Here is a 56,100-nt window from a genome sequence, read left to right as displayed (position 1 = left end):
TCTCTGGGGATCACCCCGGATCCCGCACCCAATCCAGATAAGGACGATGCCCCTCAGCCACCGGCACGGCGATCAGCTCCGGCAACTCATACGGATGCAGGGCCACCAGCCGCTCCTTCAGCGCCGGGAAGCGCTCGGCCGTGGTCTTGATGAGCAACAGCTCCTCGCTGTCGGTCACCACCTCGCCCTTCCAGCGATAGGTGGACGCCACCGCCGGAATGCGGTTCACGCAGGCGGCCAGGTGTTCGCCCACCAGGGCCTCGGCCAGCTTCTGCGCGCTGGCGGCGTCGGGGCAGGTGCAGTAGCAGAGCAGGACGGTATCGGACATCACGACCTCGAGGACATCAGCCCGTAGTTGGCGAATTTGGCGAGCACGTCAGCCACTTCGTGGTCCGTCAGCATCACCGGGGTGCCCAGCTGCAGCGCCAACGCGTATTGCCGGGCCAGATTTTCCACCTCCACCGCCCGCCACATGGCCTGCGCCAGCGTGCTGCCCAGCGAGATCATGCCGTGGTTGGCCATCAGGCAGGCCAATCGGCCTTCGAGCGCGGCCAGCACGGCATCGGACAAGGCCTGGGTGCCGTAGGTGTGGTAGTCGGCGCAGCGGATGGAGTCCCCACCGCCCACCGCAATCATGTAATGGGCGGGCGGGATGTCCTTGCGGCACATCGCCAGCGCCGTGGCGTACGGCGGGTGAACGTGGACCACGGCCATGGCATCCGGGCGGGCGAGGTAGATGTCCCGGTGGAAGCGCCACTCGCTGGAAGGACGCTGGCCGGCGGGCCACTGGCCGTCGCGATCCACCCTAACGATGCCTTCGGGCGTGATGTCCTCGTACGGTGTGCCGCTGGGCGTGATCAGGAAACCGTCGCCACAACGGGCACTTAGGTTGCCCGAGGTGCCCTGGCTCAGGCCGGAAGCGGCCAGCCGGGCCCCTTGGGCTACCAGGTCCAGGCGTAGCGTCAGCTCATCGCTCACGGGTGGGTGGCCTCCGGGGATCAGGCCGGCATGGTCGTCGGTCCCGCCGCACCTTGTCGATAGGGGCCCCGAAGAGCGCGTCATTCCCGCTTTCGCGGGGATGACGGGCAAAAGTCCGGCCTTTGGCGACACTCTCATGGAGAGAAAATCTCGCCACTTTCCGCCCCGGCGGCTCTTGAAAGGCCCTCGCGGCTCCCCCATTGGAAGTTTCAGCCACCGGACCGGCACCTCTTGCGGGGGGCTATTGCGTCGCTATTATTGGCACTCACCTACCGGGAGTGCTAACAGCGCCAGCAATGGCGCCGCTCCGGGGTACCGAATCCTGTTCAACCATCCAACCGAAGCTGGAGCCCACACCATGAGCAAACTGCGTCCGCTGCACGATCGCGTCATCGTCAAGCGCCTCGAAGAAGAGCGCGTCTCCGCTGGCGGCATCGTCATCCCCGACAGCGCCACCGAAAAGCCGACCCGCGGCAAGGTCATCGCTGCCGGCACCGGCCGCATCCTGGAAGACGGCAAGGTCCGCCCGATGTCCGTGAAGGAAGGCGACACCGTGCTGTTCGGCAAGTACGCCGGCCAGGAAATCAAGATCGACGGCGAAGAGCTGGTCTTCCTGAAGGAAGACGACATCGTTGCGGTGATCGAAGGCTAAGCGCCTCTCCCGCATCTCTTCCCCTACCAACGACTCAAATCTAAGGAATTACAGAAATGGCAGCTAAAGAAGTCCGCTTCGGCGAAGACGTCCGCGCGCGCATGCTCAAGGGTGTGAACACCCTGGCCAATGCCGTGAAGGTCACCCTGGGTCCGAAGGGCCGCAATGTCGTGCTCGAGAAGAGCTTCGGCGCACCGACCGTCACCAAGGACGGCGTCTCCGTCGCCAAGGAAATCGAACTGGCCGACAAGTACGAGAACATCGGCGCGCAGATCGTCAAGGAAGCCGCTTCCAAGACCTCCGATGTGGCCGGCGACGGCACCACCACCGCCACCGTGCTGGCCCAGGCGTTCATCCAGGAAGGCCTCAAGGCCGTGGCCGCCGGCATGAACCCGATGGACCTCAAGCGTGGCATCGACCACGCCGTCACCGCCGCCGTGGCCGAGCTGAAGAAGCTCTCCAACCCGACCGCTGACGACAAGGCCATTGCCCAGGTCGGCACCATCTCCGCCAACTCCGACGCCGCCATCGGCGAAATCATCGCCACCGCGATGAAGAAGGTCGGCAAGGAAGGCGTGATCACCGTCGAGGAAGGCTCGGGCCTCGAGAACGAACTCGACGTCGTCGAAGGCATGCAGTTCGACCGCGGCTACCTCTCGCCGTACTTCATCAACAACCAGCAGTCGCAGCAGGTTGAACTGGACGACCCGTTCATCCTCATCCACGACAAGAAGATCTCCAACGTGCGCGAGCTGCTGCCGGTCCTCGAGGCCGTCGCCAAGGCTGGCAAGCCGCTGCTGATCGTCGCCGAGGAAGTGGAAGGCGAAGCGCTGGCCACCCTCGTGGTCAACACCATCCGCGGCATCGTCAAGGTCGCCGCCGTGAAGGCGCCGGGCTTCGGTGACCGTCGCAAGGCCATCCTGGAAGACATCGCCATCCTGACCAACGGCGTGGTGATCTCCGAGGAAGTGGGCCTGGCCCTCGACAAGGCCACCATCACGGACCTGGGCCGCGCCAAGCGCGTGGTGATCACCAAGGAAAACACCACCATCATCGACGGCGCCGGCGAAGCCGACCGCATCCAGTCGCGCATCGGCCAGATCAAGGCGCAGATCGAAGAGACCTCTTCGGACTACGACCGCGAGAAGCTGCAGGAGCGCGTGGCCAAGCTGGCTGGCGGCGTGGCCGTCATCAAGGTCGGCGCTGCCACCGAAGTCGAAATGAAGGAAAAGAAGGCCCGCGTCGAAGACGCCCTGCACGCTACCCGTGCAGCCGTTGAAGAAGGCGTGGTGCCGGGCGGCGGCGTCGCCCTGATCCGTTCGCTCAAGGCCATCGAAGGCCTGAAGGGTGCCAACGCTGACCAGGACCTGGGCATCGCCATCACCCGTCGCGCCCTGGAAGCTCCGCTGCGCGCCATCGTCGCCAACGCTGGTGACGAGCCGTCGGTCGTCCTGAACTCCGTGAAGGAAGGCAAGGGCAACTTCGGCTACAACGCGGCCACCGGCGAGTTCGGTGACATGATTGCCTTCGGCATCCTGGACCCGACCAAGGTGACCCGTTCGGCCCTGCAGTTCGCCGCCTCGGTGGCCGGCTCGATCATCACGACCGAAGCGGCCGTGACCGAAGTGCCGAAGAAGGACGAAGGCCATTCGCACGGTGCGCCGGGCGGCATGGGCGGCATGGGTGGCATGGACTTCTAAGTCCACGCCTTCCAGGCATCGCTGTACGAGAAAACCCCGCCCTGTGCGGGGTTTTCTTTTGGGCGACGAAAAAAAAGCAAAAAAGAGGGTCCGGCCATTTCCGTTTTGCGTGGCTTGGCCGTCTTAGTCCTTGTCACAGTCTTCAGCGGGTCGGCGAGCCTTGAACGAAAGGAATCTTCAGCCAGGGGAGGAACCTCTGGACGCCGATCTGGTGTTCGCGGCTAGCGGCTGCGCCTATGCGGCGCAACGCTCCCTGGAGCGCGAACTGCGGTGGGCGGGGTTCCCCGGCCCGCTGGCGACTGGACCCAAGGAACCCCCGGCCATGGATGGCCACCCTGGTCTGCAGGTGTGGTGGCGCTCGCTGCGTAGCCGCCCTGACTGGGAGGGGCATGCGGGGCAGCGCGCCCTCATGGCTGCCAAGTACGTGGTGCGCGCGCTGGGCATGCCGCTGCGCCACCACGGCTATCTGTCATTCCTGGGGTCGCACCCCCTGTTGCGCGCCTGCCTGGCCTGCGATCCGCGCCTGCAGGAGCGCCACCAGCACCGGTTCGTGAATCGCCGGTGGCATCGCGAGGATCGCCTGCAGGCGCTGAAGGCGCACTACCGGCTGTTGCTCGAGCGCTGGTCGGCGGAGCTGTTCGAGGCGGTGTATGTGCAAGGCCGCGCCACGCTGGGTGCGCTGACGCTCAAGGACGGCAGCGAGGTCCGGCTGCACCTGCGGCCGCCGGCGCACATGACCTGCGAAGGCGAGCTGGCCATCGAGCTCACCGATGCGCATGACCGCACGCTCTACCGGCTGGTGATGACGCTCATCGACGATGACACGCTGGCCATCGGCTGCATTCAGGGCCCGGCCGGCGTCCATGGACGGGAGACGGTGCGCGAGCTGACCCGCAACATGCACGGCATGCGGCCCAAGCAGCTGATGCTGGTGCTGGCCTATGCGTTTGCCGGCCAGTGTGGCCTGCGGCGTATCCTTGCGGTGGGGAACGCGGCGCATCCGTTGCTGGGGCGTTCGCGGATGTTCTCCGATTACGATGCGTACTGGCTGGAGCAGGGCGGTGTGCTTGTCGAGGACGGTTGGTTCCTGTTGCCCGCCAGCTTGCATCACCGCACGGAAGTGGAAGTGGAAAGCAAGCGCCGCGCCTTGTTCAGGCGTCGCGCGGAACTGCGCTGGGAAGCGGTGAAACTGTTGAATGATGTGTTGCGCCCGGTATCGTGGTGGCGCGACGCGATGGAGGCGTCGGTAGCCATGGAGGCCTTGCCGCCGCTTGCCGACGTAACCAGGGCAGCCTAGTGGACAGACGTGCCAACACGCCCGCCAACGCGGGCGTGAACCTCGATCCGGCGTTCGCACTGCGCATCGCCGACCTGTTCCGCGACCACAACCGTGCGCTCGTCGCGTTCCTGCAGTGCCGGCTCAATTCGCTGTCGGATGCCCAGGAAGTCGCACAGGAGGCGTACGTGCGCCTGGTGACGATGGACAAGCCCGAGCAGGTGGATTCGCTGCGCGCCTACCTGTTCCGCGTCGCTTCGAACCTGGCCGTGGACCGCTTGCGCGCGCGGCAGGTGAGGGCGGAGCATCCGGTGGATGCGCCTGACGAAGACCTGCACCTGGCACCGATTCCCGAGCGCCACGTGCATGCCACCGCGCAATTGCAGGAGCTCTACAAGGCGTTGCGCGAACTGCCGGCCAAGACCGGGCGGGCTTTCGTCATGCATGTCATCGACGGCTGCGAGATTAGCGTTATCGCGCGGGCCATGAAGATCAGCGAGCGCATGGTGCGCTATCACGTCGCCAATGCCCTGGCTCATTGCCGGGCGCGGGTGGACGAACCGGAGATGCCATGATGGCCAACCCACTCAATCAACAAGACTTGCGTGTCGCCGCCGACTGGTGGGTGCGACTGCGCGACCCCGCTGCCACGGAACGGACGACCGAGCAGTGGCTGGCCTGGGCCGACGAGGATCCCGCGCACCTCACCGCGTTCGAGCGCGTGACCGAACTGGCCGCACGTTTGCAGGCGCTGGGCGAGGTGTCGCGCGAACGCCTGCTGGCGGAATTCGCGCCGGCGCAGGTGCAGCGCGTCCGCTGGTGGATGCCCGCCGCCGCCGCGGCCGCCGTGGTGGCCGCGGTCGGCGGTTACGTCGGCTGGCATGCCATGGCCACGGCGGTCACTTCGCAGACCTACGCCAGCGCCATCGCCACCCAGCGGGAGGTGACGCTGGAAGACGGCACGCGCGTGACCCTGGGCGGCGCCACGCACCTGACCACGCGCTTCAGCCATGGTCGCCGCGAGGTGGACCTTGCCGATGGCGAGGCCTATTTCGAGGTCGTGCACAACGCGTCCCGCCCGTTCCGCGTCCGTGCCGGTGACGTGACCGTCGAGGACATCGGTACCGCCTTCAATGTGCGCCGCACCGGCGACTACGTCACCGTGGCCATGGCCGAAGGGCGCGTGCGCGTGGCCGATGCCACCGGCGGCGCCCACAACAGCCTGGAAGCCGTGGCCGGCCAGTCGGTGACCTACGACCCCTCGCGCGCGGCCATGAACGTTACCGCCAGCGACCCCGCCAACGCCGCCGCCTGGCGCCACGCGCGGCTGGAGTTCGACAACGAGCCGTTGTCGGTGGTGGTGGCCAACATCAATCGCTATCGCGTGGAACCGCTGCGCATCGCCGATGCCGAGCTCGATACGCTGACCTTCACCGGTACCGTCAAGGCCGACGCCATCGACGACTGGCTGCGTGCGCTGCCGCAGGTGTTGCCGTTGCAGGTGGGCGAAGCCGGCGGGCAGACCGTGCTGTCCGATGCGCGTCGCAAGCCGGCGCAACACTGAAGATCCTGCGTTGACCTGACAGCCAGTCGACAGAAAGCATTCATGCGGCAACGTTGGTGCCACAAGCGCCACGACGCATGTCACACTCGTGACTTTCGCTTGCGAAGAAGCGGGGGTTATGAGGAAAGCTGCGACGCTGCTGCTGTCGGGCGGCCTGTGGATGTCGGTTTGCCTGGCGGTGCCGGGCAACTCCGTCGCCGCTGCGCGCAGCACGCCGGAGCCTTCGCAGCAGGGCCCGCTCCTGGATTTCGCCATTCCCGCGCAGCCGCTGGCCACCGCCTTGATCGCCTTTGGCAAGCAGGCCAATGTGCAGATCCTGACGGCGGGCGGCACCATCGCGCGTTTTCGCTCGCCGGGCGCCACGGGCAGCCTCACCATGCAGGCCGCGCTGGCGAAGCTGCTGGCGGGTACCGGGCTCGTTTACGAGTTCACCGGCAAGGGCACCGTCGTAGTGACCATGCCCGAGCAGCCGGGAAAGAAATCGGCTTCGGCGGTGCCGCGCGAGGAGATCCGGGAGCTGACCGCGGTCGAGGCCAATGCCTTGGTCGGGCGCGACGAGGGCTTCAAGGCGTCGCTCACCAGCATCGGTTCGCGCAACGACGCCGACCTGATCGACGTGCCGCAATCGGTGACCGTGGTGACTCGGGAAGTGATGTCGTCGCAGCAGGCGCTGTCCGTCGAAGACGTCCTGCGCAATGTGGCGGGCGTGTCCTACGTGCCGGGTTCCGGCGGCTTGCCGTTGTTCCAGATCCGCGGCTTCTACAGCGGCAACGGCCTGATCGACGGCATGCCGAACAGCAATGCCGGCTCCGGCGATTTCCCTCCGCTGATCGCGTTGGAGCGGGTGGAGGTCATGAAGGGGCCGCAATCGATCCTCGGCGACTCCAACGGCAACAGTTTCGGCGGTCTGGTCAACGTCACCACCAAGCAGCCGCAGAGCCAGCCGGTGCACGAGTTCAGCTACACGCTGGGCGAGCAGGGCCAGGCGCAGGCGGGCCTCGATCTGGCCGGTCCACTGGGGCACGCTGCGGGGCTCACCTATCGCCTGGTGATGTCGGGTCAGTACGCCGACCGCTCGCCGCAGGGCTACCGTCATCGCCGCAGCGCCTACCTCGCGCCGTCGATCGGCTGGACCACGTCGACGACGCAGCTGGTGGTCGGTGCGCAGCGCATCCTGAACCGCCTGCCGATGCCCGATCACGTTGTGGTGCTGGGCGACTCATTGGGCAGTGCCACGCCGTTCGGGCTGCTTACCGGTAACCCGTACGACTACGCCAACTACCAGACCAACCGCCTGTACTACCTGCTGGACCAGCAGCTGGGCCATGCCTGGACCTGGCGCAGCCGTGGACAGTACGTCCAGCAGCGCAACGACTCGCAAAGCTGGACGATGTACAACCCCACGGCGTCCGGCACCGTGGATCCGGTGGCCGAGGCCTACCGGTACAGCGACGCCTATTACTCGCTGCAGAACGATTTCATCCGCGTGTTCGGCACGGGCCCCGTCACGCACACGATCACCCTGGGCGCGGACTACTCGCGCTCGCGCGTGGGGCACACCGATGACCTCGTGCACGACTATGACGGCGGGGTCTACAACCTGTTTACCGATCCCGCGCTGCCGCGCGTGTCTGCCGTCGTGCAAGCGCAGGACAATCTGCCGTTGGCCGGCACGCCCTGGTCGGTCGACAACGGCCTGTTCCTGCAGGACCAACTGGCGTTGGGCGAGCGCTGGGACATGCTGATGGCGCTGCGCCGCGCCGCCTACGAGGTGCAGACCACGGATGCGCAGGGCAATCCGTGGACGCCACGGCGCACCAAGTGGGTGCCGAACGCCGGCCTTGTCTACAAGCTCACCCCGGACATCGCCTTCTACGGCGGCACCAGCAATGGCTTCCAGCCGCTGTCGTACCTGGGCGAGAACGGCCGCCCGCTGGTGCCCGCGCTGTCGCACCAGCTGGAGGCGGGAGCCAAGTTCAATCTGTTCCATGAGCAGGCGTGGCTGACGGTGTCGCTGTATCGCATCGCGCTCGATCACAGCTACGTCTTCCTGGAAGCCTTGCCCAATTTCGCCAGCCTGGGGCCGGGGCAGACCAATCGCGGTCTGGAGATCGAACTCGCCGGCCGCCTGGCGCCGGGTCTGGACATCACCAGCAGCTACACCAACGCGTTGATCACCAACCACGACGGCACCGCTCCGTCCGGTTCGCCGCGTCAGCGCTTCAACCTGTGGGCCAGTTACTGGTTCCCGGGCGGAACGCTGAAGGGCTGGGGCCTGGCCGGGGGCGTGGTGGCGCGCAGCCGCTCGCTGGGACAGAGCCTGGACTACAGCACCTACTACCCGTCGCCGGGACAGGCGGAGGTGGATGCCAACGTGTCCTATCGCACCGATCGCTGGCGCATGACGCTGGGCGTGAAGAACCTCTTCGCGCGCACGCTCTATTCCGCCGATTTCAACGAGACCTATGTGCCGTTGCGCACGCGCCGCAGTGTGATCCTTTCGGGCACCTACGACTTCTGAGCCGCGCACGAAAAAGCCCCGGGAGTTGCCTCCCGGGGCCCGGTTCACATGACGCGGAACGAATTACTGCTTCGGCGTGGCCGGCGTGCTGCTTTCAGCCTTGGTGGCGTCCGTCGCGGCGGCCTTGGCCTTGTGGCCGGCGTGATGCTTGGCCTTGTGGCCGGTTTCGCTGGCCTTGGCAGCAGCGTCGTCGGTTGCCGACTTGGTCGTTTCCTTGGCGGTCGAAGCGGCTTCGGTCGCCGACTTGGTCGTTTCCTTGGCGGTCGAAGCGGCTTCGGTCGCCGACTTGGTCGCTTCCTTGGCCGTCGAAGCGGCGTCGGTGGTCGACTTGGCCGTTTCCTTCACGGTGGCGGCGGCGCTGGTGGACGACTTCATCGCATCCTTCGCTGCCGTGGCCGACGTGGTCGCGCTTGCTTCGGTCTTCGCGGCCGGAGCAGAGTCCTGCGCAAACGCCGGAACAGTCAGAACGGAAGCGGCGGTGACGAAGAGAGCGGCAAGCATGGTCTTACGCATGGGGTGAACCTCCAATGTGGGATTGCCAGCGAAGGCGTTGCTTCGTGGCTGGGGCTCAAGCTAGACGCAGATCGCTCTACCGAACCTGAACGAAACCGGCTCCCTTTAGCGCGCAGACAGATCGATGAATCGTGGTTATGAAGCCTGTTGGAAAACGCTTTCAGCCTGCTTGAAAAGCCCGGGAAACGGCCGCCGTGCTCATTTCGTTTGGACGTCCATTTGGTTGGACGCGTTAGGAAGCCGTTATTGGCGGGCGCCGGAGGCGTCGACGTCCTCCATGGGGAAGACGGGAACGTCTTCCAGCACGCCGGCTGTTTGCAGCGCGGCCCTGGGCAACAGGTCGTCGAGCTTGCCCTTCATGCGGAGCAGGGCGACGTTGGCCATGTCGTCGTCCTCCTGCTGTTCGGAATGGTCTTCGGCCTCTGGCGGCGCACCGGGTGCGTGGGTCAGCGTGGCGAGCTGCGGCGCGATCACCTGGGTCAGCGCGAAGTAGGCGTCATCGTGCACGCCGGCCTGTTCCAGCAGGCGCCCGGGCAACATCCAGGAAGCCAGCGATGCCTGTCGGGCCGGCGAGGGGTTGCGCGGGTCGACCAGCAGCCACGTGCCGGCCTGGCTGAGCATGTCCTTGCCGTCGACGAAACCGGTACTGCGGTAGACATCGGTCAGCGCGGGGAGGTGGTCGCCATAGAACAGCAGCAGCGTGGGCCGCTCGCGATGCGAGAGCAGCTCCGCCAGCCGGCCCAGTTCCTGGTCGGCATGGCGCATGTGGTAGAGGTAGTTCTGCAGCTCCAGCCGGTTCGCACCCGTCACGCCTTCAGGCACGGCGATGGCATCGCGCTCGGCGGTGTCGGCCGGTGGCACGTCGTAGGGGCCGTGCGCCTCGATGCTGATGGCGAACAGGAACTGCGGCGGGCCGGCGTTCTTCAGCTGCGCCATGATCTCGTCGGTCATCGCGCTGTCGGCCATGTACTTGCCATCCATCGCTGCGCTGGCAGGGAAGGACGAGCGCGACACGAAGCGGTCGAAGCCGATGGCGCGGAACGCCGTGCTGCGATTCCAGAAGCCCGGGTCATTGCCGTGCAGCGCGATGGTTTCGTAACCATGCGAGCGCAGCACGCGCACCATGCTGGGCACCACCTTGTGGTTCATCTGCAGATAGGGGAACTGCAGGTCGTCGAAGTAGCGCAGCGACAGGCCGGTGAGCACTTCGAACTCGGTGCGGATGGTGCCGCCGCCATAGGTGGGTACATGCAACGGACCGCTCTGGCCCTGCGCGGCGAGCCGGCGCAGGTTGGGCGTGAGGTTGGCCGCCTCGTAGCCCTTCATGATGGAGGGGTCAAAGAAGGATTCGCTTTGCACCACCACGATGTCGGGCGCTTCGGTGGCACCGTGCAGTGGTAGTTGCAGGCGCTCGCGCAGTGCCGTGTCCGAGCGGTCGATCAACTGCCGGGCGGCGACCGCATCGGGCTTCCTGCGCGCGTGTCCCTGGTGCAGGTGGAACATCATCAGTGAGCTGACCAGGCCCGAGTGCTCGGCCGTGGCCGTCGCCGACCAGGGTTCCAGCCACAGGTGGCGGCCGCCGTAGATCTTCATCCAGCCCGGCATGCCGGCGAACAGCGTGCCGATCAGGGCGAGCAAGGCCAGGCCGGACACCAGGCGCTTGCCGCGCGTGCGCCGCGCGAACATGGGGGGCTCCATGCGCCAGGCGATCACGATCACCGCGATGGCGACGGCCAGTGCGAGGTAGGGCCACGGGTTCCCCGGGAGATAGCTGCCCAGCAGCTTCAGGCCGCCGCGCCGCAACTGGCCCAGCATGCGGAAATCCGCGGGCATCAGCGGCGTGTTGAGATGACTCATCTTCAGCGCATTGATGGCGTACACCACCGTCTGCAGCAGGAAGGCGAAGCCGAAGGAAAGCCATGGCCGGCGGCTCAGCACCAGCAGCAGCGATGCGAGCAGCAGACCAGGCAGGGCGTTGGCAGCCAGGAACACCGGCTGGCTCAGCGCTTGCGCGGGACTCACGCCGCCGCCGCCGTCGACCACCCCGGTCAACAGCGTGAATACGGTCGCCAACGCGAGGATCAGCGCAAAACGAACCGGCATGGAGCGCGCCGTGGGCGCGGGTGGAGTCGCTGACATGGGCATGGCACCCTGAGGATGGCTGTCATGGCTCGGACACGGGACTGTAATGACCCGGATCTGAACCATTTGTTCGGCGTTGCGCCGGCGCACGGCCGTTGGCGCGGTCCGGACAACGCCTCATGTCGCGCCGCCGCGCACGCCGGGGCCCGCGACGGGGCGCCTCCGGTCATGGCCCGGTCATCTGGCGGTTGGGCAAAAGCATGTGCGCACGCAGCAATGCGCACGACACTACGGCAGAATGGTTGGATGACTGTCATCAACAAGCCCTCGGAATCCCCGGCACTGCGCGCCCTGATCGACGACCGCTACGGCGAGCTGATCGCACGCTGCCGCCAGATGGGCGTACCCCTGCACGACGACGCCGGCGTGGCCGAGCGCATCCGGCGCACCCTGCTCGCCAGCGACTTCGCCTTCGATACCTGGTTCCGCCAGCCGCAGCTGCTTGCGCCGCAGGGGCTGGAACGCCTGCGCTCGGGCGGCGACGCCAGCGCGCGCATCGAGGCGCTGAAGCTGTCGAGCGACGAAACGGAGTGCCTGACGCAGCTGCGGCGGTTCCGTCATGCCGAGGCGTTGAGGCTGGTGTTCCGCGACGTCAACGGCCTGGACGAATTGCCGGAAACCCTGTCGGCGACCAGCGTGCTCTATGAAGTGCTGCTGGAATCGGCGTTGCGCTGGTCCGAGCACGCGCTGGCCGCGCGCTATGGGCACAGCCGGGGCCACGAGGGCGAGCTGCAGCGCATGGTGGTGGTCGGCTTCGGCAAGCTCGGTGGCAGCGAGCTCAATTTCTCGTCCGACATCGACCTGGTGCTCGCCTATCCGCACGGCGGGCAAAGCGACGGCGCTCGCTCGCTCGACAACAGCGAATACTTCGTGCGCCTCACCCGGCAACTCGTCCGCCTGCTCAATGAGCCCACCGTCGACGGCATCTGCGCGCGCGTGGACCTGCGTCTGCGCCCGTTCGGCAATGCCGGCCGCCTGGCCCTGCCGTTCTCAGCGATGGAGCAGTACTACCAGAGCGAGGGGCGCGACTGGGAACGTTATGCGTGGATCAAGGCGCGCCCGGTGGCTGGCGATCGCAATGCGGGCAAGCAGCTGCAGGACCTGCTGCGCCCGTTCGTCTATCGCAAGTACCTCGACTACACCGCGTTCGCCGGCCTGCGCGAGATGAAGGCGCTGATCGACGCCGAGGTCGCCCGCAAGGATCTGGCCGACAATCTGAAGCTTGGCCCCGGCGGCATCCGCGAGATCGAATTCATCGTGCAGCTGACGCAGCTGATCCGTGGCGGCCGCGAGCCCAGCCTGCGCGTGCGCGGCCTGTTGCCGGCGCTGACCGCCTGCGAAGCGCGCGGCCATATCAGCGCGGCGCGCGCGCGCGAACTGCGCGAGGCCTACGTGTTCCTGCGTCGCGTCGAGAATCGCGTGCAGATGTTGCGCGATGCCCAGACGCACGACATTCCCGAAGACGCGCTCAGCCGCGAGCGCATCGCGCTCGGCCTTGGCCATGCGTCCTGGGAGGAGCTGGACGAACAACTGGCGGAGCATCGCGCCAAGGTCAGCGAGGAATTCGCCGAAGTGCTGATGCCGCAGGGCGGCCGTGCCGCGGCGGCGCCGGTCGCCGACGTCGCACTTTGGCAACGCGCCTGCGCGGAATCGCTCGATGCGGCCGCGATGGAGGCGTCCGGCTACACACCGGGCGGCGAAGCCGCCGAGGCGCTGGTGAAGCTGTCGCAGGCGGCCTCGGTGCGCGCGATGTCGCAACGCTCGCGCGAGCAGCTCGATCGCCTCATGCCGCAGCTGCTCGCGGTGGCGCGCCACAGCATCGCGCCGGTGGCCTGCCTGTTGCGCCTGTGCCGGCTGGTGCAGGCCGTGGCGCGGCGGTCTTCCTATCTGGCGCTGCTGGAGGAACAGCCGGCGGCGCGCCTGCGCCTGGCGAAGCTGTTCGCCGAGAGCGCCTTCCTTGCCGAACGTGTGATCGCCCAGCCGCTGCTGCTGGATGACGTGCTCGATCCGCGCATCGACCAGCTGCCGCTCAAGCGCGCGGACATCAGCGCGGAGATCACCCGCGTGCTGGCCACGCTGGACGAGCGCGAGGCGGAGGCGGAACTGGAGCGCCTCAACGAATTCAAGGCCAGCGTGGCGTTCCGCCTGGGCCTGGCGTTCAACGACGGGCGCGCCGACGCCGTAGCGACCGCGCGCCGCCTCGCCGTGCTGGCCGAATCCATCGTGCTGGCGGTCACCGCGCTCGCCGAACGCGAACTGGCGGCGCAGCACGGGCGGCTGCCGGGCGAGGGCACGGGCTTTGCGGCGCTGGGCTACGGCAGCCTGGGTGGCGAGGAGCTGGGCTTCGCTTCCGATCTGGACCTGGTGTTCGTCTACGACGGCAAGCGCGCGCACGTGATGAGTGACGGCGCGCGGCCGCTGGAAGGTTCACGCTGGTACCAGCGGTTGGCCCAGCGCGTGATGAACTGGCTGACCGTGCTGACGCGCGGTGGGCGCTTGTACGAAGTGGATACACGCCTGCGGCCGGATGGCTCCAAGGGCCTGCTGGTGAGCAGCCTGGACGCGTTCGAGGCCTACCAGAAGAGCCGTGCGTGGACGTGGGAGCACCAGGCCTTGCTGCGCGCACGCCCGGTGGCGGGCGACGCGGCGCTGCATGCGGCCCTGTCGGCGGTACGGCGCGACGTGTTGGCAGTACCGCGCGAACGCTCTTCCGTCCTGCACGAGGTCAGCAGCATGCGCCAGCGCTGGCGCGCCGAGCGGGATCGCTCGGACGCGCAGTGGTTCGACCTCAAGCAGGGCCATGGCGGCTTGCTGGACATCGAGTTCGCGCTGCAGGGGCTGGTGCTGGCGCATGCATCGGAGCGGCCGGCCTTGCTCAACATCACCGCCAATGCCGGGCTCATCGAGGCGTGCCGCAACGCCGGCCTGCTCGACGGCCGGCAGGCCGGCTTGTTTGCAGAGGCGCACGCGGAGCTGCTGCACCGCGCGCTCGCCTGCACACTGGACCTGCGTTCGCGCATCGCGCCGCGAGACGAGGAACTGGAGCGGCTCAGCAGCAATGTGCGCGAGGTGACGGCGGAGCTTGGCTTCCTGTTCTGATGCCGCTCACGGCGTCTGGCGTTGCCTCAGTGCGATCAGGTCGCGCAGGGTCGCCGCGATGGTGGCGGTGACGCGCAGGGGCGGTACTGGCGGCGTGTTCGTCGCGTCGAGCGGGTGCAGCAGGCCGACGTCGCGCAGGGACTTGTGGAAGCGTTCCAGTTTGGCAGGCAGGGACCCCAGCACGAAGGTATGCACCGGGCAGCCGACGGCACAGGCTTCCGAGAGCATGTTCACGGAGTCCGGCGTGACCACCAGCCGGTCGGCCCAGCCCAGCACGCCGGGATACGGGTTGCTGCCGTCGTCGTGCCCGGCCCACACGAGTCCGGGTACGTCCCCCAGGCCCTGCCGCACGCGTTCCACCAGGGCGGGCGGTGTTCGCCGCGACGCCATCACCAGCAGGCTGCCGCCTTCCTGGCGCCGTCGCGCGTGCAGGTGGCTGATGAGCTGGTCGATGTAGCTCTCGTTGAAGGTCACGCCCTTGCGCGGGCCACCCAGCAGCACGCCGACGCGCGGGCGGGGCAGGCTGGCGAAGGCCGGATCGGCATCGCGGCCATCCTGCAGCCACGCCTCGTCCACGGGGTTGAGCGAGCCGAGCAGGCGAATCACGTTGCGCCCGGTCAGCTGATCGTGCTGCGGGACAATGACCGTGTCCCAGTGCCGGGGATCCACGCGTGGGTCGAGGATCTGCACGGTGTAGCAACGGCCACCGCTGAGCGGGCGCAGCAGTCGTGTATAGAGCGCCGCCGAACGGCCGCAGCCGATCGCAACGGCCGGCCAGGGCGGTGCGAATTGCCGGCCCTGGGTCGCGTCGAGCGCGAGCCGGGCGCCCGCGGTCAGGCGCGGCGCCAGCCAGGACCACGGTGCCCGGGGTTCGAGCTGCAGGTGGCGGATGGGCATCCCCAGCATCTCGGCCAGCGCCAGCGCCTGGCGCTGGTTGCCGGCCGCGCCATCGGTGATCACCCAGCAGTCCCCGTGCGGCGTCACCATACGGGGGCCTGTCGGATTGTTTCCCTGGACGCCACAGTTCGTTTCATTGGGCTGGGTCCTGTTTGCCTGCGGGCGCGCTTACACTGCACGCCATCGCGCCGGTACCGGCGCCCCATGAGCTAAAGGATACCCATGAGCGAGAAGCTTTCCGAGGCCGCGTTCGACCAGCTGTTCCGCACGGCCCGTACGTACAACGCTTTTCTGCCCAAGGAAGTGACTGACGAGCAGCTGCACCAGATCTACGAGCTCGCCAAGTTCGGCCCGACCAGTGCCAATTCCTCGCCCATGCGCGTGGTGTTCGTGAAGTCGAAGGAAGCCAAGGAAAAGCTCGCGCCGTTCCTGTCCGAAGGCAACCGCGCCAAGACCCTGGCCGCGCCGGTCACCGCCATCGTCGGCAGCGACCAGGCCTTCTACGACAAGCTGCCGCAGCTGTTCCCGCACGCCGACGCGCGTAGCTGGTTCGCCGGCAACCAGCCGCTGATCGATGCCACCGCGTTCCGCAACAGTTCGCTGCAGGGTGCCTACCTGATGATGGCTGCCCGTGCGGTAGGCCTGGATTGCGGCCCGATGTCCGGCTTCGACAATGCCGGCGTGGATAGTGCCTTCTTCGCCGGCACCACGGTGAAGTCCAATTTCCTGGTCAACCTCGGCTATGGCGATGCCAGCCGCGACCTGTTCCCGCGCAGCCCGCGCCTCTCGTTCGACGAAGCCTGCCGGATCGCCTGACGCCCTCACCGTCGTCGTTCCGTCATTCCCCTACTCAGTGGAGATTCAACCCATGCGTGCACTTCGTTATCTCGTCCTCGCCGGCCTCGTCAGCGCCGCCGTGTCCGCCCAGGCCGCCCCGGTGACCTACAAGATGGACCCGACCCACACTCTGGTCCTGTTCAGCTGGAACCACTTCGGCTATTCCAACCCGACCGCCAACATCGGCATCGGCGACGGCACCATCGTGTTCGACGACAAGGACCCGTCCAAGTCGTCGGTCGACGTGACCCTGCCGCTGGCCGACCTGGACACGCACGTGTCCAAGCTCGACGAGCATCTGAAGAAGGCGGACTTCCTCGACGCCGACAAGTACCCGACCATGACCTTCAAGAGCACCAAGGTGCAGGCCGAAGGCGGCAACAAGTACAAGGTCACGGGTGACCTGACCGTGCACGGCGTGACCAAGCCGGTAACGCTGGACGCCACGCTCAACAAGAGCGGCGAGCATCCGATGATGAAGGTGCAGACGGTGGGCTTCGACGCCGTCGCCACCCTGAAGCGTTCTGATTTCGGCGTGGGCGCCTATGTGCCGAACATCAGCGACGAGATCAAGGTGCGCATCACCACCGAGGCTTCGGTGCCGAAGGCCGACACCGCCGCCACCAAGTAAGTCCCGCTATCGGGAACGAAAAGCCCGCGCCATGGCGCGGGCTTTTTTTTGGCGTGTTTCGTTTTCGTGCTTACGCGCGCCCTTGTGCATCTCGGACTCCCTGCACCGTCATTCATGCCTCACCGTCATCCTTGCCCCACCGTCATCCTTGCCCCACCGTCATCCTTGCCTCACCGTCATCCTTGCCCCACCGTCATCCTTGCCTCACCGTCATCCCTGCCTCACCGTCATCCCTGCCTCACCGACATCCTTGCCTCACCGACATCCTTGCCTCACCGTCATCCCTGCGAAAGCAGGGATCCAGCGTCTTTCGATCTCGTCCAGACCCTTTAAAGGCACTGGATCCCTGCTTTCGCAGGGATGACGGTGAGGGGAATCCAAGGCGGTGAGGGGAATCCAAGGCGGTGAGGGGAATCCAAGACGGTGAGGGGAATCCAGGACGGTGAGGGGAATCCGGAATGTACAGAGGAACGTGCAAGCCCGGAGACAAAAGTCACCACTGACTTCAGTGGTCGCTCATGCCTTCGCTCTTGAGCGATGCGAGCTTGTCCAGGTCCAGGGCGTTCACCGCCTGCCTGAGTTCGTCGATGTCCTCGGCGTTGCCACTGGCCTTGACGGTGAAACGGTTGGCGACGACGACGCTGAACTCGCCGCTCTTGGTCTGTGTGTTCCAGGCTTCCTGCACCAGCCGGTCGTGGTCGGTGTAGGTTTTCCGGTAGCCATGATCGGTTTGTTCTTCCGCGGTCGGCGTCATCGCGCTTGCCATGGCCATCATGCCGCGCATGTTGCCGGTGTCGGCGACTTCCAGTTGCATGGTGCGGATACGGCCGTCGCTGTAGGTCGCGTCCGCCGAGGAGATCTGCATGCCCATGGCACCCGAGCGCTCGGCGTGGAAATCGCTGCGCTTCATGCCATCCAGTTCGTCGGGTAGGAAACCGCGCAGTGTTTCCGGCGAAAGCGACACGGCCACCGTCTTGCCGTCGCCACTTATCAGCTTTCCCATCGCCGCCTGTTGCGCGGCGACATCGCCGGTTTTCTGGGCGTTCTCCAGGTCCCTCGCCGCGCGCGACGTGCCGGTGCTCATGGCGGCCAGCTTGCCCAGTGCGCTGTCTGGATCGACGGTGGCCGCGGTGGATGCGCCGGTGAGCGCCGCGGTGCCGATGATGCCGCCCACGATGAGCGCCTTAATCGAGCTGAGTACGATGGCGATGATTACCGCGACGGCCGTATAGCCGCCCGCCTTGTCTGCCGGACAGCGCATGGTGTGCGGCAGGCCAAGGTAGAGCAGGTAGATGCCATAGACGACGCCCGCGATGACGGCGAGCCAGCCGAGCCACGGCACGATCACGGCGATGCCGGCCACCCATCCGGCCGTCCACGCGTAGGCGACGGTCTTCAGCGCCTGCACCGGGTCCTTGGTGCCGCCGAAGCTGGGTGCGAGTGCGTCGATGATCAGGGCGACCACGTAGGTCACCGCCAGTGTCAGCAGGTAGTGCAGGACCATGCCGAGCAGGCCCATGCCGACGGGCGTGTGCATGTGCACGCCAAAGCCGCCGTAGCCGATCAGGCTGCCCTTGATGAACTGCGCGATCACCGGCAGCGCGGCGACGATGCAGATGTAGTTGCGGAAAAGCCCGCTGACCGTGGCCGGTTCCGCGGCAATGGCCGGCCATTCGGTACGCGGCGAGCCGAGGATGGCCTTGATGCGGGCAAAGATCTTGGCGAAGTCCATGACGGTCCCTGCAAGAGGATGGGCATGCGCCCGCCATCCACGGACCGTCGGATCGCGAGCCCTTCGATTCCCCCTTGCCGATCGGGCAGGGGCATTCTCGGCCGCCGGGGAGGCCCCCCGACATTGGTCGCTTGCACTATGCCCTATGACGGTCCATCCGGCCTGTGAAGCGGGCCATCCGGGCGGGCGTCAACCCGCCCCGGCCTGCTAACATGGTGGGTCTGGTGTCCTGATGGAGTTTGACCCCATGTCGCCTTCCCCTGCGGCTGCCCCGTTGATCCCGGCAAATGCCGAAAATCGTTATGAAGTGACGCGCTCGGACCTTCCGCTGTCCTGTCCGATGCCCGGCATGGCGCTGTGGAACTCGCATCCGAAGGTCTATTTGCCGGTGGTCGAGGACGGTGGCGAATCCACATGTCCTTATTGTGGCGCGCATTACGTGCTCCGCGACTGATTCAAACGCAAAACGTTACGACTGAAACAAACCTCGTCGCCGGTTTCGGCACGATTGCTGCTTGCCTCTAGGAATGAAGGCACCTTTCGAACAAATCATGTCAGCAGTCGCCACGCCAGCGAGGTCCCTGACCATCGTGCAGCTGATCCCCGCCCTTCAATCGGGCGGGGCGGAGCGGTCTGCGCTGGAAATTGCGCGTGCGCTGGTTCAGGCGGGGCACCAGTCGATCGTGATCTCCGCTGGCGGTCGCATGGTGTCCCAGCTGGAAGCCGAAGGTAGCCGTCACATCACCCTGGACGTCGGCCGCAAGTCGTTGTCCACCCTCATGAAGGTGGGCCAGCTGCGCAAGCTGCTGCGCGAGCTCAAGCCCGACATCGTGCATGCCCGTTCGCGCCTGCCGGCCTGGCTGGGTTGGTGGGCCATCAAGGGCATCAAGCCGGCGCCGCACTTCGTGACCACGGTGCACGGGCTCAACTCGCCCGGCCGCTACAGCGCCATCCTGCTGCGCGGCGAGCGGGTCATCGCCGTTTCGCAGACCCTGCGCGACTTCATGCTGAGCCACTACTCGTGGCTGGAGCCCGGCCGCGTGCGGGTGATCCCCCGTGGCATCGACCCCGACGCCTTTCCGTATGGCCACCGGCCGGACGACAACTGGCGCAAGGCCTTCTTCGCTGAATTCCCGGCACTGGCCGGTGCCCCGCTGCTGACCCTGCCGGGTCGCGGTACCCGCCTGAAGGGCCACCACGACGCCATCGAGCTGGTGGCCGAACTCAAGCGTCGCGGCATCGACGTGCGCCTGCTCCTGCTGGGCGTGATCGAGCCGGGGCGCGAGGCCTACGTCCAGGAGCTGCGCGACCTTGTGCGCACCCGCGGCCTGGAGGCTCAGGTGGTGATGACGCCGGCACGCGCCGACGTGCGCGACATCTACGCCATCTCCTCGCTGGTGCTGCAGCTTTCCAACAAACCGGAATCCTTCGGGCGCACGGTAATCGAAGCCCTGTCGTTGTGCCGCCCGGTGCTGGGCTACGCGCACGGTGGCGTAGGTGAGTTGCTGGCCGAGCTGTACCCTGCCGGCCGCGTGCCGCCGGCAGACCGCGAGCGTCTGGTCGAGCGCGCGGCGGAGCTGCTGCGCGTGGCGCCGCCCATTCCGATGCTGCAGAGCTACCGCCTGAGCGACATGCAGCAGGCCACGCTGGCCCTGTACGACGAGCTCACCGCCGTCTGATGCAGCGCCCCGGCCGGGGCGCTCGCCTACAATGCGTGGATCGTTCTCACTGGCCGACGCATGAGTCCCCTTGCTGCATCCCTGAAGGCTGCCCTGCGTTCGCCGCTGCTGCCGTTCTGGCTGGTGATCGCCCTGTTGCCGTTCGGGCGCAGCTCCGAGCTGGGCACGTTCCTGTGCCTGATCGGCACCGTGCTGCTGTTCGTGCGTCACCCGTCCGCGCTGCGCGAGCACCAAGGTGCACGGCTGCTCCTGTGGCTGCTGGCCGCTTACGTGGGCGCCGCCCTGATCTCGGCGGTGGATTCGCTGGCCCCGGGCAAGAGCTGGAGCACGGTGGCAGCGCTGCTGCGCTATGCGCCCCTGGGCCTCTATGCCTGCTTCGCCATTCGCCGTGAAGACAAGCTCGATGCCTTGTATCGGGCAGTGGCCGTGGTGCTGGCGCTCTGGTCGGTCGATGCCTGGGTGCAGATCCTGACCGGATGGAGCCTCGGCGGCCACGCGGAACCCGAGCGCATCTCGGGCATCTTCGGCGCCGGCAACCTGAAGCTCGGCCCGAGTCTGTCCGTGCTCTCGCCCTTTGTGCTGTGGGCTGCCCAGCGGCGCTGGGGAACGCGGGGCGTGCTGGTGGCGTTCGTGTTCCTGCTGGGGCCGGTGCTGATGTCGGGGTCGCGAGCCTCCTGGCTGTGCTATGCCCTGGTCGCCCTGGGTTTCGCCTGGCGCATCGCGCGTTCGCCGATGCGTTTCATCGCCGTGGCGGGTGGCCTGGTGGTGGCGGTGCTCCTGGCAGGGGGCGTCGCCTGGAAGACCTCCGAGCGGTTCCAGCTGCGCATGGATCGCACCCTGCAGGCGCTGGGTGGTTCGGGACAGTCCGTGGATGCGGCGCTGAGCGGACGGCTGGATATCTGGCGCACCAGCGTGGCGATGTTCGAGGCCCACCCGGTCAACGGTGTTGGCGTGCGCGCCTATCGCTACGCCTATCCGCACTATGCGCCGCCGGATGATCACTTCGTGGTATCCCTCGAGGCGTGTGGGCCGGGAGAGGGCGCCTGCCATGCGCATCAGTGGGTATTGGAGGTGCTGACCGAAACCGGCGTGCTGGGCATGCTGTGCTGGCTGGCAGCGATCGCATGCGCGCTTGTGGCATGGCGCCGGGTGGGCAGCGCTGCGCGCGCGCGGGCGTTTCCCGTCACCCTGGCGTTGGGCGTGATGCTGTTTCCGCTCAATACGCACCTGGCCTTCTATTCGGCCTGGTGGGGTCTGCTGTTTGCGTGGCTGCTGGGTCTGTGGTGCGCGGCGCTCTACGTGGTTCCGTCGCAGCAGGGAGACGCCGAGTGACGCGCGAACCGCTGTCGGTGGTGATCATCACCTACAACAACGCCGACACGCTCGACGCCTGCCTCAGCCGGGTGGACTGGGCCGAGGAAATCGTCGTGCTCGACTCGGGCTCCACCGACGACACCGTTGCCATCGCGCAGCGGCATGGGGCGCGCGTGGCAACGCATCCCTTCGACGACTATGGGCCGCAGAAGCAGCGCGCCTACGATATGGCCAGCCACGACTGGATCCTCAATCTTGACGCGGACGAAGTGCTATCCCCGGGCACGCGGGAAGAAATCGAGCGTGCGCTGACGCAACCTCGCTACGCCGGCTATCGCCTGCCGCGTCGCGAGCGCATGTTCTGGACGGTGCAGCACCGCCTGAGCTGGCGCAACGGGCACCTGCGCCTGTTCGACCGGCGGCGTGGTGGCATGAACGACGTGGAAGTGCACGCGGCGGTCGAGGTGAAGGGGCCGGTGAAGACGCTGTGGCGCGCCGATTTCGTCAATGACGGCGACGGCGACATCGCCACCCGGGTGGAGAAGATCAACCGCTATACGACAGGCATGGTCGTGTACAAGCTGCGCAAGCGGCAACGCTTCACCGGTCTGCGCATGGTGTTCTATCCGCCGTTGTTCTTCCTGCGCCAGTACGTCGGCAAGCGCTATTTCCTCAATGGCTGGGCCGGTTTCATCGCCAGCGTCACCGGGGCGTTCTATGCGTTCCTCAAGTACGCGAAGCTGCATGAGGCGCGCGAACAAGCGGCGCGAAAGGTGCGCGAGAAGCAGCGCTAGTCGTCTCGCGCCGCCGCGGGCGGTGCCATGCGATTCAGTGCGTATTTAGGTCGTCGCACGCCGAGACGCAAGCTTTTGCATGGGCGAAATTACTTTCACCGGGGCCCGCCGGTGCGGCAAAGCCATCGGGTCGTGAAGCGATCGTCCATTCCGCTGTTTGGGCGAATGAAATTGCGCAGGACAGGTCATGGTTGCCGTCTTGCTGATACAACGCGCCAGTACGCCACAACATGATGATTTTCATCGGTTCGATGGCTCGTTCAGGCCGAGTCGTCAGTTTTGGACGTCTATTTGGTTTCGATGATGCAGCGGCGTTCTACACTCCCGGGCCTTGGTGTCGGTGTCAAGGCGGGAAGGCATCGGTAGCCGTCTCTCGCATGGCGTAGGGTGATTTGCTTTTACTGCAAAGAGGCGCGTCGCTGGCAAGGTGGCGCGGCGGGCGTGTTCGGCTGTGGCACGGCGCGAGCCGAAAAGGAGGTCACGAAGCAGACAGCGGTGGTGTTGCCTAAACAGGGGGAGCTTGCTTGTTCTCAATGGATCACCTTAGGGAGACATTGCATGAAACACGAGCACCTGAATCTGCTGGCGGCAATGAGCCTTGCCCTGGCAGGCATGCCAATGGCGGCATGGGCGCAGCCCGGCACCGGGAAGAGCGTGGCCACGGCGGGCATCGACACGGCCGAAGCGTCCAGGGTGACGCAGACCGTCGACAGTCGCGTGACGTCGACCCTGCAGCGCACCCACCTGGCCATCGTCGACAAGGCCACCGCCACCAAGGCCGTGGACGACGCGTCGCCGATGAACCACATGAACCTGATCCTGCAGCGCAGCGCCAAGCGGCAGGCGGCGCTCGACGCGCTGATCGCCGCGCAACATGATCCGTCGTCGTCGAAGTTCCGGCAGTGGCTGACACCGGAACAATTCGGCGAGGCCTTCGGCGTCACCGATGCGGACATCGCCGCGGTCAGCGCCTGGCTGAAATCGCAGGGTTTCACCGTCAATGGCGTGTACGCGAACAAGATGCAGATCGACTTCAGCGGCAACGCGGGCCAGGTCAGGCAGGCGTTCCACACGCAGATGAACCACTACACCATCAACAGTGCGTCGCACGTGGCCAACGCCAGTGATATCAGCGTTCCCCGTGCGTTGCAGAGCGTGGTGGTGGGCGTGGCCGGCCTCAACGACGTCCGTCCGCAGGCGCAGCACACCAAGCCGACCTATGGTCGTTTCAACGCCGGCACGCAACGCTTCGAGGTTCCGCAGCCCAAGGTGGCCGCGATGGCTCCGACGCCGCAGGCGGTCAACTTCACCAACGGTGCGCGTGGACTGGTGCCGTATGACATGGCCAAGATGTACGGGACCGACAAGCTGTATGCCAATGGCTTGACCGGTGCAGGCATCACCATCGCCCTGGTCGAGGACAACTCGATGGTGCCCGGCGACTGGAGCAACTTCGTCAGCCAGTTCGGGCTCACCAGCTATGGCGGTACCTTCACGCAGCTCCAGCCGCAGGCCACGGGCTTCACCAACTGCATCGATCCGACCATCGCCGCCCCGGGCGAAGACGACTTCGAGGCCTTGCTTGACGCCGAATGGTCCACCGCGATGGCGCCGGGCGCCAACATCTGGCTCGCCAGTTGTTCCGATTCGAACGCCAACAACTTCTTTGGCGGGGTGTTCACCGCCGCGACCAACCTGATCAACGGTACGAATCGGCCCAACATCATCAGCGCGAGCTACGGTTATGGCGAAGGCTTCTCGGATGCCGCGAGCAAGACCGCCATCGACCTGATGTGGGCCCAGGCGGACGCGGAAGGCATTTCGGTGTTCGTTTCCAGTGGCGATTCGGGCTCCAACCCGAGTTTCAATGGATTCATCATCAACGGCGTAGGCGTCGATGCCAACGCGTTCGGCACGTCACCGAACGACACCGTGGTGGGTGGTACGGACACGGCGGACATTCTCGACGGCACCACGAAGAAGTACTTCAGTTCGACGTTCAATGCGGTATACGGTTCGGCGCTGTCGTACGTGCCGGAGATCCCGTGGAACCAGTCGTGCGGCAACGAAGTGGCAGCGAAGTCGCTTGGATATGCAACGTCGCTGGCCTTCTGCAAGGCGTATCTCAACTTCGATCCGAACGGCTACTACATCACCTCCGAAGCAGGCAGCGGTGGCCCGTCCTCCGTGGATGCCAAGCCGGCATGGCAGCGCCTGGTGCACAACGCGGCGAAGGATCAGTCGCGTGACGTGCCTGACGTGGCTCTGTTCGGCGGTTCGTATGGCGGTTCGACCTGGGTGATCGTGTGCTCCTACTACTATCCGTGCACACCGGGATTCACCGGGCCCACGGCGCTCATCGGCGGCACCTCGCTGTCTTCGCCGATGTTCGCGGGTATCCAGGCGCTGATCGATCAGGGCCTCGCGGCGAAGGGACTGCCGGCGAGCCAGGGCAATGCCGCACCGACGCTGTACGCGCTGGCCATGGATGAGTACGGCGGCTCGAAGGGCAATCCGCCTGCCACCTTGGCTGCCTGCAACGCAGATAACGGCGCGAAGGGTACGGGCAAGTGCGTATTCCACAATGTCACGCGCGGCAGCATTGCCACGCAGTGTGTGCAGCAACTGCCCAATGTGGTGACGCCTGACTGCTACTTCTACGGCGCGTTGCCGAACTCGTGGCTGGGCCCGATCCAGGTTGGCCTGACCACCACCAACGCGAGCAAGTACAACGCGAGTACGGAAGCCTATGCGGCGCGGCCGGGTTGGAGCTTCGCTTCCGGGCTTGGCTCGGTGGATGCGAACAACCTGCTGACGGCCTGGAAGGCCTTTGTCAACGTGCAGTAAGTGCAAGTGCGACATCCCCGGCGCCTGCGCCGGGGATGTCCATCACCCTCAGGCTGCTTCGGACAGCGGCAGTGGCTGGTCGCGCAGCGCGGCCAGCAGGCGCGCACAGGCTTCGCGGCGAAGCATTTCGCGACGGCGGAAGGCCGAGCGGTGCTTGCTCTCCACCTGGGACTCGTCGCGTTCCGGTTCGCTGGTCGGCAGGGCGAAGAAGCCATCCGGCTGCAACACGCCCTGGCATTCCTCCCAGAAGTTGTCGTAGTCGGCCTTGATCTTGTCGGCCTGGCCCGCGAACGGGTGGGTGAGGTTGCTCACCCCGCGAATCCGCGTGGCGCCCGCGAACGAGCCGAGGGCGAGCAGCAGCGAGAACAGCAGGTTCTTCGGGCGCAGGCCGTAGGACTGCTTGGTGAGCTCGCGCACGGCCTCGCGTCCCAACTCGGCGGCTGCGCCCTGCAGGCAGCCGACCAGCAGGGTCTTGCCGTTGTCCGCAATGCTGAAGATCGCCGACGAGAGCAACTGGCCCTGCGAGTTGGCCAGGCACAACGCCAGCTCACCTTCGCGGCTGCGGCCGGTGGGGCGGCGCAGTTCCAGCAGCAGCTCGCTGCCATCCTTCAGCGCCAGCGCGCCGAGCGTGTGGCGACCGTGCAGGTAGATGGCCTCGATCATCGCCGGCGGCAGTTGCGAAAACGCGAACTGGTAATGCTGGCTGATGACGGCCATGCGTTCGGCGCGCCCCAGGCGGCGGTTGATGTAGTGATGGTGCCAGCGCTCGTGCAGGCGCGGGTCATGCGCCAGGATGGAAGTCAGCCGCGGCGAGCCGTACAGCTCAGCCAGCCACGCGGACTGGCGGCGCGGCATGCGGATGCTTCGGGCGATGTATTTCAGGCGGGCGGCGAGGCGCTTGGAGGTCGAGCCGCGCCAATCGCTGCGTTGGCGCAGCGAGCGCAGAAAAAGCCGGAGAGTCATGGGGGCGGATACTGGGGAAATGACAGGGGAGGTTTTATCCGGACAGACTGTTATTGTTCTGTCGTCCGGGTCGTGCGCGGTGTGTAGGCGGCTTCAGTAAACGGGTGCTGCGCCTTCCGGGCGCGTCTTGAAGCGCTTGTGCACCCACAGGTATTGCTCGGGTGCGGCGCGCACCATGTCTTCAATGCAGGCGTTGACGCGTGCGGTGTCATCCAGCGTGTCCTTGCTCGGGAACTGCTCCAGCGGCGCGCCCAGCTTCAATGCATAGCCGGCATTTCCCGGTAGGCGGCGATGGTAGAAAGGGATCACCAGGGCGCCCGACAAGCGGGCCAGGTGATGGGTGGCGGTGATGGTGGCCGCGGGGATGCCGAAGAACGGCACGAACACATTGTCCTTGCTGCGCATGTCCTGGTCCGGCGCGTACCAGAGCGTGCCGCCGTTGCGCAGATGCTTCACGGTGCCGCGGATGTCGTCCTTCTCGAACATCGCTTCCGCATAGTCGAGGCGGGCGCGCAGCACGGCCCACTCGAACACGGCCGAATCCATGCGGCGGTACATGCCCGAGATGCGGATGCGCTGGGAGACCAGCCGCGCGCACAGTTCCAGGTGCGAGAAGTGTCCGCCGACCAGCAGCACGCCCTTGCCTTGTGCGCGCGCGGCTTCGAGATGCTCCAGGCCCTCGATGGTCACTGGCACGTTGGCAATGGCGCGCTCGCTGCCCATCCAGCCCAGGGCGAACTCCGCCATCATCAGTCCGATATCGCGCAGGTGCGCATCGACCAGCCGCGCCTGTTCGTCCTTCGACAACGCGGGGAAGCACAGGGCGATGTTCACCTCGGCGATGTGGCGGCGCGGCGAGGGCACGCGCTGCACGAGCCAGCCGAGCCCGCGTCCCAGGCCCATCAGCCACTGGCGTGGCAGGCGGGCGACGAGCCAGATCACGCCCGCACCGAGCCAGGCGGGCCAGCGCGTCGGGGTGAGCAGGGAGCGGGTGAACGTGGGGCGGGGCATGCCGGGCATCGCACGCATTGTAGGGAACACGGCAGGGCGAGGCGAGCCGCAGCGCCCGGCTCAGGGGCCATGACAGGGCGCGGGGCCCAAGCCGATATACTGGCCCACCGCCTCCGATGGGCCCGCCGTTGCGTTATCTCTACACCCTGGCCATGTACCTGGTGACGCCGCTGATCGTGCTGCGGCTGTTGGCGCGTGGCGTGCGCTATCGCGACTACCACAAGCGCTGGCGCGAACGTTTTGGCTTCTTCCAGGCGCCGGGCCTGAGCGGCAGCCTGTGGGTGCATGCGGTGTCGGTGGGCGAGGTCAATGCGGCCGAGCCGCTGATCAAGGCCTTGCAGGCCGATTACCCGAACGCGCCGCTGGTGGTGACCACGGTGACGCCGACCGGTTCGGAGCGCGTGCGGCAGCTGTTCGGCGACAGCGTGTTCCATGTCTACCTTCCCTACGATCTTCCGTTCGCGGTATCCCGCTTTTTCAAGCGGGTGCGGCCGCGGCTGGCGGTCATCGTCGAAACGGAAATCTGGCCGAACCTGTATTTCGCCTGCCGTAATCGCAGTATTCCCCTGATGATCGTCAACGCCCGCCTGTCCGAGCGCTCGCTGCGCGGCTACAAGCCGATGGGCGGCCTGGTGGCGCAGGCGCTGCGGTGCGTGCACCAGATCGCCGCGCAGTCGCGCACCGATGCAGCGCGCTACCGCGAGCTCGGCGCCGACCCCGACAAGATCGTGGTGACCGGCAACCTCAAGTTCGACATGCCCGTGCCCTACGACGCGGAGCGCAACGGCGAGGAACTGCGCCAGCAATGGGGGCGCCTGCGTCCCGTCTGGATCGCCGGCAGCACGCACGAGGGCGAAGAGTTGCCGGTGTTGGAAGCCCACCTCGAGGTGCTTACGCGCTGGCCCGACGCGTTGCTGCTGATCGCGCCGCGTCATCCGGAGCGCTTCAAGCTGGTGGAAAACTCGGCACGAAGCCTGGGTTTCACGGTGGGCACGCGCAGCGCCGACCGGGTGCCGTCGGCGCTTCATCAGGTGTTCGTGATCGACGCCATGGGCGAGTTGATGCCCTTCTACGCCGCCTCGGATCTCGCCTTCGTCGGCGGCAGCCTGGTGCCGATCGGCGGGCACAACGTGCTGGAGCCGGCGGCGCTTTCGACGCCCGTGCTGGTCGGGCCGCATACGTTCAATTTCGAGGAAATCACCCTGACGCTGATCCGCGAGGGTGGTGCGTCGCGCGTGAACACGCCGGACGAGCTCGGCGCGGCCGTGCTCCAGCTGTTGCGCGACCCGCCCCAGCGCGAGCGCATGGGTGATGCCGCCCGCATCGTGTTCGACAGCGAGCGCGGCGCCGTCAAGCGCGTCATGGGCATGATCGACGCCCTGTTGCAGGAATAGCCGTCCAGACGCCTGTCGGCAGGCCAGACGCAACAAGGCCGGGACTTGCCCGGCCTTGTCGTTTGCAGCAGTAACCGGCGCCTGCTTACTGCAGCATGGCGTTGACCAGTTCCATGTCCTTGACGTCGATGGAGCCGGCCGACTGCTTCAGCTCCAGCTGGTCCAGCACGAGCTGGTGGCGCGACTGCGAGTAGCTGCTCTCGGCCTGGGTCAGCGTCTGAATCGCGTTGAGCACGTTCAGCATGGTCTGCGTACCCACGTCGAAACCGGCGCGCGTGGCTTCCAGCGCTTTCTGGCCAGATTCCACCGAGGCCTTGTTGGCTTCGACCTGGCTGATGCCGGCGAGCACCGAGCGGTAGAAGTTCAGGGTGTTGCGCACCACCTGGCGGCGGGTGGATTCCAGCGAATCCTGCGCCTCGTCACGCTGGTAGATCGACTGGCGGACGCGGGACTGGGTGGCGCCGCCCGAGAAGATCGGGATGCTCAACGTCAGGCCGACGGTGGTGCCGTACTGGGCGTTGCCGTAGCTGCTGGACCGGCTGCCATTCTCAAGCCAGGTGGTGTCCTTGCCGCGGGTGGCGGTGGCGTTGAGCGTCGGCAGGTGGCCGGCGCGGGCCGCGTCGATGTCGTGTTCAGCGGCCTGCACAGCGTACTGGTTGGACTGAACCGTAGGATTCGACTGCAAGGCGGCCTGCACCCAGGCGTTCGGATCGGCCGGGGTCGGCGGCGCCAGCGGCAGGTCTTCGCGCAGCTTTTTCAGATCATTGACTGGCTTGCCGGTGATCTGCGTGAGCGCTTCCTTGGCGTCGTTGAGCGTGTTCTGCGCCGCGATGGTCTGGGCCTTGGCCAGTTCGTAGTACGACTTGGCCTGGTAGACGTCGGTCACTGCGGACAGGCCCACCTTGAAGCGCTGGTCGGCCTGGTCATAGGCCTCCTTGTAAGCGTCCTCGTTGGCCTTGGCGAACACCAGCGCATCCTGGCTGGTCAGCACGCCGAAATAGGCGGTGGTGACGCGCACGTACAGGGCCTGCAGCGAGGCTTCGTACGCCGAATCCTGCGAGTGGGCCGTCGACTTGGCGGCCGACAGGTTGGCCCACTGGCTCAGGTCGATGATCGACTGGTCGAGCCGGACCGACGCCGAACGGGTACGCGTATGGCTGGAGCCTTCGACCGCCTGGTTGCTCGCCTGGCTGCCGAGCGGCTGCTGCGTCAGACCGTAGCTGCCGTTGAGCTGCGGCAGCATCAGCGCACGCGCCTGATTCACGCCTTCACCGGTGGCCAGGCGGGTGGCTTCCGCCTGCGACAGCACCGGATCATTGGCGCGGGCTTCTCGGTATGCATCCAGCAAGTCCTCGCTGTGGCCGGCCAGCGGCAGTGCCGACAGGGCCAGGGCGAGGGTCAGAAGCTTCAAGCGCATGGGTTGCCTCATGTATGGGGAAAGGGTCAGAAAACGAAGCGGCGCGGGGGCTCGGCGTGCTTCAGGTACGGCAGGTCGGTTTCAAACAGCGACTCTTCGCGGTAGCGGCCGTTGCCCTCGTGGGTCAGCAGCAGCACGTGCTGCACCGGCGACTCCCCACGCACCACCAGCAGGCGTCCGCCCGGCTTCAGCCACGACAGGAAACGCTGCGGAACCTGATACACCGCGCCGGTGACGACCAGTGCGTCGAACAGGCCGGTGGGCTGCCAGCCGCTCACGGCTTCGCCCACTTCGAGCTTCACGTTGGCGATGCCCGCATGCGCCAGGCGCTGGCTGGCCGCTGTCACGAAGTCGGCATGGATGTCCAGGCTGGTGACATGGCCGGCGAGCTTGGCCATGCAGGCGGTGAGGAAACCCGAGCCCGTGCCGATCTCCAGCACCTGGTCATTCGGGGTCAGCTCCAGCGCCTGCAGCACGCGGCCTTCCACCACCGGCTTCATCATCACCTCGCCATGTCCCAGCGGCAGGCACAGGTCGGCGAAGGCCAGCTTGCGGTGCTCCGGGGCAACGAAGTCCTCACGGCGCACGGTGCCCAGCACGTCGAGTACGCGGGCATCCAGCACCTCCCAGGGGCGCACCTGGTTCTCCACCATGTTGACTCGCGCCTGTTCGAAGTTCATCGCCATGTTGCTTACGTCCCAATTCGGATCGGAAAAAAGGCTAAAAATCATAAGCGCTTAGCCATCTTCCGACAATGTGCAAAGCCTGCGGCCTGGTGCAAACGGCACGAAGTGCCGGAAGTCATCGCGCTGGGTTGACGGAAGTCATGCGTGGCGCGGTGTCCGCGGACACTTCATACGATCAACGCTCAGGCACGACGTCTATGGTTCCCCGTACGTGCGACAACCGTCTGACCGGGCAGGCGCCTGAAGGCATCTTGCATGGCTTGATGCAAGGATGCGTCAAGGCGCCGGATGCGGGCCTCCGGCGAGGCAAGGCCGCGACTATGTGCCGCCACTTCCAGCCAGGCCAGCCAGCGGGCGATCCGGCCGCGTTCGGCGGCGTCCAGCCCCGACAGCACGGCCCGGACGGCGAAGGCAGCCTGGCGCGCGCCGACGTGCCCGCGCTCGAGCCAGCAAGCAAGCGTGCGCTGTGCAAGGCGGAAGGCGGGGCTGAGGGAAAGTTCGGCGGTAGTGGTGGACATGAGGGAAGCCGTGTATCGTGGCCGTGGAAAATAACTAAACCGTCGCGTATACTAAACCGGCGTTATCCATTTGTGAAGCCATTTCTGAAGGTATAGCCATGAGCACGATCCCGCAGACCAAGCCTCAGGGGCCCGGCCGTCCCAAGGACATGGAGAAGCGCGCGGCGATCCTAGAGGCCGCCAAGGCCCTGTTCATCCGCAACGCCTTCGCCGGCACCAGCATGGACGCGGTCGCGGCGGAAGCCGGTGTGTCCAAGCTCACCGTCTACAGCCATTTCGGCGACAAGGACAACCTGTTCCGCGAGGTCATCCGCGCCCGCATCCAGGACATCCTGCCCGAGGATACGTACCAGTACGTTCCCGACGAGGATATCGGCGAGACCCTGCAGCGCATTGCCCTGCATCACGTGCGGCTGGACTGCGACGTGCAGAACGTGGGCACCTTCCGCGCCATCCTCAGCGACTGCCGCCAAGGCAACCCCCGCTATGGCAAGTTGCTGTGGGAAGAGGGCCCGGAGCGCGGTCACCTGCTGATGAAACGCCTCCTGCAACACGCCGTTGACGACGGCAAGCTGGATATCCCCAATGTGGGGCGCGCCGCTGGCCAGCTGATTTCCCTGATCAAGGGCGAGATGCTCATGCGCCGCATGTTCGGCTGCGAGGAGTGCGCCCAGTCCTACGCCGTCGAGCTGGAACAGACCGCCCGTGACGGCGTGGACATGTTCCTGCGGGCCTATCTGCCCCGCTGACAGCCCCCTCCCGGTCCCCCGGGAGGGCCGTCGCACTCGCGACCGACCCCGCTTCGTGCTCAAATAGGCCCCTTGAAGCGGGGGTGCCGGCAACAGCCGGCTGAGAGAGTCCCTTCGAACCTGATGCGGCTAGTACCGCTGTAGGGAGCTTCGCCGCACGGAGTCGAACCCGTGCGTCCGGCGCCGTCGCTTCTGTTGCTGGTCTGCGAATTCGTTCGCAACGCCCCCGCGCATCACGCTGTGGGGACTCCCAACAAAAGCCCGTCCCTTCGGGGATATCGCTTCAAGCCGACGGACCCAAAGCCGATGAATGCCCTGCCCAATGACCTCGCGCGCGCCGCGCAGGAACTCTCCGAAGCCGTGACGCGCCCGATCCCGGGCTCGCGCAAGATCTACGTGCAGGGCAGCCGCCCCGACCTGAAGGTGCCGTTGCGCGAAATCTGCCAGGCGCAGACGCCGACCCTGTTCGGCGGCGAAGAGAACCCGCCGGTCACCGTGTACGACACCTCCGGCCCGTACACCGACCCCGACTACAAGGTGGACCTGGTCACCGGCCTGCCGGCCCTGCGAGCCGCCTGGATCGCCGAGCGCGGCGACACCGAGCAGTTGGCGGACTTGAGCTCGTCCTTCGGCCGCCAGCGCGCCACCGACCCCAAGCTCGACGCCTTCCGCTTCACCGCCACGCGGGCGCCGCACCGCGCCAAGGCGGGTGCCAACGTCACGCAGATGCACTACGCGCGCCAGGGCATCATCACGCCCGAGATGGAATACATCGCCATCCGCGAAAACCAGCGTATCGAGGCGCTTCGTGAAAGCGCGCTGCGCAACCAGCATCCGGGCGAATCCTTCGGTGCCGCGCTGCCGAAGCTGATCACGCCGGAATTCGTGCGTGACGAAGTGGCCCGTGGCCGCGCCATCATCCCGGCCAACATCAACCATCCGGAAGCGGAGCCGATGATCATCGGCCGCAACTTCCTCACCAAGATCAACGCGAACATCGGCAACTCCGCCGTGTCTTCCGGCATCGCCGAAGAAGTGGAGAAGCTGGTGTGGTCGATCCGCTGGGGTGGCGACACGGTGATGGATCTGTCCACCGGCAAGCACATCCACGAGACGCGTGAGTGGATCATCCGCAACTCGCCGGTGCCGATCGGCACGGTGCCGATCTACCAGGCGCTGGAGAAGGTCGGCGGCGTGGCCGAGGACCTCACCTGGGAAATCTTCCGCGACACGCTGATCGAGCAAGCGGAGCAGGGCGTCGATTACTTCACCATCCACGCCGGCGTGCTGCTGCGCTTCGTGCCGCTCACCGCCAAGCGTGTCACCGGCATCGTGTCGCGCGGTGGCTCGATCATGGCGAAGTGGTGCCTGGCGCATCACAAGGAAAACTTCCTCTACACGCACTTCGAAGACATCTGCGAGATCATGAAGGCGTACGACGTGTCCTTCAGCCTCGGCGATGGCCTGCGTCCGGGTTGTATCGCCGACGCGAACGACGCCGCGCAGTTCGGCGAGCTGGACACGTTGGGCGAACTCACCCAGATCGCGTGGAAGCACGACGTGCAGGTGATGATCGAAGGCCCCGGCCACGTGCCCATGCAGCTCATCAAGGAGAACATGGAGCGCCAGCTGGAGAAGTGCCACGAAGCGCCGTTCTACACGCTGGGGCCACTGACCACCGACATCGCGCCGGGTTACGACCACATCACGTCCGCCATCGGCGCGGCGATGATCGGCTGGTTCGGCACCGCCATGCTCTGCTACGTGACGCCGAAGGAACACCTTGGCCTGCCGAACAAGCAGGACGTGCGTGACGGCATCATCGCGTACAAGATCGCCGCGCACGCTGCCGATCTGGCCAAGGGCCACCCGGGCGCGCAGGTGCGTGACAACGCGCTGTCGAAGGCACGCTTCGAGTTCCGCTGGGAGGATCAGTTCAACCTCGGCCTCGATCCGGAAAAGGCGCGCGAATTCCACGACGAAACCATGCCGAAGGACGCGCACAAGAGCGCGCACTTCTGCTCCATGTGCGGCCCGAAGTTCTGCTCGATGAAGATCACGCAGGACGTGCGCGATTACGCCGCCGAGCACGGCACGGGTGAAGAGATCGCGCTGGAAGAGGGCATGGCGGAGAAGGCGGCGGAGTTCCGCCAGCAGGGCTCCGAGGTCTATCACAAGGCCTGATGTGCCGCGATGATCCGGCGGCAGCGTCCGCCGGATCATCACAGCCGTTCTAGCCGCCTGTGGGAGCGCACCCTGTGCGCGACAAGCGCCTGAGCGGAGGGTTGCGGCTCAGCCGTCGCGCACAGGGTGCGCTCCCACAGTGGCTCGTTGTTTCACGACGCGCTCACTTCGGTGCCGAAGGCACAAAGATCTTGCGAGCCCGTTGATAGGTGGAAAACGCCCGCATGGCGGCCCGTCAGCCAAAACCCCACCACGCGCGTTGAAAGGGGCACATCGCCACCAGGAGACGCGTCATGCCGGCACCGGACAACGCCCGCCGGGGACATGTGGTCCTCAGGGTCTTGCTGATTGCTGTCGCGCTGGGCGTGCTGGTCGCCAGCGCGGTGATGTGGTGGTGGGTGCGCCAAGCCGACGACGGCGGCCTCGCCACTGGCCAGGCGACGACATCGGCCGGGATGGAAGCCTCAAGCAGCTGACGCAGGCATAAAAAACGCGCCGCCCGGAGGCGGCGCGTTTCCTGCGAATCGATCAGGCCTTCTTGTCGGCCTTGTAGCGCTCGATGCCACCGAGGATCTCGGCCTTGGCTTCGTCCGCGCCGACCCAGCCTTCCACCTTCACCCACTTGCCCTTCTCGAGATCCTTGTAGTGCTCGAAGAAGTGGCCGATGCGCTCCAGCCAGTGGCCGGACACCGCCTTGATGTCCTTGATGTGGCCGTAGCCGGCGAAGATCTTCTCCACCGGCACCACCACCAGCTTCTCGTCGCTGCCGGCTTCGTCGGTCATCTTCAGCATGCCGACCGGATGGCAGCGGATCACCGCACCCGGCACCAGCGGCAGCGGCAGGATCACCAGCGCGTCCAGCGGATCGCCGTCGCCGCCCAGCGTGCCCGGCACGTAGCCGTAGTTGCACGGATAGCGCATCGGCGTGGAGAGGATGCGGTCGACGAAGATCGCGCCGCTTTCCTTATCCACCTCGTACTTGACGGGCTCGGCATCCTTGGGGATTTCGATGATGACGTTGATTTCGTCCGGAACCTTGCGGCCGGCGGGTACGAGATGCAGACCCATGTGCGTGTCCTTGAGCGTAGTCAGTGCAAAGACCTGAAAGGATACGGCAAAAGGTGGTGCATCGCAGCAGCCATGCGGTCTGGCGGGCGGTTTCAGTTCAGCGTGAGACAGACCTGCATCAGGCCCTCAGAGCCTGTTTAGGTTCTCCTGCAAACGTCCATTTCCCTCACCGTCATCCCTGCGTCGGCAAGGGTCCAGCGCCTTTATGCGTCACGAAAGACACTGGATTCCCGCCTTCGCGGGAATGACGGTGAGAGGAATGAGCTAGGCGGAGATCGTGAAAAGGCGCTCAGGCCTGGTAGGGACGTTCGCGTAACCACTTGGTGGCTATCCATTTTTCACCCTTGATCACGGGCAGCCCGGCATGCAGCGAGGCCTCGTCGCCCGTGTCGTAGGCGAAATAGACGGCTGAACCGCGCATGGCCGTCACGGTGAGGCCGATGCGGGGGAAGGCCGTGCCGCCGCCTTCCTCGGGGGTATTGAGGTACATCACCACGCTGGCGATGCGCTGGCCGCCGCGCGCGGTCACCGTGGAAAAGCCCGGCTGGTCGGGATTGAACCAGTCGAAATGCGGCTCGTACTCCTGGCCCGGCTGGTAGTGCAGGATCTGCAGCCCCTCGCCATGGCTCACCGGAATGGCCAGCAGGTCGGCGATGCGCTGTTCGATGCGCTGCACGAGCGGCGTTTCGCCGATACCGAAAAACATGCCCTGGCTGGTGCGCCGCTGGTCGGCCTGGTGACGACCGTCGACATCCACGGTGAGCGAGCGTGCGAGGCGGGGCGAGGCTTCGGCGATCAGTTCGTCGCACTCCTGCGCCGTGAGCAGGCCGTCCAGTACGCGTACCACCGGTGCGTCCGTGCTCACGCTGACCTTCACCGGGTGACCGTTCACCGTTTCCATCGGTGCCTGGGGATGGCGGGTGCGCAGGCCGGCGACCTTGTTCTTCGCGGCGGCCATGACCGTGGCCAGCGGCAGGTTCAGTACGCGGGCGACGATCTGGCGGCTCTGCTCGCCGCCATAGCCGGCATCCTTGAGCATCTTCAGCAGGTCGCTGAGGCTGCAGCCGGAACGGCTGGTCGAGAGAATCCATTCACGCAGTTCGGGGCGGATCGTGTGATGACTCATGCGAGTGCGTCGGTGCGCCGGCTCATGCCAGCGCACCATGTTACGCACCCGGGCCGGGATGTTCCATGCAGCCCGGGTGTTGCCTGCGGCTTACTTCACGTGATCCCACAGGTAGGTGTAGCCCAGCGCGCTCATGAAGGCCGCCTGTGTGTTGTTCGCCGCCGCGCCGTGGCCGCCTTCGATGTTCTCGTAGAAGCTGGCGTCATAGCCCAGCGAGGCCATCTTGGCGAACATCTTGCGCGCGTGCACCGGGCCGACGCGGTCATCGCGCGTGGAGGTGGTGAACAGCACGGGCGGGTACTTCTGGCCGGCCTTGGCATTGGTGTACGGCGAGAACGTCTTGATCCACGCCCATTCCTGCGGCTTGTCCGGGTCGCCGTATTCGGCGATCCACGAGGCGCCGGCCGACAGGTGCGTGTAGCGCTGCATGTCGAGCAGGGCCACCTGGCTCACGATGGCACCGTAGAGCTGCGGATACAGCGTGAGCATGTTGCCCATCAGCAGGCCGCCGTTGCTGCCGCCCATCGCGCCCAGATGCTGCGGCGAGGTGATGTTGCGCTTGAACAGATCCTGCGACACCGCGGCGAAGTCCTCATAGGCGCGCAGGCGGTTGGCCTTCAGCGCCGCCTTGTGCCAGCGCGGGCCGTACTCGCCGCCACCGCGGATATTGGCGATGACGTAGACGCCACCCTTCTCCAGCCAGGCGCGCCCCACATTGCCGCTATAGGCGGGCTGCAACGAGATTTCGAAGCCGCCGTAGCCGTATTGCAGGGTGGGGTTCTTGCCGTCCGCCTTCAGGCCCTTCGGCGCAATCTCGAAATAGGGCACGCGCGTGCCGTCCTTCGAGGTGGCGAAGTGCTGGCTCACCTCGTACTTCGAGGCATCGAAGAAGCTCGGGCTGTGCTTGATCGCCTGGGCATCGCCCTGGCCGAGCGTGCCGTAGTAGAGCGTGGTGGGCTGCAGAAAACCGGAAACGGTGAGGAAGTAGTCGTCGCTGTTGTCTTCGTCCACGGCGCTGGCGGCGATGGTGGAGAGCGCCGGTGCGCCGCCCAGTGGCGCGCGTTGCCATTCGCCCGCGGCCGGCGTCAGCACCTCGAGCCGGTTCACCACATTGTCCATCACGTTGAGGATCAGCTGGTGGCGCGTCCAGGAATACCCATCCAGCGCCGTCGTTGCGGTGGGTTCGAACACCACCGTGATGTCGCGCTTGCCAGCCATGTAATCGTCGAAGTTCGTTGCGAGCAGCGAGCCCGACGTGTAGGTCTTGCCGCCGACGGTCCAGTCGCTGCGCGGCTCGATCATCAGCCATTGGCGGTCGATGTCGACGTGGGCATCCCGGGGCACGTCGATCCTGGTGAGCTTGCCGTCCTTGCCGCGCAGGAAGGTCTCGCTGTCGTAAAAGGCAATCTGGCGCGTCACGAAGTCGCGTTCGTAGCCAGGAGTGTTATCGCGCATGGCGGACACCGACATATCCTCGTCGGTGGCTTCGTACACCGTGGTTGCGCTGGACAGTGGCGTGCCGCGCTTCCACTCCTTGACGATGCGGGGGTAGCTCGACTTGGTCATCGAGCCCGGGCCGAAATCCGTGGCGACGTACAGATGATCGATGTCCATCCATGCCACACGGGACTTGGCCTCGGGAAGCTCGAAGCCGCCCTTCACGAATTGCTTGTCCTTGAGGTCGAACTCGCGCGTCACGTTGGCGTCGGCGCCGCCACGCGACAAGGCGATGAGGCAGTGGCGGTATGCCGGCTTCAGGCAGTCGACGCCATGCCACACCCAGTTTTCGTTCTCCGCCGCGGAAAGCGCGTCAAGGTCGATCACCGTTTCCCAGTTCGGCTTGTCCTTGCGGTACTCGTCCAGCGTCGCTCGCCGCCACAGCCCCTTGGGGTGCTCCTTGTCGCGCCAGAAGTTGTAGAAGTAGTCGCCCATCTTGCCGACCATCGGAATGCGGTCGTGCGAGTCGAGCACTTCCAGCAGGCGCGCATCGAGCTGCTTGAACTCGGCGCTGTCGGCGTACTTCTTCACCGTCTCGGCATTCTGCTGCTTGACCCAGTCAAGCTGCTTGGTGCCGTCGATGTTCTCCAGCCAGAGGTTGGGATCCTTGGCGGTCGGTTCGATGCTGTCAGCTGCGTGCGTCATGCCGCCTAGTGTGATGCCCAGCGCAAGCGCCAGCCATAGCGTGGTCTTGGATGTCATGCCGTGTCCTTGGATGAGTGCAGCGGGAAAGTCGAGTGTGGCGGCCAGGGAGCGCGGGTGCGCGTGACTAAAGTCAGGGCTGCCTATGTGCCTGGGCTGCAACGAATAACGCCCTCTCCGCAAGGGAGAGGGCGTTGGTTGGAGCGGGACGATTACAGCAGGGGAATCAGCAGCAGGGCCACGATATTGATGATCTTGATCAGCGGATTCACCGCCGGGCCTGCCGTGTCCTTGTACGGGTCGCCGACGGTGTCGCCGGTCACCGCCGCCTTGTGCGCATCCGAGCCCTTGCCGCCGAAGTGGTCATCCTCGATGTACTTCTTGGCGTTGTCCCAGGCGCCGCCGCCGGTGGTCATCGAAATGGCCACGAACAGGCCGGTCACGATGGTGCCGATCAGCACGCCGCCCAGCGCCTGCGCGCCGGCCTCGGGGCCGCCCAGCCACTTGAAGCCGAACACCACGACCACGGGCACCAGCACGGGAAGCAGTGAAGGCACCAGCATCTCCTTGATGGCGGACTTGGTGAGCATGTCCACCGCGCGCGAGTAGTCGGGCTTGGTGGTGCCTTCCATGATGCCCTTGATCTCGCGGAACTGGCGGCGCACTTCCTCCACCACCGAGCCCGCCGAGCGGCCCACCGCTTCCATCGCCATTGCGCCGAACAGGTAAGGGATCAGGCCGCCGATCAAGAGGCCGATGATCACGTACGGGTTGGACAGGTCGAAGCGGAAATCCGTCAGGTTGAGGTGCTGGTTGAGGTTATGCGTGTAGTCGGCGAACAACACGAGTGCCGCCAGGCCGGCGGAGCCGATGGCGTAACCCTTGGTCACCGCCTTGGTGGTGTTGCCCACGGCGTCCAGCGGATCAGTCACCGCGCGCACTTCCGGCGGCAGTTCCGCCATCTCGGCGATGCCGCCGGCGTTGTCGGTGATGGGGCCGTAGGCATCGAGCGCCACGATCATGCCGGTCATGCTCAGCATGGCGGTGGCCGCGATGGCGATGCCGTAGAGTTCGGCCAGCTGATAGGCACCCCAGATGGACGCGCACACGGCCAGCACCGGCAGGGCGGTGGATTTCATCGACACGCCGATGCCCGCGATGATGTTGGTCGCGTGCCCCGTGGTGGAGGCCTGCGCCACGTGCTGCACGGGCTTGTACTCGGTGGCGGTGTAGTACTCGGTGATCACCACCATGGCGCCGGTCAGCACCAGGCCGATCAGCGCGCAACCGTACAGGCGGCTGACACCGTAGGCGGACCCGGCCATCAGGTGGTTCGTGATGGGCCAGAACGCGATAGCGGCCAGCACCGCCGATACCGCGACACCCGCGTATAGCGCATTCATGATCTTGGGGCCGCGGGCCTTCACGAAGAAGGTGCCGATGATCGAGGCAATGATGGACGCACCGCCGAGCACCAGCGGATACAGCACGCCGTTGCTGCCGGTCTGCTCGGCCATCACGCCGCCGAGCAGCATGGTGGCAATCAACGTCACGGCGTAGGTCTCGAACAGGTCCGCCGCCATGCCGGCGCAGTCGCCGACGTTGTCGCCCACGTTGTCGGCGATCACGGCGGGGTTGCGCGGATCATCCTCGGGAATGCCGGCCTCGACCTTGCCGACCAGGTCGGCACCCACGTCGGCGCCCTTGGTGAAGATGCCGCCACCGAGTCGGGCGAAGATGGAAATCAGTGACGAGCCGAAGGCCAGGCCCACCAGTGCATGCAGCGCGTGCATGGTCTCGTAGCCCATGCGGCCCAGCATGACGTAGTAGCCGGTCACGCCCAGCAAGGCCAGCCCCACCACCAGCATGCCGGTGATGGCGCCGCCGCGGAACGCCACGTTCAGTGCCGAGGCGAGGCCGTTGCGGGCCGCTTCGGCCGTACGCACGTTGGCGCGTACCGACACGTTCATGCCGATGTAACCGGTCGCACCGGAGAGGATGGCACCGATGGCGAAACCGATCGCCGTGCCCCAGTCCAGGGCGAAGCCTATGATGAGAAACAACACGACGCCGACCATGCCGATGGTCGTGTACTGGCGATTGAGGTACGCCTTCGCGCCTTCCTGGATCGCGTTGGCGATCTCTTGCATACGTGCGTTGCCGGGCGATTTCGCCAAGACCCAGCGCACGGACAGTGCGCCGTAGAGAACCGCCAGGACCGCACAAGCCAGCACGATCCACAAGCCATACTGCTGCAGCATCGGAGCCTCCCCGGGAGTGGTAGCGATAGGTACCGGGGACCACCCATCGGCCTCCCCGATACGGCGGCCGCCCTGAAAGGGCGGTCACCCGGAGTATAGACAGAGGCTGACGACAGTCATGTTGTGCGACGCAGCGCGGCATGAAAAAAAAGCGGCGCCAGACGGCGCCGCTCCGGGGTTTTGCGGGTTTGTGCAGGGCTCAGCGGATGACCATGTCCAGGATCATGTTGTCGCCGATCGACACCAGCAGATAGTTGCTGTCGTTGCGCACCCAGCGGTAGCCGTAGGGCGGCGGCGCCAGGCGATAACCACGGTAGTCGTTCACGATATACATGGGGCCGTCGTAGCGGTAGCCGCGTTCCCAGCGGTGCGGGCGACCGTAGTAGCCACGATCGCTGTAGTAGCGACGCTCCCAGTGATCGTGGCGGTCGCGGTCATGTCCACGGCCACGATCATGGTCGTCGTGATGACCACGGCCCCGGTCATGGTCGTGCCACGGGTCGGCCGATGCCGCGCCGCTGCCGGCGAGCAAGGCCAGTGCGACGAACACGCTGGAAAGGGTCTTCATGGCGTCCTCCAGGGGCGACCTCCGGCACCACGCGCCGGATTTGTCTTAGGGTGGACGCATCGTAAAAATCTGCGCCTGAACGCCGGGCGTGCTTTTTTGCAAGCGTCATGCAAGCTTTCAGCATCGGCTTAGGCAGATGAATCGGCGTACAGGAATGTTAGGGGAGGCGACCATGTTCCTGCGGGTGATCGTGGTGTTGGTTGCGCTGGCGGCGCTGCTCTATGCCGGTGTCTGCCTGTCCCTGTATCTGGGGCAGCGGCAGCAGATCTATCACCCGGAAGCGACCTGGCGCGTGCAGCAGGCGCCGGACTTCGAGCTGGTGAATGACGGCGTCCGCCTGCGCGGCTGGGTGATGAACCCGGGGCGCCGCAAGGCGCTGCTGTACTTTGGCGGAAACGGCGAACGCATCGAGGATGCGCGCGAGGAACTGGCGCACTGGTTTCCCGATCGCACGATCTACCTGCTGCCGTATCGCGGCTATGCGGCCAGCGAAGGGAAGCCGGGCGAAACCGCGTTGGTGGCCGACGCCCGGGCGCTGTTCGATCTTGCCGCGCGAACGCATCCGCAGATCGCCGCGATCGGCCGCAGCCTGGGCAGCGGGGTAGCGGTGCAACTGGCGGCCAAGCGCCCGGTGGAACGCCTGGTTCTGGTCACGCCGTTCGACAGCCTCGTGCGGGTGGCGGCGGGTTACTTTCCCTGGCTGCCGGTGAATGCGTTGATGCGTGATCGCTTCGAGTCGTGGCGGTACGTCGGTGCCATCCACTGCCCCGTGCTGGTGATCCGCGCGCAGGACGACGAGGTGATCCCCGCCGCGCGCACTGTGGCGCTGGTGGCGGCGTTCAGCTCGCCGCCGACCGTGCAGGTGGTGCCCGATGCCGGGCACAACACCGTGCAGGATCACGCAGACTACCGCGTGAGCCTGGAGCACTTCCTGCAGTGACGGTTACTTTCCGAACGGCTCGAGCTTGCGCGCCACCATCGCGTTTTTCAGCGTGATGTATTGCGGTAAACCGTTTTTGCCGTACGGGGGCGGCGCTTCGCCCTGGATCAACGGAGCGAGGTAGCGCCGTGCCGCCGCCGTGATGCCGAAACCGTCCTTCGTCAGGAAGCTGGCGGGCATTTTCTTTTCGCGATTGGCGATCTTCGTCAGTGGCGCGGATTCAATCTTCCAGCGATACGGCGCGTCGTTGGTACGCACGATCACGGGCATCACGGCGTTCATGCCCGCGAGCGCGTAGTCGACCGCCGCCTTGCCCACGGCGTAGGCCTGGTCGGCATCCGTCTTCGAGGCGAGATGGCGCGCCGAGCGTTGCAGGTAATCCGGCAGGGCCCAGTGGTACTTGTAGCCCAGCTTTTCCTTTACCAGCGCCGCCAGTACCGGCGCCACGCCGCCCAGCTGGCTGTGGCCGAAGGCGTCGCGCGTGCCCGCCTCGGCCAGGAACTGGCCTTCGGCATTGAGCAGGCCCTCGGAGGCCACCACGGTGCACCAGCCCACGCGCTCCACCGTGGCCTTCACCTTGGCAAGGAAAGCGGCTTCGTCGAAGGGGCGCTCGGGAAACAGAATGATGTGGGGCGGCGCGTCGGCGCCTTCCCCGGCAAGGCCGGCGGCGGCGGCGATCCAGCCGGCGTGGCGGCCCATCACCTCGAGGATGAACACCTTGGTCGAGGTGTCCGCCATCGATGCCACGTCCAGGCTCGCTTCCAGGGTCGACACGGCGGTGTACTTCGCCACTGAACCGAAACCCGGGCAGCAGTCGGTGACGGCCAGGTCGTTGTCCACGGTCTTGGGCACGCCGATGCAGCGGATGTCGTAGTTCATGGCCTTGCCGAGCTGCGAGATCTTCAGCGCCGTGTCGGCCGAATCGTTGCCGCCGTTGTAGAGGAACCAGCGGATGTCGTGGGCGCGGAACACGTCGATCAGGCGCTCGTACTCGGCGCGGTTGGCGTCCAGCGATTTGAGCTTGTAGCGGCACGAGCCGAATGCGCCGCCCGGTGTGTGGCGCAGTGCGGCGATGGCGGCCTTTGTTTCCTTCGTTGTATCGATCAGCTCCTCGCGCAGCGCGCCCAGGATGCCGTTGTGCGCGGCATAGACCGGCACGCCTTTCACCCGCGCCGCTTCGATGACGCCAGCGGCGGTGGCATTGATCACGGCGGTGACGCCGCCGGACTGCGCATAGAGCAGACGACCTTCAGGCTTGGATTTGGTTGCCATCGTTCAGAGCCTTTCTCAATCCGGCAGGGCGAGGTTGCCGTGCTCATCAAACACGAAGTACGGGTTGAATGCGAACTCCCACAGGTGTCCGTCGGGGTCGGCGAGGTAGCCGGAGTAGCCACCCCAGAACGCCTCCTGCGGCGTTTTCAGCTCGCGCGCGCCTGCTGCCAGTGCGGCGGCAAACCAGCGGTCCACTTCTTCCTTGGAGCTGGCGTTGCGCGCCAGTGTGACCGCGGGGAAACCGGTGGGCAGGTCTTCCGCCAGCGCGTCTTCGGCCAGCGCATCGCGTCCGTACAGGGCGAGCACGGCGGCGCCGCCCTTGAGGAACACGATGTTCTCATTGCTGGCCGAGGAGGCTCGCCAGCCCCAGGCTTCGTAGAATCGACGCGATTGCGGCAGGTCGCTGACGCCCAACGTGACGATATGGATCCGGGGTGCGGACACGGCGTTTTCCTCGAATGGGACTCGCAGAGCTTAATCCGGCCCGCCCGTGGCGTCCCCGTGACATTCCCGTGTCACGACTAACCCGTTTCGCAACAAACACTTGCCATTTCTTGACCGGTTTCTCGGTTTGACGCCATCGCCCGCAGAAGTTAATTTGAGAGCCCATTTTCTTGTATCCGCCGGGCCTCGCAGCGTGCGTGGTTCGTGGATCCCTTGGAGCACTATGCGACTCGTCCTTCTCGGTCCGCCCGGTTCGGGCAAAGGCACCCAGGCCGCGCGTCTGAAGGTGGAACTCGGTGTACCGCACATCTCGACCGGCGACATGCTCCGCGCGGCCGTGGCGGCCGGCACGCCGACCGGTCTGAAGGCGAAGGCGGTGATGGATGCAGGCAAACTGGTGTCGGACGACATCCTGCTCGCCATGCTGGAAGAACGCCTTTCGCAGGATGACGTGAAGAACGGCTTCATCCTCGACGGCTATCCGCGCAACCTGGCCCAGGCCGACGCGCTGGATCACCTGCTGGCAAAGATCGGCCAGCCGCTGGATGCCGTGGTGAAGCTGGACGTGCCCAACGCAGTGATCATCGGCCGCTGCGAAATCCGTTTCGCCGCCGAGCACCGCAAGGACGACGATCCGGTCGTCGTGCGCGATCGCCTGAAGGTCTACGCCGAGCAGACCGCGCCCGTCGCCGACTTCTTCGAGCGCCGCGGCAAGCTGCAGGTGGTGGACGGCGTGGGCGAACTCGACGAGGTCACCGGACGCGTCAAGCGCGCGCTTGATGCCGGCTCGGCAGCCGCCAACGGTTGATACTCCGGGCCGCCGCAAGGCGGCCCGATGCTTTCTGGCCGGCATACGCCCGGCCGCGTTCCATCGAGTGGGTTACACATGCGTCTGCACATCCTCGGCATCTGCGGCACCTTCATGGGCGGCGTCGCCGCCCTGGCGCGCGAGCTTGGCCTCACCGTCGAGGGTTCCGACGCCAACGTCTATCCGCCCATGAGCACCCAGCTCGAATCGCTGGGCATCCGCCTGATGGACGGCTACAAGGCCGATCACCTCAAGCCTGCGCCCGATCTGGTCGTGGTCGGCAACGCCATGGTGCGCGGCAACCCGGCCGTGGAGTACATGCTCGACGAGCAGCTGCGCTACATCTCCGGTCCGCAGTGGCTGGGCGAGACGCTGCTGCCAGGACGCGAAGTGCTGGCCGTGGCCGGCACCCACGGCAAGACCACCACCACCAGCCTGCTGGCGCATCTGCTGGAAAGCGCGGGTCTCTCGCCGGGCTTCCTGATCGGTGGTGTGCCGGGCAATTTCGATGTGTCGGCACGCAAGGGCAGCGGCAAGCCGTTCGTGATCGAGGCCGATGAGTACGACAGCGCCTTCTTCGACAAGCGCTCCAAGTTCGTGCACTACCGACCGCGCATCGCCATCCTCAACAACCTCGAATACGACCACGCGGATATTTTCCCCGACGTGGCGGCGATCCAGCGCCAGTTCCATCACCTGGTGCGCACCGTGCCGGGTAATGGACGGCTCATCGTCAACGCGCACGACCATCACCTTGCCGAAGTGCTGGCCATGGGCTGCTGGACGCCAGTGGAAACCTTCGGCATCGGCAAGGGCGACTGGCAGGCCGACCTGATCGACGCCGACGGCTCCGCTTTCACCGTGCGCCGCAACGGTGAGGTGATCGGCGAGATCCGTTGGTCCCTGCTCGGCAACCACAGCGTGATGAACGCACTCGCCGCGCTGGCCGCAGCCACGGCGGCCGGGGCTGACCCGCGCGCGCTGCTGCCGGCGTTCGCCAGTTTCCAGAGCGTCAAGCGCCGCATGGAAGTCGTGGGCGAGGCAAACGGCGTACGCGTGTATGACGATTTCGCGCATCACCCCACGGCCATCGCCACGACGCTCGCGGGCCTGCGCGCCAAGGTTGGCAAGGCACGCATCGTGGTGGCGCTGGAGCCACGTTCCAATTCGATGCGCCTGGGCGCCCATGCCGAAGCGCTGGCGCCCTCGCTGGCCGATGCGGACGCCGTGGTGTTCCTGCACCGTCCCGAACTTCCGTGGGATGCGGGGCGCGTGACCGGCGCCTTGAACGGCCGCGGCAGCACCGTGCCGACAGTGGACGCGCTCATCGCAGCCTTGCGCAGCGAAGTGCGCGCCGGCGATCACGTGGTCTTCATGTCCAATGGCGGTTTCGAAGGCGCGCCGCGGCGCTTTGCTGACGCCATCAAGTCCTGATCGTCGCTCTCGTCCTTCTGTAGGAGCGCACTTGTGCGCGACCGCGGCGTTCCGGGATGCCCCGGTCGCGCACAAGTGCGCTCCTACAGGGGAACCCTGCGCGGGTAGACTCCCCGCATGGCCGCCAAGACCCTTCACCCCGATCGCCCGCTGTTCCCATTGGGTACGGTGTTGTATCCCGGCGGCCAGCTTTCGCTGCGCATCTTCGAGCGACGCTACCTCGACATGGTGCGGGAGTGCGCACGCACCGGCGGTTCGTTCGGCGTCTGCCTGATCCTGCAAGGGCAGGAGGCCGGTGCACCGGCCTTGCCCGCCGCGGTGGGAACACTGGCGCGCATCGTCGATTTCCACAACCGCGAAGATGGCCTGCTGGGCATCCAGGCCGAAGGTGGCGAGCGGTTCCGCGTAACGCGCACGCGCGTACGCTCCGATGGCCTGGTGCGTGGCGACATCGAGCTCTGGCCCGCGGAGTCGTCGCAGGAGGTGCCCGTGGAATTTGCCTTGCTGCAGTCCATTCTTGAGCGCCTGATCGAGACCATGGCGCCGCATTGGCGCAATGCACCGCGTCATCGCTATGACGATGCCAGCTGGCTGGGTTTCAGGCTGGCCGAGCTGCTGCCGCTGCAGACAGATGAGCAGCAGCGTCTGCTGGAGATCACCGACCCGGTGCAACGCCTGGCCGAATTGCGCGACATCCTTCCGCGCTTCCAGCGCGCCTGAAGCGCATCGCTTGAAACGTTTGCGGTGCGATCCGCACTTTCCGCCCGGGAAATGCGCTTCTACACTGCCTCATCCATGACTGAGGTGACACTTCCATGAGCAGCCTGGCGGGCAAGACCCTCTTCATCACCGGCGCGTCGCGCGGCATCGGCCTGGCCATTGCCGTGCGTGCGGCGCAGGACGGCGCCAACGTGGCGATTGCCGCCAAGAGCAGCGTGCCCAACCCGAAGTTGCCCGGCACCATTTTCAGCGCGGCGCAGGAGGTGGAAGCCGCAGGCGGCAAGGCGTTGCCGATCAAGTGCGATATCCGCGAGGAAGACGAGGTGGAAGCCGCCGTGGCCGCCACCGTCGAACGCTTTGGCGGCATCGACATCCTGGTGAACAACGCCAGCGCGATCTGGCTCGCCGGCCTGGCGGACACGCCGATGAAGCGCTTCGACCTCATGCAGCAGGTCAATGCGCGCGGCAGCTTCCTGTGCGCGCAGGCGTGCCTGCCGCATCTGTTGAAGTCCGCCAACCCGCACATCCTCACGCTGGCGCCGCCGCCCTCGCTCGATCCGAAATGGTGGGCGCCGCACACGGGCTACACGCTGGCGAAGATGGGCATGAGTTTCGTCACCCTGGGCCTTGCCGGTGAACTCGGCAGCAAGGGCGTGGCGGTCAATGCGTTGTGGCCGCGCACCATCATCGCCACCGACGCGCTCAACATGATCCCGGGCGTGCCGATCGATCGTTGCCGCAAGCCGACCATCGTGGCCGACGCGGCGCATGCGGTGCTGACGCGCGAAGCCAAGGGTTTTTCCGGCCATTTCCTGATCGATGAAGATGTGCTGCACGAGGCGGGCGTGACGGACCTCACCTGGTATGCCATGGACGCGTCCCAGCCGCCGCTGCCCGACCTGTTCCTCGATTGACCGCCATGGCCTGCCCGTTCTGCGACATTGTGGCCGGCCGCATTGAAGCCAGCGTGGTGGCGCAGACGGCGCATGCGCTCGCCTTCCTCGATATTCGCCAGGCCGTGCCCGGGCATGTGCTGGTGGTGCCCAAGGCGCATGTCGAAGACATCTATGCCATCGAGCCAGCGTTGGCCGGCGAGGTGATGCAGTTGGGCGTGCGCGTGGCGCACGCCTTGCGCGAGGTGTTCCACCCGCCGGGACTCAACCTGTGGCAGTCCAACGGTGCGGCGGGCGGGCAGGAAGTGGCGCACTTCCACCTGCACGTGCAGCCGCGCCGCGTCGCGGACGGCTTGTTGCGCGTGTATGCCCTCGGTGTACCGGAGCCCTCGCCACGCGATGCGCTCGATGACATGGCGCGGCATATCCGGCGTTTCCTTCCTCACGATGACGGCGTCCCCGCGCCACGGAGCCATCCATGAAGTATCTGCACACCATGATCCGCGTTCGCGACATCGACGCGAGCCTGCGCTTCTTCTGCGAAGGCCTGGGCCTCAGGGAAATGCGTCGCACGGAAAACGCCGCAGGCAAGTTCACCCTGCTGTTCCTTGCTGCGCCGCAGTCGCCGGAGGCGGAGATCGAGCTGACCTACAACTGGGGTTCGACCGAGGATTACGGCAGCGCCCGCAACTTCGGCCACCTTGCCTTCCGCGTGGACGATATCTACAAGACCTGCGCCCACCTGCAGGCCATGGGCTACACCATCAGCCGCCCGCCACGCGACGGACACATGGCTTTCGTACGCTCGCCGGACCTGATCTCCGTAGAACTACTGCAAGACGGTCACCTCCCGCCGCAGGAACCCTGGGCATCAATGCCCAACACCGGCGTCTGGTAGGCGTTCTGCCGCTTCGGGTGCCGCTTTGCGGGCCTCGGGACAAGCGTTCGGCCCGGCTTTGGGACCCTAGGCCATTGGTGCTAGCCGGCCTGATGGCCTCCGGCTTCTGTCCGACGCCAAGTGCGCCATTTGTCGGGTGACTGCGGCAGGCAGAGTTGTATATTGTGTGACCCATATCACATTCCTGTAGTGGTCGCGGGCTAGGTTGGCGCGACGGGCGTGGTAACCGGGGGGCGGCCATAGGACATGGCAACGACCGGCCGAAACCTGTGACCCTTCAGGGGTTGGGGGAGGGACCATGGCTGTATTGAGGGAGGAAGCCAGGCGATGCGTCGTCTGGTTCGGCCAGCCAGCCGGTGAGGAACGGGCAGGTCTGGCCCAGGCAGGGTGGATCGTCCGTGTGGCCGATGCCGGTACCCAGGGTGGCGTTGGCATGCGCAACAACGACACCGTCGTCGCGCTGGCCGACCTGAGGCATGGAGACCCAGCCACCGTCCAGGCTATGGCCCAGCTCATGGCCGACCATCCGTGGCTGCCGTGGGTGGCGCTCATTCCGCCCGACATGTCGGCGCATGAGCCGTTGATCGACCGCATCCTCGAAGCAAGCATCGAATATTTCAGCACGCCCGTGGACGTGGACCGCCTGGTGGAGGCGCTGGCGCGCATCGGCGGTGACGAGCCACGCGCGGCCGACCACGGCGACAGCGGCATCACCGGCCGCAGCGCCGCCATCGGCGCAGTCGTGGCCAGCGTGCGCAAATACGCGCCGGTGGAGTTGCCGGTGCTGATCACGGGGGAGACGGGTACCGGCAAGGAAGTCGCCGCACGTGCCTTGCACAGCCTGTCCGCGCGTGCCGACCGGCCGTTCGCCGCGATCAACTGCGGTGCGCTGCCTCCGAACCTGGTGCAGTCTGAATTGTTTGGCCATGAGCGCGGCGCGTTCACGGGGGCCAACGCGCGACGCATCGGCCATTTCGAAACCGCCGCTGGCGGCACCGTATTCCTCGACGAAGTCGGCGACCTGCCGCTGGATGCCCAGACCAGCCTGCTGCGTTTCCTGCAGGAGGGCACGCTGGAACGCGTGGGCAGCAGTCAGCTGATCAAGCTGGACGTACGCGTGCTGGCGGCAACGCACGTGGATCTGGAAAAGGCGGTGGAGCAGGGCCGCTTCCGCGAAGACCTCTACTACCGGCTCAATGTGCTGCGCTTGCGCATGCCACCCTTGCGCGAGCGCGAGGACGACGTGGTGCTGCTCGCGCAGCGGTTCCTGGACGCGTTTCGCGAGTTGCATCCCACTCGTGCGCGCGCCTTCAGCGCCAGTGCGCGCCGGGCGATGCTGGAATTCACCTGGCCGGGCAACGTACGCGAGCTGCTCAATCGCGTGCAGCGCGCGGCAGTGGTGGCCGAAGACACGCTCATCAGCGTCAACGACCTTGATCTGGCCGACGTGCTGACCAAACAAGCCGCGCGATCGAGCCTAGGCAGCACGCGCGTGGCGGCAGAACGTGATGCCGTGATCGCCTGCCTGCGCGAAAGCCGCTTCAACGTGAGCGAATGCGCACGCCGCCTGAAGGTGTCCCGGGTGACCATCTACCGCCTGTGCAAGAAGCACCAGCTCGCGCTCGACGAGTTGCGCTGAACGGACGTCCATACGCCCGGCAGGGCGACCTCCACCGTCATATGCGGCCACCTCGCCGGGGCGGGTGGCGGATGCTCGCTCCTGCATGGCTGGTTGGGCGCCGACCCAGCCATCTGACTGCAAGCACCCGCCGCCCGCTCCGGTCGAGGTCGACCGACCGTGGGGAAGACTGTCATGCGGGACCGTTGGAGCTGGAGAGTGAAGGAAGGCCCCCGACCCGCAGGGGTCGGGTCGGGGGCTTCCATTGGTGCCCCGGCCACAGGGGTTGCCGGGTTACCGCCCTCATCACCGCCTTGCGGCGGAATGCTTTTCAACGACCTCCCGTCAGGACGTGACGGGAATGAGCGATCCGGTTGCCAGCTGCGAGCCCCGTGCCGACGTAGCCCTGGGCCACCCATGGGCATCGCCATCCTGTCGCCGAGACCGTCCATGTCGCGGTGTTCGGCGCGTTGTCGCAGCTGGCTCTTTCCCCCTTCCCGCCTGTACGGGTACAGGTGAGCAATCGCCGTGCCAAGGTCGGGCAATGGCTGAAAAACGCCGTTTCCCACGGCGTGGCCACGGCAGGCGGCGCTTTGAAACGTGCTAATGGCGTTACAGCCACGGGCCGAAACATGCCCGCAAAAGCCGCTTAACACCCGTGGTTAAGCCAATTCGCCGAAGGTGTATCACCCGGTTAACAGCGGACAGGTGAAATGTCACACCTGCGCCATCTCGGCCCGTTCCCGCTGCGGCAGCTGCCCCTGGGCGCGGCCGCAGCACTCTCGTTGGCGTTTCCAAGGCGTCCTGTCCGCTCCTTGCACGCGCCGGAGCCGTGCAAACCCTGCCCTCAGGGCTTACGATGCAGGGCCGCCGCCACTGGCGGCGCATCCCCATCCCCCAATTCCATTTTGAGCATGGTGTCGTCTCCGTCGACGATGCCCGGAGTACGACATGCACGCGCAAGACCCGTCCGCCCAGTCCCTGATCGATCTCGGCAAGCGCTACTGGCTGCCGGTGTATCGACCGCGCGATGTGGTGCTGGACCATGGCAAGGGCGCGCGTGTGTGGGACACGCAGGGGCGCGACTACGTGGATTTCGGCGCCGGCATTGCGGTGAACGCCTTGGGTCACCAGGATCCGGATCTGCTCGAAGCGCTGACCACGCAGGCGCACAAGCTCTGGCACACCAGCAATGTGTTCTATAGCGAGCCGCCCCTGCGACTGGCCGAAGAACTGGTTGCGGCGTCGGGCTTTGCCGAGCGCGTGTTCTTCTGCAACTCCGGCGCGGAGGCCAACGAGGCCGCCATCAAGCTGGTGCGCAAGTGGGCCACGGCACAGGGGCGCGACGCCAACAAGCGCGTGATCGTCACCTTCCGCGGCTCCTTCCATGGCCGCACGCTGGCCGCCGTCACGGCCACGGCGCAGCCGAAGTACCAGGAAGGTTACGAGCCGCTGCCCGGCGGCTTCCGCTATCTCGATTTCAATGATGTTCCTGCGCTGGAAGCGGCCTTTGCCCACGGCGATGTGGCGGCGGTGATGCTGGAGCCCGTGCAGGGCGAAGGCGGCGTGCTGCCGGCGGCGCCGGGTTTCGTCCAGCGCGTGCGCGAACTGTGCGACCAGTACGGCGCATTGTTGGTGCTGGACGAAATCCAGTGCGGCATGGGGCGCTCCGGCACCTTGTTCGCCTATGTGCAGGACGGCGCCAGGCCGGACATCGTCACCCTGGCCAAGGCGCTGGGCTGTGGCTTTCCCATCGGTGCCATGCTGGCCGGCCCCAGCGTGGCCGAGGTCATGCAGTTCGGCGCGCACGGCACCACGTTCGGCGGCAACCCGCTGGCGGCGGCCGTGGCGCGCGTGGCGCTGCGCAAGCTGTCGTCGCCCGAGCTGCTGGCGAACGTGGCCCGCCAGTCGCAGGCCTTGCGCGAGGGTCTGATGCGCATCAACGCCTCGCTGCCACTGTTCGACGAAGTGCGCGGCCGCGGCCTGATGCTCGGTGCGGTCCTCAACGAGGCGAACAAGGGCAAGGCAGGCGCCATTCTCGATCACGCCGCGGCGCATGGCCTGCTCGTGCTGCAGGCGGGCCCGGACGTATTGCGCTTCGTGCCCGCGCTCAACATCAGCGACGAAGACATCGCCGAGGGCCTCCAGCGCCTCGAAGCCGCGCTGCGCAGCTTCATCGCGGGCTAAGCCCAAACCTTGCGGTGCGCCTCCCTGCCTGTGGGAGCGCACCCGGTGCGCGGCAGCCTTTCGGCCGCTACACCCTGAGGTCGGCGAGCGCCCGCTCCAGGCCGGCAAAGTCGCGGTAATGGTGCACAAGTAATCCGGCCCCCCGCGCACCCTCGACGTTGGCTTCGTTGTCATCGACAAACAAGGTGGCGTCAGCGGGTACCTTCAGCGCGGCAAGGCAGTTCGTGTACACCTCGACGTCCGGCTTGCGCGCACCGAATTGCGCCGAGGCAAACGCGCGCCCGTCGAACAGCGGAAATAGCGCGGGCGCAATGCGGTGAAGCTGTTGCGCCATCAGCACGCTGTTGTTGGTGAGGATGGCCAGGGTGGAGCGCTGGCCCAGCGTTGCCGCCAGCTCGAGCATGTAGGGACGGATCACCGTGGCCGTCCGTCGTGCCGCCGTCCACGCATCTACCGTCACGGCGCGACCAAGATGGGTGCTCAGCGCATCGAGGTAGGTCTCTGCGGTGAGCGTGCCGCTATCGGCTGCGTCCTCGATGCCCGATCCATAGATGGCGTCCTGCACGGCCTCCGGCGTCCGTCCGATGGCGTGGGCCAGATGGCTCACGCGCACCGAACGGTCGTAGTCGGCCAATACTTCGTCCAGATCGAACAGGACGCAGCGCAACGTCATCTCAGCCGGCGCGTGCGGCGCGCAATGCGCCACGTGCCGCTTCCAGCGTATCGGCGATGTCCTGCTCGCTGTGCGCGCTGGAGACAAAGCCCGCCTCGAAGGCCGAAGGCGCCAGATACACGCCGCGCTCCAGCATGCCGTGGAAGAAGCGGTTGAACATGGCGGTGTCCGCGGCAATCGCCTGGGCGTAGCTGTCCACTTTCTCCCGGGTGAAGAACAGGCCGAACATGCCGCCCACGCGATTGGTGCTGAAGGCCACGCCTTCGCCGTCCGCCACGGCCTGCAGGCCGTCGGTGAGCAGGCGCGTGCGCGCGGCAAGCTGGTCATAGAAGCCCGGCGCCTGGATCAGCTCCAGCATCGCCAGGCCGGCGGCCATCGCCACCGGGTTGCCGGACAGCGTGCCCGCCTGATAGATCGGGCCGGACGGCGCCACCTGCTGCATCAGGTCGCGACGACCGCCATAAGCACCCACGGGCATACCGCCACCGATGATCTTGCCGAAGGTGGTCAGGTCAGGCGTCACGCCGTAGTACGCCTGGGCACCGCCCAGCGCCACGCGGAAGCCCGTCATCACCTCATCGAAGATCAGCAGCGCGCCGTGCCGGGTGCACAGCTCGCGCAGGCCCTGCAGGTAGCCGTCCTTCGGCGGAATGCAGTTCATGTTGCCGGCCACCGGCTCGATGATCAGGCCGGCAATGTCATGCCCGTGCTCGTCGAACAGGCGGGTCGCGGCATCAAGGTCGTTGTAGGTCAGTGTGAGCGTCAGGTCGGCATTGGCCTTCGGTACGCCGGGCGAGGTCGGCACGCCGAACGTAAGCGCTCCCGAGCCCGCCTTCACCAGGAAGCTGTCGCCATGGCCGTGGTAGCAGCCTTCGAACTTCACGATCAGGTTGCGACCCGTGGCACCGCGGGCGACGCGGATGGCCGACATGGTGGCTTCCGTGCCCGAGTTCACCATGCGCACCATGTCGATCGAGGGAATCAGGCGCGTGATGGTTTCCGCCATGGTGACTTCGGCGGGGCAGGGCGTGCCGTACGACAGGCCGTTCTTGACGGCCCGCTCCACGGCCTCGCGCACATGCGGATGGTTGTGGCCGACGATCATCGGGCCCCATGAGCCGACGTAGTCGATGTAGCGCTTGCCTTCGACGTCCCACAGGTACGGGCCATCCGCCCGCGCGGTGAAGAACGGCTCGCCACCCACCGACTTGAAGGCGCGCACCGGCGAGTTCACGCCGCCGGGCATCAGCTGCTGTGCGCGTTGGAAGAGTTCGTGGTTGGTGGTCATCGTGGATGTCTCAATGCGAAGTGAAGAGTTGGGCGAAGCGCTCGGCGGCGCCGCGGACGTCGGGGTCACCGAACACGGCCGAGATCACGGCCAGGTAGTCGGCGCCGGCGTCGATCAGCGAGCCGCCATTGTCTGGCGTGATGCCACCGATCGCCACTCGGGGCACGCCCAGCGCGGCGGACTGCCGCAGCAGCTCGAACGAAGCACGGCGTGCGTGCGGCTTTGTGGGCGATGGAAAGAACGCCCCGAAAGCAATGTAATCGGCACCGGCGGCGGACAGCTCGCGGGCGCGCTGCAGCGAGTCATAGCAGGACACGCCGATGATGGCCTTTTCGCCCAGCACGGCACGGGCGGTTGCCACGTCGCTGTCTTCCTCACCCAGGTGTACGCCGGCCGCACCCGCGGCCAGGGCCAGGCCCACGTCGTCGTTGATGATCAGTGGCACCTGACGCGCAGCGCACAGGGCGCGCAGCGCGCGCGCCTCGTCGAGGCGGCGAGGATGGTCGGTGGTCTTGTCCCGGTACTGCACCAGCCGGGCACCCCCGGCCAGCGCCTGGGCCACCACCTCGAGCAGATCGGGGCGGGGACCGTCGGTGATCACATAAAGGCCTTGGCCCTGGAGTTTTTCGCGCATGCCAATCAATCCTGGATAAAGCGGCGCCATACGCTTTCGCATCGGCGGGGGAGTTGCGAGAATGAACCTCTTATTTTCCATATCAAGCAGTCCACGATGAATCAGAGCACCAACGAAACCGGCACCCTGCGCAAATGGATGTGTGTCGTCTGCGGCTTCATCTATGACGAGGCGCTGGGCCTGCCCGACGAAGGCATTGAACCCGGTACGCGTTGGGCCGACGTCCCCGATACCTGGACCTGCCCGGACTGCGGTGCGACCAAGGATGACTTCGAGATGATCGAAATCGACTGATTTCCCTCCCGGTTGCCCCCAAACGGCCCGATTCCGTCATCGTACGGACCGGGCCGTTTGCTTAGATGCTCCTGCGCGCCGGAAGAACGAGGCGAGCAACCCTGGCAGGAGCAGTACCATGCAGCAGTTCATTCCGTTCGAAGACGAGTGGGACATCCTGGAAAGGCTCAGTCCCGAAGCCCTCATTCCCTATCACGTTGGCGTGCCCTGCCGGCATGACATGGCGGCCAACGATCACTGCACCGGGCCGGCAGCGCCTGTGACAGCCCCAGCATCCCAGGCCCAGACGCCCGGAAACACCCGGCCGTAACGCCCCGACAGGGCCCTGGGAAAGCCGGCGCGGGGATCGCCCTTATCTAGAGGGGCTCCCCGCAACGGACGTCCCCCCCGCATCCCCCGAAACACCACCTGGCCCAGCCCCGATGGGGCGCAGACCGCGCGGGTGGCAGCTCACCATATAGAGGAAGACCAGCGCGCGCCTGAAAACCGCAGGCCCGCGCCTCCTGCGTGTCGCGCCCCAAACGAAGGCAGGGAAGGCGGGACGCGGCCGCGGGATGGCCCCGGGTTCCGGACATAGCGTGGCCGGACGCGGGCCTGGGCGCCTCGTCGGGCGACGTTTTGTCATCGATGTGAAAAAAAATCGTTGAGACCCCTTCCCAACCCTGTGGGGTCACGCTATTATTTCGCTCCTCCCCGGACGAGATGCTCTTCCTCACGGGGTTCCACTGAAAACCCGG

General features: G+C 66.2%; 51 protein-coding genes and 1 riboswitch. Of the genes, 29 read left to right on the top strand and 22 right to left on the bottom strand.

Translation table 11 applies throughout. The features are described 5' to 3' along the window. Positions 1-10: 10 nt before the first annotated feature. Both cutA and HY57_RS00245 read right to left on the bottom strand, forming a co-directional pair. Positions 11-328: a divalent-cation tolerance protein CutA gene (gene cutA, locus HY57_RS00250; protein WP_019464459.1), complete on the bottom strand. Its 318-nt coding sequence runs from the start codon at positions 326-328 to the stop codon at positions 11-13. Next, positions 328-978, bottom strand: coding sequence for a class II aldolase/adducin family protein (locus HY57_RS00245; protein WP_019464458.1), 651 nt, complete (start codon positions 976-978; stop codon positions 328-330). The genes cutA and HY57_RS00245 overlap by 1 nt, the downstream gene beginning before the upstream one ends. Positions 979-1,336: 358 nt before the next feature. Between HY57_RS00245 and groES the strand changes: the two genes are divergently transcribed. The 6 genes from groES (at position 1,337) to HY57_RS00215 (ending at position 8,691) form a co-directional block, all read left to right on the top strand. Continuing rightward, positions 1,337-1,630 carry a co-chaperone GroES gene (gene groES / locus HY57_RS00240; RefSeq protein WP_019464457.1) on the top strand — a complete coding sequence of 98 codons (294 nt, stop codon included), beginning with the start codon at positions 1,337-1,339 and terminating at the stop codon, positions 1,628-1,630. Positions 1,631-1,686: 56 nt separating this feature from the next. After that, positions 1,687-3,330, top strand: a complete 1,644-nt coding sequence (gene groL / locus HY57_RS00235; RefSeq protein ID WP_019464456.1) for a chaperonin GroEL — start codon at positions 1,687-1,689, stop codon at positions 3,328-3,330. A gap of 322 nt (positions 3,331-3,652) precedes the next feature. Continuing rightward, positions 3,653-4,627, top strand: a complete 975-nt coding sequence (locus tag HY57_RS00230) for a VirK/YbjX family protein (protein ID WP_019464455.1) — start codon at positions 3,653-3,655, stop codon at positions 4,625-4,627. Then, on the top strand, positions 4,627-5,181 hold the full coding sequence (locus HY57_RS00225) for an RNA polymerase sigma factor (protein WP_019464454.1): 555 nt from the start codon (positions 4,627-4,629) through the stop codon (positions 5,179-5,181). The genes HY57_RS00230 and HY57_RS00225 overlap by 1 nt, the downstream gene beginning before the upstream one ends. Beyond that, a complete protein-coding gene (locus HY57_RS00220; RefSeq protein WP_019464453.1) occupies positions 5,178-6,170 on the top strand; it encodes a FecR family protein in 993 nt (330 codons plus the stop codon). Before HY57_RS00225 ends, HY57_RS00220 begins: the two co-directional genes overlap by 4 nt. Before the next feature lie 118 nt (positions 6,171-6,288). Continuing rightward, complete coding sequence (locus HY57_RS00215) at positions 6,289-8,691, top strand: TonB-dependent siderophore receptor (RefSeq protein WP_100218156.1); 2,403 nt, start codon at positions 6,289-6,291, stop codon at positions 8,689-8,691. A 63-nt stretch (positions 8,692-8,754) separates the two neighbouring features. Here the strand turns inward: HY57_RS00215 and HY57_RS00210 are convergent, their stop codons facing one another. After that, entirely contained in the window at positions 8,755-9,204 is a 450-nt protein-coding gene (locus HY57_RS00210) for a hypothetical protein (RefSeq protein ID WP_019464451.1), read from the bottom strand. Positions 9,205-9,447: 243 nt separating this feature from the next. Next, positions 9,448-11,307, bottom strand: a complete 1,860-nt coding sequence (locus HY57_RS00205) for an LTA synthase family protein (RefSeq protein ID WP_019464450.1) — start codon at positions 11,305-11,307, stop codon at positions 9,448-9,450. A gap of 285 nt (positions 11,308-11,592) precedes the next feature. Here HY57_RS00205 and glnE point away from each other — a divergent pair, with 285 nt between their 5' ends. Beyond that, positions 11,593-14,445, top strand: a complete 2,853-nt coding sequence (glnE, locus tag HY57_RS00200; protein ID WP_019464449.1) for a bifunctional [glutamate--ammonia ligase]-adenylyl-L-tyrosine phosphorylase/[glutamate--ammonia-ligase] adenylyltransferase — start codon at positions 11,593-11,595, stop codon at positions 14,443-14,445. Between the two features lie 6 nt (positions 14,446-14,451). Here glnE and HY57_RS00195 read toward each other — a convergent pair whose 3' ends face one another. Then, the gene (locus tag HY57_RS00195; protein ID WP_019464448.1) at positions 14,452-15,432 is read right to left on the bottom strand and encodes a mitochondrial fission ELM1 family protein; all 981 of its coding nucleotides are present in this window, start codon (positions 15,430-15,432) and stop codon (positions 14,452-14,454) included. A 132-nt stretch (positions 15,433-15,564) separates the two neighbouring features. Between HY57_RS00195 and HY57_RS00190 the strand changes: the two genes are divergently transcribed. Continuing rightward, positions 15,565-16,158 (top strand): malonic semialdehyde reductase, encoded by a 594-nt coding sequence (locus HY57_RS00190; protein ID WP_019464447.1) that lies wholly within the window; start codon positions 15,565-15,567, stop codon positions 16,156-16,158. 52 nt (positions 16,159-16,210) lie between these two features. Continuing rightward, a complete protein-coding gene (locus HY57_RS00185; protein ID WP_019464446.1) occupies positions 16,211-16,810 on the top strand; it encodes a YceI family protein in 600 nt (199 codons plus the stop codon). Positions 16,811-17,315: 505 nt separating this feature from the next. Here the strand turns inward: HY57_RS00185 and HY57_RS00180 are convergent. Beyond that, entirely contained in the window at positions 17,316-18,542 is a 1,227-nt protein-coding gene (locus HY57_RS00180) for a Yip1 family protein (RefSeq protein ID WP_019465064.1), read from the bottom strand. 247 nt (positions 18,543-18,789) lie between these two features. Between HY57_RS00180 and HY57_RS00175 the strand changes: the two genes are divergently transcribed. The 4 genes from HY57_RS00175 to HY57_RS00160 all read left to right on the top strand — a co-directional run bounded on the left by HY57_RS00175 (position 18,790) and on the right by HY57_RS00160 (position 22,329). Beyond that, on the top strand, positions 18,790-18,996 hold the full coding sequence (locus tag HY57_RS00175) for a zinc-finger domain-containing protein (protein ID WP_019465063.1): 207 nt from the start codon (positions 18,790-18,792) through the stop codon (positions 18,994-18,996). A gap of 97 nt (positions 18,997-19,093) precedes the next feature. Next, positions 19,094-20,221 (top strand): glycosyltransferase, encoded by a 1,128-nt coding sequence (locus HY57_RS00170; protein WP_026033887.1) that lies wholly within the window; start codon positions 19,094-19,096, stop codon positions 20,219-20,221. A gap of 60 nt (positions 20,222-20,281) precedes the next feature. Next, positions 20,282-21,553: an O-antigen ligase family protein gene (locus HY57_RS00165; RefSeq protein WP_019465061.1), complete on the top strand. Its 1,272-nt coding sequence runs from the start codon at positions 20,282-20,284 to the stop codon at positions 21,551-21,553. Next, positions 21,550-22,329 (top strand): glycosyltransferase family 2 protein, encoded by a 780-nt coding sequence (locus tag HY57_RS00160; protein ID WP_019465060.1) that lies wholly within the window; start codon positions 21,550-21,552, stop codon positions 22,327-22,329. The genes HY57_RS00165 and HY57_RS00160 overlap by 4 nt, the downstream gene beginning before the upstream one ends. Positions 22,330-22,363: 34 nt before the next feature. Here HY57_RS00160 and HY57_RS21375 read toward each other — a convergent pair whose 3' ends face one another. Continuing rightward, positions 22,364-22,573 (bottom strand): hypothetical protein, encoded by a 210-nt coding sequence (locus tag HY57_RS21375; protein ID WP_144240727.1) that lies wholly within the window; start codon positions 22,571-22,573, stop codon positions 22,364-22,366. 314 nt (positions 22,574-22,887) lie between these two features. On the opposite strand from HY57_RS21375, the gene HY57_RS00155 reads away from it, so the two are divergent. Next, on the top strand, positions 22,888-25,176 hold the full coding sequence (locus tag HY57_RS00155; RefSeq protein WP_019465059.1) for a S53 family peptidase: 2,289 nt from the start codon (positions 22,888-22,890) through the stop codon (positions 25,174-25,176). Positions 25,177-25,224: 48 nt separating this feature from the next. Here the strand turns inward: HY57_RS00155 and HY57_RS20655 are convergent, their stop codons facing one another. Then, positions 25,225-26,139, bottom strand: coding sequence for a VirK/YbjX family protein (locus tag HY57_RS20655; protein ID WP_019465058.1), 915 nt, complete (start codon positions 26,137-26,139; stop codon positions 25,225-25,227). Positions 26,140-26,232: 93 nt separating this feature from the next. Further along, a complete protein-coding gene (gene lpxL / locus HY57_RS00145) occupies positions 26,233-27,150 on the bottom strand; it encodes an LpxL/LpxP family Kdo(2)-lipid IV(A) lauroyl/palmitoleoyl acyltransferase (protein WP_235186594.1) in 918 nt (305 codons plus the stop codon). A gap of 116 nt (positions 27,151-27,266) precedes the next feature. Here lpxL and waaA point away from each other — a divergent pair, with 116 nt between their 5' ends. Beyond that, entirely contained in the window at positions 27,267-28,544 is a 1,278-nt protein-coding gene (waaA, locus tag HY57_RS00140; protein WP_019465056.1) for a lipid IV(A) 3-deoxy-D-manno-octulosonic acid transferase, read from the top strand. 85 nt (positions 28,545-28,629) lie between these two features. Here the strand turns inward: waaA and HY57_RS00135 are convergent, their stop codons facing one another. The 3 genes from HY57_RS00135 to HY57_RS00125 all read right to left on the bottom strand — a co-directional run bounded on the left by HY57_RS00135 (position 28,630) and on the right by HY57_RS00125 (position 31,165). Then, entirely contained in the window at positions 28,630-29,961 is a 1,332-nt protein-coding gene (locus tag HY57_RS00135; protein ID WP_019465055.1) for a TolC family outer membrane protein, read from the bottom strand. A 26-nt stretch (positions 29,962-29,987) separates the two neighbouring features. Further along, positions 29,988-30,647: a protein-L-isoaspartate O-methyltransferase family protein gene (locus tag HY57_RS00130; RefSeq protein WP_026033884.1), complete on the bottom strand. Its 660-nt coding sequence runs from the start codon at positions 30,645-30,647 to the stop codon at positions 29,988-29,990. A gap of 182 nt (positions 30,648-30,829) precedes the next feature. Then, complete coding sequence (locus HY57_RS00125; protein WP_019465053.1) at positions 30,830-31,165, bottom strand: hypothetical protein; 336 nt, start codon at positions 31,163-31,165, stop codon at positions 30,830-30,832. A gap of 98 nt (positions 31,166-31,263) precedes the next feature. On the opposite strand from HY57_RS00125, the gene HY57_RS00120 reads away from it, so the two are divergent. From HY57_RS00120 to HY57_RS00110, 3 genes are all read left to right on the top strand, one after another. Then, entirely contained in the window at positions 31,264-31,914 is a 651-nt protein-coding gene (locus tag HY57_RS00120) for a TetR/AcrR family transcriptional regulator (protein WP_019465052.1), read from the top strand. A 69-nt stretch (positions 31,915-31,983) separates the two neighbouring features. After that, positions 31,984-32,078, top strand: a riboswitch (TPP riboswitch). 142 nt (positions 32,079-32,220) lie between these two features. Beyond that, positions 32,221-34,098: a phosphomethylpyrimidine synthase ThiC gene (gene thiC / locus HY57_RS00115; protein WP_019465051.1), complete on the top strand. Its 1,878-nt coding sequence runs from the start codon at positions 32,221-32,223 to the stop codon at positions 34,096-34,098. A gap of 293 nt (positions 34,099-34,391) precedes the next feature. Then, positions 34,392-34,574 (top strand): hypothetical protein, encoded by a 183-nt coding sequence (locus HY57_RS00110; protein ID WP_019465050.1) that lies wholly within the window; start codon positions 34,392-34,394, stop codon positions 34,572-34,574. Between the two features lie 52 nt (positions 34,575-34,626). Here HY57_RS00110 and ppa read toward each other — a convergent pair whose 3' ends face one another. From ppa to HY57_RS00085, 5 genes are all read right to left on the bottom strand, one after another. Then, the gene (ppa, locus tag HY57_RS00105) at positions 34,627-35,166 is read right to left on the bottom strand and encodes an inorganic diphosphatase (RefSeq protein WP_019465049.1); all 540 of its coding nucleotides are present in this window, start codon (positions 35,164-35,166) and stop codon (positions 34,627-34,629) included. Positions 35,167-35,455: 289 nt separating this feature from the next. Continuing rightward, positions 35,456-36,292, bottom strand: coding sequence for a 2OG-Fe(II) oxygenase (locus HY57_RS00100; RefSeq protein WP_026033883.1), 837 nt, complete (start codon positions 36,290-36,292; stop codon positions 35,456-35,458). Positions 36,293-36,382: 90 nt separating this feature from the next. Next, a complete protein-coding gene (locus HY57_RS00095) occupies positions 36,383-38,491 on the bottom strand; it encodes a prolyl oligopeptidase family serine peptidase (RefSeq protein ID WP_019465047.1) in 2,109 nt (702 codons plus the stop codon). Positions 38,492-38,643: 152 nt separating this feature from the next. Next, on the bottom strand, positions 38,644-40,692 hold the full coding sequence (locus HY57_RS00090; RefSeq protein WP_019465046.1) for a sodium-translocating pyrophosphatase: 2,049 nt from the start codon (positions 40,690-40,692) through the stop codon (positions 38,644-38,646). A gap of 199 nt (positions 40,693-40,891) precedes the next feature. Then, the gene (locus HY57_RS00085; RefSeq protein ID WP_019465045.1) at positions 40,892-41,260 is read right to left on the bottom strand and encodes an RcnB family protein; all 369 of its coding nucleotides are present in this window, start codon (positions 41,258-41,260) and stop codon (positions 40,892-40,894) included. 172 nt (positions 41,261-41,432) lie between these two features. Between HY57_RS00085 and HY57_RS00080 the strand changes: the two genes are divergently transcribed. Next, positions 41,433-42,200, top strand: coding sequence for an alpha/beta hydrolase (locus HY57_RS00080; RefSeq protein ID WP_019465044.1), 768 nt, complete (start codon positions 41,433-41,435; stop codon positions 42,198-42,200). 3 nt (positions 42,201-42,203) lie between these two features. Here the strand turns inward: HY57_RS00080 and HY57_RS00075 are convergent, their stop codons facing one another. After that, complete coding sequence (locus HY57_RS00075; protein WP_019465043.1) at positions 42,204-43,472, bottom strand: 6-phosphofructokinase; 1,269 nt, start codon at positions 43,470-43,472, stop codon at positions 42,204-42,206. A 15-nt stretch (positions 43,473-43,487) separates the two neighbouring features. Continuing rightward, the gene (locus HY57_RS00070; RefSeq protein ID WP_019465042.1) at positions 43,488-43,916 is read right to left on the bottom strand and encodes a VOC family protein; all 429 of its coding nucleotides are present in this window, start codon (positions 43,914-43,916) and stop codon (positions 43,488-43,490) included. Positions 43,917-44,139: 223 nt separating this feature from the next. Here HY57_RS00070 and HY57_RS00065 point away from each other — a divergent pair, with 223 nt between their 5' ends. The 8 genes from HY57_RS00065 (at position 44,140) to HY57_RS00030 (ending at position 52,474) form a co-directional block, all read left to right on the top strand. Next, entirely contained in the window at positions 44,140-44,724 is a 585-nt protein-coding gene (locus HY57_RS00065; protein ID WP_019465041.1) for an adenylate kinase, read from the top strand. A gap of 78 nt (positions 44,725-44,802) precedes the next feature. Next, on the top strand, positions 44,803-46,158 hold the full coding sequence (mpl, locus tag HY57_RS00060; RefSeq protein WP_019465040.1) for a UDP-N-acetylmuramate:L-alanyl-gamma-D-glutamyl-meso-diaminopimelate ligase: 1,356 nt from the start codon (positions 44,803-44,805) through the stop codon (positions 46,156-46,158). A gap of 117 nt (positions 46,159-46,275) precedes the next feature. Beyond that, positions 46,276-46,878 (top strand): LON peptidase substrate-binding domain-containing protein, encoded by a 603-nt coding sequence (locus tag HY57_RS00055; RefSeq protein ID WP_019465039.1) that lies wholly within the window; start codon positions 46,276-46,278, stop codon positions 46,876-46,878. Positions 46,879-46,973: 95 nt separating this feature from the next. After that, the gene (locus HY57_RS00050; RefSeq protein WP_019465038.1) at positions 46,974-47,792 is read left to right on the top strand and encodes an SDR family oxidoreductase; all 819 of its coding nucleotides are present in this window, start codon (positions 46,974-46,976) and stop codon (positions 47,790-47,792) included. 5 nt (positions 47,793-47,797) lie between these two features. After that, positions 47,798-48,253, top strand: a complete 456-nt coding sequence (locus HY57_RS00045; protein ID WP_019465037.1) for an HIT family protein — start codon at positions 47,798-47,800, stop codon at positions 48,251-48,253. Next, positions 48,250-48,669, top strand: coding sequence for a VOC family protein (locus HY57_RS00040; protein WP_019465036.1), 420 nt, complete (start codon positions 48,250-48,252; stop codon positions 48,667-48,669). Before HY57_RS00045 ends, HY57_RS00040 begins: the two co-directional genes overlap by 4 nt. A 298-nt stretch (positions 48,670-48,967) precedes the next feature. Then, a complete protein-coding gene (locus tag HY57_RS00035) occupies positions 48,968-50,308 on the top strand; it encodes a sigma-54 dependent transcriptional regulator (protein ID WP_026033882.1) in 1,341 nt (446 codons plus the stop codon). Positions 50,309-51,238: 930 nt separating this feature from the next. Further along, positions 51,239-52,474, top strand: a complete 1,236-nt coding sequence (locus HY57_RS00030) for an acetylornithine transaminase (protein ID WP_019465033.1) — start codon at positions 51,239-51,241, stop codon at positions 52,472-52,474. A 67-nt stretch (positions 52,475-52,541) separates the two neighbouring features. Here the strand turns inward: HY57_RS00030 and HY57_RS00025 are convergent, their stop codons facing one another. The 3 genes from HY57_RS00025 to thiE are packed head-to-tail and all read right to left on the bottom strand — an operon-like array spanning position 52,542 to position 55,069. Next, complete coding sequence (locus HY57_RS00025) at positions 52,542-53,147, bottom strand: HAD family hydrolase (RefSeq protein WP_026033881.1); 606 nt, start codon at positions 53,145-53,147, stop codon at positions 52,542-52,544. A gap of 1 nt (position 53,148) precedes the next feature. After that, the gene (gene hemL / locus HY57_RS00020) at positions 53,149-54,435 is read right to left on the bottom strand and encodes a glutamate-1-semialdehyde 2,1-aminomutase (protein WP_019465031.1); all 1,287 of its coding nucleotides are present in this window, start codon (positions 54,433-54,435) and stop codon (positions 53,149-53,151) included. Between the two features lie 10 nt (positions 54,436-54,445). Continuing rightward, the gene (gene thiE / locus HY57_RS00015) at positions 54,446-55,069 is read right to left on the bottom strand and encodes a thiamine phosphate synthase (RefSeq protein ID WP_019465030.1); all 624 of its coding nucleotides are present in this window, start codon (positions 55,067-55,069) and stop codon (positions 54,446-54,448) included. Between the two features lie 96 nt (positions 55,070-55,165). Between thiE and HY57_RS00010 the strand changes: the two genes are divergently transcribed. Together HY57_RS00010 and HY57_RS00005 are read left to right on the top strand one after the other, a co-directional pair. Then, the gene (locus HY57_RS00010) at positions 55,166-55,363 is read left to right on the top strand and encodes a rubredoxin (RefSeq protein ID WP_019465029.1); all 198 of its coding nucleotides are present in this window, start codon (positions 55,166-55,168) and stop codon (positions 55,361-55,363) included. Positions 55,364-55,481: 118 nt separating this feature from the next. Beyond that, positions 55,482-55,673, top strand: coding sequence for a hypothetical protein (locus HY57_RS00005; RefSeq protein WP_019465028.1), 192 nt, complete (start codon positions 55,482-55,484; stop codon positions 55,671-55,673). Positions 55,674-56,100 lie beyond the last annotated feature (427 nt).

This window comes from Dyella japonica A8, from assembly GCF_000725385.1.
GTDB lineage: Bacteria > Pseudomonadota > Gammaproteobacteria > Xanthomonadales > Rhodanobacteraceae > Dyella > Dyella japonica_C.
Note: the sequence above shows the minus strand (reverse complement) of the source record. Positions and strands in the feature narration are given on the sequence as shown.

Excerpts from the sequence above, each read along its gene's own strand:
- thiC (WP_019465051.1), top strand. The coding sequence starts at position 32,221 with ATGAATGCCCTGCCCAATGACCTCGCGCGCGCCGCGCAGGAACTCTCC.
- cutA (WP_019464459.1), bottom strand. The coding sequence starts at position 328 with ATGTCCGATACCGTCCTGCTCTGCTACTGCACCTGCCCCGACGCCGCC.
- lpxL (WP_235186594.1), bottom strand. The coding sequence starts at position 27,150 with ATGCCCCGCCCCACGTTCACCCGCTCCCTGCTCACCCCGACGCGCTGG.
- HY57_RS00210 (WP_019464451.1), bottom strand. The coding sequence starts at position 9,204 with ATGCGTAAGACCATGCTTGCCGCTCTCTTCGTCACCGCCGCTTCCGTT.
- HY57_RS00215 (WP_100218156.1), top strand. The coding sequence starts at position 6,289 with ATGAGGAAAGCTGCGACGCTGCTGCTGTCGGGCGGCCTGTGGATGTCG.
- HY57_RS21375 (WP_144240727.1), bottom strand. The coding sequence starts at position 22,573 with ATGAAAATCATCATGTTGTGGCGTACTGGCGCGTTGTATCAGCAAGAC.
- HY57_RS00130 (WP_026033884.1), bottom strand. The coding sequence starts at position 30,647 with ATGGCGATGAACTTCGAACAGGCGCGAGTCAACATGGTGGAGAACCAG.
- HY57_RS00080 (WP_019465044.1), top strand. The coding sequence starts at position 41,433 with ATGTTCCTGCGGGTGATCGTGGTGTTGGTTGCGCTGGCGGCGCTGCTC.
- HY57_RS00100 (WP_026033883.1), bottom strand. The coding sequence starts at position 36,292 with ATGAGTCATCACACGATCCGCCCCGAACTGCGTGAATGGATTCTCTCG.
- HY57_RS00045 (WP_019465037.1), top strand. The coding sequence starts at position 47,798 with ATGGCCTGCCCGTTCTGCGACATTGTGGCCGGCCGCATTGAAGCCAGC.
- HY57_RS00040 (WP_019465036.1), top strand. The coding sequence starts at position 48,250 with ATGAAGTATCTGCACACCATGATCCGCGTTCGCGACATCGACGCGAGC.
- HY57_RS00110 (WP_019465050.1), top strand. The coding sequence starts at position 34,392 with ATGCCGGCACCGGACAACGCCCGCCGGGGACATGTGGTCCTCAGGGTC.
- HY57_RS00120 (WP_019465052.1), top strand. The coding sequence starts at position 31,264 with ATGAGCACGATCCCGCAGACCAAGCCTCAGGGGCCCGGCCGTCCCAAG.
- HY57_RS00205 (WP_019464450.1), bottom strand. The coding sequence starts at position 11,307 with ATGCCGGTTCGTTTTGCGCTGATCCTCGCGTTGGCGACCGTATTCACG.
- HY57_RS00030 (WP_019465033.1), top strand. The coding sequence starts at position 51,239 with ATGCACGCGCAAGACCCGTCCGCCCAGTCCCTGATCGATCTCGGCAAG.
- HY57_RS00085 (WP_019465045.1), bottom strand. The coding sequence starts at position 41,260 with ATGAAGACCCTTTCCAGCGTGTTCGTCGCACTGGCCTTGCTCGCCGGC.
- groL (WP_019464456.1), top strand. The coding sequence starts at position 1,687 with ATGGCAGCTAAAGAAGTCCGCTTCGGCGAAGACGTCCGCGCGCGCATG.
- groES (WP_019464457.1), top strand. The coding sequence starts at position 1,337 with ATGAGCAAACTGCGTCCGCTGCACGATCGCGTCATCGTCAAGCGCCTC.
- HY57_RS00050 (WP_019465038.1), top strand. The coding sequence starts at position 46,974 with ATGAGCAGCCTGGCGGGCAAGACCCTCTTCATCACCGGCGCGTCGCGC.
- HY57_RS00185 (WP_019464446.1), top strand. The coding sequence starts at position 16,211 with ATGCGTGCACTTCGTTATCTCGTCCTCGCCGGCCTCGTCAGCGCCGCC.
- HY57_RS00035 (WP_026033882.1), top strand. The coding sequence starts at position 48,968 with ATGGCTGTATTGAGGGAGGAAGCCAGGCGATGCGTCGTCTGGTTCGGC.
- HY57_RS00180 (WP_019465064.1), bottom strand. The coding sequence starts at position 18,542 with ATGGACTTCGCCAAGATCTTTGCCCGCATCAAGGCCATCCTCGGCTCG.
- hemL (WP_019465031.1), bottom strand. The coding sequence starts at position 54,435 with ATGACCACCAACCACGAACTCTTCCAACGCGCACAGCAGCTGATGCCC.
- HY57_RS00075 (WP_019465043.1), bottom strand. The coding sequence starts at position 43,472 with ATGGCAACCAAATCCAAGCCTGAAGGTCGTCTGCTCTATGCGCAGTCC.
- HY57_RS00190 (WP_019464447.1), top strand. The coding sequence starts at position 15,565 with ATGAGCGAGAAGCTTTCCGAGGCCGCGTTCGACCAGCTGTTCCGCACG.
- thiE (WP_019465030.1), bottom strand. The coding sequence starts at position 55,069 with ATGCGCGAAAAACTCCAGGGCCAAGGCCTTTATGTGATCACCGACGGT.
- waaA (WP_019465056.1), top strand. The coding sequence starts at position 27,267 with ATGGGCCCGCCGTTGCGTTATCTCTACACCCTGGCCATGTACCTGGTG.
- HY57_RS20655 (WP_019465058.1), bottom strand. The coding sequence starts at position 26,139 with ATGACTCTCCGGCTTTTTCTGCGCTCGCTGCGCCAACGCAGCGATTGG.
- HY57_RS00055 (WP_019465039.1), top strand. The coding sequence starts at position 46,276 with ATGGCCGCCAAGACCCTTCACCCCGATCGCCCGCTGTTCCCATTGGGT.
- HY57_RS00165 (WP_019465061.1), top strand. The coding sequence starts at position 20,282 with ATGAGTCCCCTTGCTGCATCCCTGAAGGCTGCCCTGCGTTCGCCGCTG.
- HY57_RS00095 (WP_019465047.1), bottom strand. The coding sequence starts at position 38,491 with ATGACATCCAAGACCACGCTATGGCTGGCGCTTGCGCTGGGCATCACA.
- HY57_RS00065 (WP_019465041.1), top strand. The coding sequence starts at position 44,140 with ATGCGACTCGTCCTTCTCGGTCCGCCCGGTTCGGGCAAAGGCACCCAG.
- mpl (WP_019465040.1), top strand. The coding sequence starts at position 44,803 with ATGCGTCTGCACATCCTCGGCATCTGCGGCACCTTCATGGGCGGCGTC.
- HY57_RS00025 (WP_026033881.1), bottom strand. The coding sequence starts at position 53,147 with ATGACGTTGCGCTGCGTCCTGTTCGATCTGGACGAAGTATTGGCCGAC.
- HY57_RS00220 (WP_019464453.1), top strand. The coding sequence starts at position 5,178 with ATGATGGCCAACCCACTCAATCAACAAGACTTGCGTGTCGCCGCCGAC.
- HY57_RS00170 (WP_026033887.1), top strand. The coding sequence starts at position 19,094 with ATGTCAGCAGTCGCCACGCCAGCGAGGTCCCTGACCATCGTGCAGCTG.
- HY57_RS00125 (WP_019465053.1), bottom strand. The coding sequence starts at position 31,165 with ATGTCCACCACTACCGCCGAACTTTCCCTCAGCCCCGCCTTCCGCCTT.
- HY57_RS00135 (WP_019465055.1), bottom strand. The coding sequence starts at position 29,961 with ATGCGCTTGAAGCTTCTGACCCTCGCCCTGGCCCTGTCGGCACTGCCG.
- glnE (WP_019464449.1), top strand. The coding sequence starts at position 11,593 with ATGACTGTCATCAACAAGCCCTCGGAATCCCCGGCACTGCGCGCCCTG.
- HY57_RS00175 (WP_019465063.1), top strand. The coding sequence starts at position 18,790 with ATGTCGCCTTCCCCTGCGGCTGCCCCGTTGATCCCGGCAAATGCCGAA.
- HY57_RS00090 (WP_019465046.1), bottom strand. The coding sequence starts at position 40,692 with ATGCTGCAGCAGTATGGCTTGTGGATCGTGCTGGCTTGTGCGGTCCTG.
- HY57_RS00230 (WP_019464455.1), top strand. The coding sequence starts at position 3,653 with ATGGATGGCCACCCTGGTCTGCAGGTGTGGTGGCGCTCGCTGCGTAGC.
- ppa (WP_019465049.1), bottom strand. The coding sequence starts at position 35,166 with ATGGGTCTGCATCTCGTACCCGCCGGCCGCAAGGTTCCGGACGAAATC.
- HY57_RS00155 (WP_019465059.1), top strand. The coding sequence starts at position 22,888 with ATGAAACACGAGCACCTGAATCTGCTGGCGGCAATGAGCCTTGCCCTG.
- HY57_RS00195 (WP_019464448.1), bottom strand. The coding sequence starts at position 15,432 with ATGGTGACGCCGCACGGGGACTGCTGGGTGATCACCGATGGCGCGGCC.
- HY57_RS00010 (WP_019465029.1), top strand. The coding sequence starts at position 55,166 with ATGAATCAGAGCACCAACGAAACCGGCACCCTGCGCAAATGGATGTGT.
- HY57_RS00005 (WP_019465028.1), top strand. The coding sequence starts at position 55,482 with ATGCAGCAGTTCATTCCGTTCGAAGACGAGTGGGACATCCTGGAAAGG.